The sequence below is a fragment of the Lysobacter tyrosinilyticus genome (assembly GCF_054779815.1).
This window is the reverse complement of record NZ_BAAGXN010000013.1, coordinates 282633-336100: the sequence shown is the minus strand read 5'-3', so window position 1 is coordinate 336100 and position 53468 is coordinate 282633. Positions and strand designations below refer to the sequence as shown.

General features: G+C 65.5%; 60 protein-coding genes and 2 tRNA genes (2 of these 62 cut by a window edge). 28 read left to right on the top strand and 34 right to left on the bottom strand.

Going from position 1 to position 53468, the window contains the following annotated elements; genetic code table 11:
• A protein-coding gene (glmS, locus tag ACYVGK_RS16265; RefSeq protein WP_460735592.1) for a glutamine--fructose-6-phosphate transaminase (isomerizing) crosses the window boundary here: on the bottom strand, nt 1-1630 show its 5' portion. 212 nt of this gene lie to the left of the window's left edge; 1630 of the gene's 1842 nt are visible here — the first part of the coding sequence; the start codon lies at nt 1628-1630; the stop codon falls past the left edge of the window.
• Between the two features lie 249 nt (nt 1631-1879).
• Here glmS and ACYVGK_RS16260 point away from each other — a divergent pair, with 249 nt between their 5' ends.
• The 9 genes from ACYVGK_RS16260 (at nt 1880) to ACYVGK_RS16220 (ending at nt 10221) form a co-directional block, all read left to right on the top strand.
• Nucleotides 1880-3172 carry an efflux RND transporter periplasmic adaptor subunit gene (locus ACYVGK_RS16260; protein WP_460735590.1) on the top strand — a complete coding sequence of 431 codons (1293 nt, stop codon included), beginning with the start codon at nt 1880-1882 and terminating at the stop codon, nt 3170-3172.
• Between the two features lie 2 nt (nt 3173-3174).
• The gene (locus ACYVGK_RS16255; RefSeq protein ID WP_460735588.1) at nt 3175-3423 is read left to right on the top strand and encodes a hypothetical protein; all 249 of its coding nucleotides are present in this window, start codon (nt 3175-3177) and stop codon (nt 3421-3423) included.
• Nucleotides 3424-3446: 23 nt separating this feature from the next.
• Nucleotides 3447-3662: a hypothetical protein gene (locus ACYVGK_RS16250; protein ID WP_460735586.1), complete on the top strand. Its 216-nt coding sequence runs from the start codon at nt 3447-3449 to the stop codon at nt 3660-3662.
• A 45-nt stretch (nt 3663-3707) separates the two neighbouring features.
• Nucleotides 3708-4439, top strand: coding sequence for an ABC transporter ATP-binding protein (locus tag ACYVGK_RS16245; protein WP_460735584.1), 732 nt, complete (start codon nt 3708-3710; stop codon nt 4437-4439).
• A gap of 10 nt (nt 4440-4449) precedes the next feature.
• Nucleotides 4450-5763, top strand: a complete 1314-nt coding sequence (locus ACYVGK_RS16240; RefSeq protein ID WP_460735582.1) for an ABC transporter permease — start codon at nt 4450-4452, stop codon at nt 5761-5763.
• Between the two features lie 8 nt (nt 5764-5771).
• Complete coding sequence (locus ACYVGK_RS16235; RefSeq protein WP_460735580.1) at nt 5772-6992, top strand: ABC transporter permease; 1221 nt, start codon at nt 5772-5774, stop codon at nt 6990-6992.
• A 31-nt stretch (nt 6993-7023) separates the two neighbouring features.
• Nucleotides 7024-7527, top strand: coding sequence for a nuclear transport factor 2 family protein (locus tag ACYVGK_RS16230; protein WP_460735578.1), 504 nt, complete (start codon nt 7024-7026; stop codon nt 7525-7527).
• A 25-nt stretch (nt 7528-7552) separates the two neighbouring features.
• The gene (locus ACYVGK_RS16225) at nt 7553-8899 is read left to right on the top strand and encodes a sigma-54-dependent transcriptional regulator (protein WP_460735576.1); all 1347 of its coding nucleotides are present in this window, start codon (nt 7553-7555) and stop codon (nt 8897-8899) included.
• A gap of 65 nt (nt 8900-8964) precedes the next feature.
• Nucleotides 8965-10221, top strand: a complete 1257-nt coding sequence (locus tag ACYVGK_RS16220; RefSeq protein WP_460735640.1) for a sensor histidine kinase — start codon at nt 8965-8967, stop codon at nt 10219-10221.
• 142 nt (nt 10222-10363) lie between these two features.
• Here the strand turns inward: ACYVGK_RS16220 and glmU are convergent, their stop codons facing one another.
• Nucleotides 10364-11734: a bifunctional UDP-N-acetylglucosamine diphosphorylase/glucosamine-1-phosphate N-acetyltransferase GlmU gene (gene glmU / locus ACYVGK_RS16215; RefSeq protein WP_460735574.1), complete on the bottom strand. Its 1371-nt coding sequence runs from the start codon at nt 11732-11734 to the stop codon at nt 10364-10366.
• Nucleotides 11735-11794: 60 nt separating this feature from the next.
• Here glmU and ACYVGK_RS16210 point away from each other — a divergent pair, with 60 nt between their 5' ends.
• Entirely contained in the window at nt 11795-13825 is a 2031-nt protein-coding gene (locus ACYVGK_RS16210; protein WP_460735572.1) for a hypothetical protein, read from the top strand.
• Nucleotides 13822-14205 (top strand): GtrA family protein, encoded by a 384-nt coding sequence (locus ACYVGK_RS16205; protein ID WP_460735570.1) that lies wholly within the window; start codon nt 13822-13824, stop codon nt 14203-14205. Before ACYVGK_RS16210 ends, ACYVGK_RS16205 begins: the two co-directional genes overlap by 4 nt.
• A 157-nt stretch (nt 14206-14362) precedes the next feature.
• Here ACYVGK_RS16205 and ACYVGK_RS16200 read toward each other — a convergent pair whose 3' ends face one another.
• The 13 genes from ACYVGK_RS16200 to ACYVGK_RS16140 form a co-directional block, all read right to left on the bottom strand.
• Nucleotides 14363-14785 carry a F0F1 ATP synthase subunit epsilon gene (locus tag ACYVGK_RS16200; RefSeq protein ID WP_460735567.1) on the bottom strand — a complete coding sequence of 141 codons (423 nt, stop codon included), beginning with the start codon at nt 14783-14785 and terminating at the stop codon, nt 14363-14365.
• Between the two features lie 104 nt (nt 14786-14889).
• Nucleotides 14890-16290: a F0F1 ATP synthase subunit beta gene (gene atpD / locus ACYVGK_RS16195; RefSeq protein ID WP_460735565.1), complete on the bottom strand. Its 1401-nt coding sequence runs from the start codon at nt 16288-16290 to the stop codon at nt 14890-14892.
• 55 nt (nt 16291-16345) lie between these two features.
• The gene (gene atpG / locus ACYVGK_RS16190; RefSeq protein ID WP_460735563.1) at nt 16346-17209 is read right to left on the bottom strand and encodes a F0F1 ATP synthase subunit gamma; all 864 of its coding nucleotides are present in this window, start codon (nt 17207-17209) and stop codon (nt 16346-16348) included.
• A gap of 81 nt (nt 17210-17290) precedes the next feature.
• Nucleotides 17291-18841 (bottom strand): F0F1 ATP synthase subunit alpha, encoded by a 1551-nt coding sequence (atpA, locus tag ACYVGK_RS16185; RefSeq protein WP_460735561.1) that lies wholly within the window; start codon nt 18839-18841, stop codon nt 17291-17293.
• Nucleotides 18842-18893: 52 nt separating this feature from the next.
• Entirely contained in the window at nt 18894-19421 is a 528-nt protein-coding gene (locus ACYVGK_RS16180) for a F0F1 ATP synthase subunit delta (protein WP_460735559.1), read from the bottom strand.
• Nucleotides 19422-19426: 5 nt separating this feature from the next.
• The gene (locus ACYVGK_RS16175) at nt 19427-19885 is read right to left on the bottom strand and encodes a F0F1 ATP synthase subunit B (RefSeq protein ID WP_460735557.1); all 459 of its coding nucleotides are present in this window, start codon (nt 19883-19885) and stop codon (nt 19427-19429) included.
• A gap of 111 nt (nt 19886-19996) precedes the next feature.
• Nucleotides 19997-20272 (bottom strand): F0F1 ATP synthase subunit C, encoded by a 276-nt coding sequence (atpE, locus tag ACYVGK_RS16170; protein ID WP_187713084.1) that lies wholly within the window; start codon nt 20270-20272, stop codon nt 19997-19999.
• 82 nt (nt 20273-20354) lie between these two features.
• On the bottom strand, nt 20355-21188 hold the full coding sequence (gene atpB, locus ACYVGK_RS16165) for a F0F1 ATP synthase subunit A (RefSeq protein ID WP_460735555.1): 834 nt from the start codon (nt 21186-21188) through the stop codon (nt 20355-20357).
• Between the two features lie 10 nt (nt 21189-21198).
• Nucleotides 21199-21567, bottom strand: a complete 369-nt coding sequence (locus ACYVGK_RS16160; RefSeq protein WP_460735553.1) for an ATP synthase subunit I — start codon at nt 21565-21567, stop codon at nt 21199-21201.
• Nucleotides 21568-22045: 478 nt separating this feature from the next.
• On the bottom strand, nt 22046-22744 hold the full coding sequence (locus tag ACYVGK_RS16155) for an aspartate/glutamate racemase family protein (protein ID WP_460735551.1): 699 nt from the start codon (nt 22742-22744) through the stop codon (nt 22046-22048).
• Between the two features lie 138 nt (nt 22745-22882).
• Nucleotides 22883-24676 (bottom strand): dihydrolipoyl dehydrogenase, encoded by a 1794-nt coding sequence (gene lpdA, locus ACYVGK_RS16150; protein WP_460735549.1) that lies wholly within the window; start codon nt 24674-24676, stop codon nt 22883-22885.
• 56 nt (nt 24677-24732) lie between these two features.
• Complete coding sequence (locus ACYVGK_RS16145) at nt 24733-25374, bottom strand: hypothetical protein (protein WP_460735547.1); 642 nt, start codon at nt 25372-25374, stop codon at nt 24733-24735.
• Nucleotides 25374-26798: a dihydrolipoyllysine-residue acetyltransferase gene (locus ACYVGK_RS16140; RefSeq protein WP_460735545.1), complete on the bottom strand. Its 1425-nt coding sequence runs from the start codon at nt 26796-26798 to the stop codon at nt 25374-25376. Before ACYVGK_RS16140 ends, ACYVGK_RS16145 begins: the two co-directional genes overlap by 1 nt.
• Before the next feature lie 286 nt (nt 26799-27084).
• On the opposite strand from ACYVGK_RS16140, the gene ACYVGK_RS16135 reads away from it, so the two are divergent.
• Nucleotides 27085-27279 carry a hypothetical protein gene (locus ACYVGK_RS16135; protein ID WP_460735543.1) on the top strand — a complete coding sequence of 65 codons (195 nt, stop codon included), beginning with the start codon at nt 27085-27087 and terminating at the stop codon, nt 27277-27279.
• A 156-nt stretch (nt 27280-27435) separates the two neighbouring features.
• Here the strand turns inward: ACYVGK_RS16135 and ACYVGK_RS16130 are convergent, their stop codons facing one another.
• The 4 genes from ACYVGK_RS16130 to ACYVGK_RS16115 form a co-directional block, all read right to left on the bottom strand.
• Nucleotides 27436-28275, bottom strand: a complete 840-nt coding sequence (locus ACYVGK_RS16130) for a hypothetical protein (protein ID WP_460735541.1) — start codon at nt 28273-28275, stop codon at nt 27436-27438.
• Between the two features lie 106 nt (nt 28276-28381).
• Nucleotides 28382-29224, bottom strand: a complete 843-nt coding sequence (locus ACYVGK_RS16125) for a DMT family transporter (RefSeq protein WP_460735638.1) — start codon at nt 29222-29224, stop codon at nt 28382-28384.
• 72 nt (nt 29225-29296) lie between these two features.
• Nucleotides 29297-29821, bottom strand: coding sequence for a DUF1453 domain-containing protein (locus ACYVGK_RS16120; RefSeq protein WP_460735539.1), 525 nt, complete (start codon nt 29819-29821; stop codon nt 29297-29299).
• 3 nt (nt 29822-29824) lie between these two features.
• Entirely contained in the window at nt 29825-30874 is a 1050-nt protein-coding gene (locus tag ACYVGK_RS16115) for an NAD(P)-dependent alcohol dehydrogenase (protein WP_460735537.1), read from the bottom strand.
• A gap of 126 nt (nt 30875-31000) precedes the next feature.
• On the opposite strand from ACYVGK_RS16115, the gene ACYVGK_RS16110 reads away from it, so the two are divergent.
• Genes ACYVGK_RS16110 through ACYVGK_RS16100 form a run of 3 tightly spaced genes read left to right on the top strand, consistent with a single transcriptional unit; the run spans nt 31001 to nt 32446 of the window.
• Nucleotides 31001-31483 (top strand): YajQ family cyclic di-GMP-binding protein, encoded by a 483-nt coding sequence (locus ACYVGK_RS16110; RefSeq protein WP_460735535.1) that lies wholly within the window; start codon nt 31001-31003, stop codon nt 31481-31483.
• Nucleotides 31484-31523: 40 nt separating this feature from the next.
• Nucleotides 31524-31910, top strand: a complete 387-nt coding sequence (locus ACYVGK_RS16105; RefSeq protein WP_460735533.1) for a VOC family protein — start codon at nt 31524-31526, stop codon at nt 31908-31910.
• Entirely contained in the window at nt 31907-32446 is a 540-nt protein-coding gene (locus ACYVGK_RS16100) for a DUF1415 domain-containing protein (RefSeq protein ID WP_460735531.1), read from the top strand. The genes ACYVGK_RS16105 and ACYVGK_RS16100 overlap by 4 nt, the downstream gene beginning before the upstream one ends.
• Nucleotides 32447-32538: 92 nt before the next feature.
• Here ACYVGK_RS16100 and ACYVGK_RS16095 read toward each other — a convergent pair whose 3' ends face one another.
• The 4 genes from ACYVGK_RS16095 to ACYVGK_RS16080 form a co-directional block, all read right to left on the bottom strand.
• The gene (locus tag ACYVGK_RS16095) at nt 32539-33330 is read right to left on the bottom strand and encodes a transporter (protein WP_460735529.1); all 792 of its coding nucleotides are present in this window, start codon (nt 33328-33330) and stop codon (nt 32539-32541) included.
• Nucleotides 33331-33425: 95 nt separating this feature from the next.
• Nucleotides 33426-34271: a hypothetical protein gene (locus ACYVGK_RS16090; protein ID WP_460735527.1), complete on the bottom strand. Its 846-nt coding sequence runs from the start codon at nt 34269-34271 to the stop codon at nt 33426-33428.
• A 263-nt stretch (nt 34272-34534) separates the two neighbouring features.
• Nucleotides 34535-35236 (bottom strand): pseudouridine synthase, encoded by a 702-nt coding sequence (locus ACYVGK_RS16085; protein ID WP_460735525.1) that lies wholly within the window; start codon nt 35234-35236, stop codon nt 34535-34537.
• Between the two features lie 73 nt (nt 35237-35309).
• The gene (locus tag ACYVGK_RS16080; RefSeq protein ID WP_460735524.1) at nt 35310-36395 is read right to left on the bottom strand and encodes a class I SAM-dependent methyltransferase; all 1086 of its coding nucleotides are present in this window, start codon (nt 36393-36395) and stop codon (nt 35310-35312) included.
• Between the two features lie 79 nt (nt 36396-36474).
• On the opposite strand from ACYVGK_RS16080, the gene ACYVGK_RS16075 reads away from it, so the two are divergent.
• Both ACYVGK_RS16075 and ACYVGK_RS16070 read left to right on the top strand, forming a co-directional pair.
• Nucleotides 36475-36738, top strand: coding sequence for a hypothetical protein (locus ACYVGK_RS16075; RefSeq protein WP_460735522.1), 264 nt, complete (start codon nt 36475-36477; stop codon nt 36736-36738).
• A gap of 94 nt (nt 36739-36832) precedes the next feature.
• A complete protein-coding gene (locus tag ACYVGK_RS16070) occupies nt 36833-38518 on the top strand; it encodes a sialidase family protein (protein ID WP_460735520.1) in 1686 nt (561 codons plus the stop codon).
• A gap of 56 nt (nt 38519-38574) precedes the next feature.
• Here ACYVGK_RS16070 and ACYVGK_RS16065 read toward each other — a convergent pair whose 3' ends face one another.
• The gene (locus ACYVGK_RS16065) at nt 38575-39450 is read right to left on the bottom strand and encodes a hypothetical protein (protein WP_460735518.1); all 876 of its coding nucleotides are present in this window, start codon (nt 39448-39450) and stop codon (nt 38575-38577) included.
• A gap of 695 nt (nt 39451-40145) precedes the next feature.
• Here ACYVGK_RS16065 and ACYVGK_RS16060 point away from each other — a divergent pair.
• The 4 genes from ACYVGK_RS16060 to ACYVGK_RS16045 all read left to right on the top strand — a co-directional run bounded on the left by ACYVGK_RS16060 (nt 40146) and on the right by ACYVGK_RS16045 (nt 43161).
• Nucleotides 40146-40217, top strand: a tRNA-OTHER gene (locus ACYVGK_RS16060).
• 2 nt (nt 40218-40219) lie between these two features.
• Nucleotides 40220-40285 (top strand) — tRNA-Phe (locus tag ACYVGK_RS16055).
• A gap of 471 nt (nt 40286-40756) precedes the next feature.
• Nucleotides 40757-41881: a slipin family protein gene (locus ACYVGK_RS16050; protein ID WP_460735516.1), complete on the top strand. Its 1125-nt coding sequence runs from the start codon at nt 40757-40759 to the stop codon at nt 41879-41881.
• A 56-nt stretch (nt 41882-41937) separates the two neighbouring features.
• Nucleotides 41938-43161 carry an RtcB family protein gene (locus ACYVGK_RS16045; protein WP_460735513.1) on the top strand — a complete coding sequence of 408 codons (1224 nt, stop codon included), beginning with the start codon at nt 41938-41940 and terminating at the stop codon, nt 43159-43161.
• Nucleotides 43162-43393: 232 nt separating this feature from the next.
• Here ACYVGK_RS16045 and ACYVGK_RS16040 read toward each other — a convergent pair whose 3' ends face one another.
• Nucleotides 43394-44182, bottom strand: a complete 789-nt coding sequence (locus ACYVGK_RS16040) for an NRDE family protein (RefSeq protein WP_460735511.1) — start codon at nt 44180-44182, stop codon at nt 43394-43396.
• Between the two features lie 58 nt (nt 44183-44240).
• Here ACYVGK_RS16040 and ACYVGK_RS16035 point away from each other — a divergent pair, with 58 nt between their 5' ends.
• Nucleotides 44241-44525: a DUF4031 domain-containing protein gene (locus ACYVGK_RS16035; protein WP_460735509.1), complete on the top strand. Its 285-nt coding sequence runs from the start codon at nt 44241-44243 to the stop codon at nt 44523-44525.
• Between the two features lie 9 nt (nt 44526-44534).
• Here ACYVGK_RS16035 and ACYVGK_RS16030 read toward each other — a convergent pair whose 3' ends face one another.
• Nucleotides 44535-44966, bottom strand: a complete 432-nt coding sequence (locus ACYVGK_RS16030; RefSeq protein WP_460735507.1) for an Lrp/AsnC family transcriptional regulator — start codon at nt 44964-44966, stop codon at nt 44535-44537.
• A 77-nt stretch (nt 44967-45043) separates the two neighbouring features.
• Here ACYVGK_RS16030 and ACYVGK_RS16025 point away from each other — a divergent pair, with 77 nt between their 5' ends.
• On the top strand, nt 45044-45661 hold the full coding sequence (locus ACYVGK_RS16025) for a cysteine hydrolase family protein (RefSeq protein WP_460735506.1): 618 nt from the start codon (nt 45044-45046) through the stop codon (nt 45659-45661).
• A gap of 83 nt (nt 45662-45744) precedes the next feature.
• On the top strand, nt 45745-46002 hold the full coding sequence (locus tag ACYVGK_RS16020) for a DUF3297 family protein (protein ID WP_460735504.1): 258 nt from the start codon (nt 45745-45747) through the stop codon (nt 46000-46002).
• Nucleotides 46003-46050: 48 nt separating this feature from the next.
• Here ACYVGK_RS16020 and ACYVGK_RS16015 read toward each other — a convergent pair whose 3' ends face one another.
• The 4 genes from ACYVGK_RS16015 to ACYVGK_RS16000 are packed head-to-tail and all read right to left on the bottom strand — an operon-like array spanning nt 46051 to nt 48829.
• Nucleotides 46051-46812 (bottom strand): ABC transporter permease, encoded by a 762-nt coding sequence (locus ACYVGK_RS16015; protein ID WP_460735503.1) that lies wholly within the window; start codon nt 46810-46812, stop codon nt 46051-46053.
• Nucleotides 46809-47744 carry an ABC transporter ATP-binding protein gene (locus ACYVGK_RS16010; protein ID WP_460735501.1) on the bottom strand — a complete coding sequence of 312 codons (936 nt, stop codon included), beginning with the start codon at nt 47742-47744 and terminating at the stop codon, nt 46809-46811. The genes ACYVGK_RS16015 and ACYVGK_RS16010 overlap by 4 nt, the downstream gene beginning before the upstream one ends.
• Nucleotides 47745-47747: 3 nt before the next feature.
• A complete protein-coding gene (locus ACYVGK_RS16005) occupies nt 47748-48515 on the bottom strand; it encodes an alpha/beta hydrolase family protein (RefSeq protein WP_460735499.1) in 768 nt (255 codons plus the stop codon).
• Between the two features lie 47 nt (nt 48516-48562).
• Complete coding sequence (locus tag ACYVGK_RS16000) at nt 48563-48829, bottom strand: DUF2798 domain-containing protein (RefSeq protein ID WP_460735497.1); 267 nt, start codon at nt 48827-48829, stop codon at nt 48563-48565.
• A gap of 268 nt (nt 48830-49097) precedes the next feature.
• On the opposite strand from ACYVGK_RS16000, the gene ACYVGK_RS15995 reads away from it, so the two are divergent.
• Complete coding sequence (locus ACYVGK_RS15995; RefSeq protein ID WP_460735495.1) at nt 49098-49394, top strand: RcnB family protein; 297 nt, start codon at nt 49098-49100, stop codon at nt 49392-49394.
• Nucleotides 49395-49450: 56 nt separating this feature from the next.
• Nucleotides 49451-49813: an RcnB family protein gene (locus ACYVGK_RS15990; protein WP_460735493.1), complete on the top strand. Its 363-nt coding sequence runs from the start codon at nt 49451-49453 to the stop codon at nt 49811-49813.
• Between the two features lie 81 nt (nt 49814-49894).
• Here the strand turns inward: ACYVGK_RS15990 and ACYVGK_RS15985 are convergent, their stop codons facing one another.
• Nucleotides 49895-50338 (bottom strand): PepSY domain-containing protein, encoded by a 444-nt coding sequence (locus ACYVGK_RS15985; protein WP_460735491.1) that lies wholly within the window; start codon nt 50336-50338, stop codon nt 49895-49897.
• Nucleotides 50339-50552: 214 nt separating this feature from the next.
• On the opposite strand from ACYVGK_RS15985, the gene ACYVGK_RS15980 reads away from it, so the two are divergent.
• Entirely contained in the window at nt 50553-51104 is a 552-nt protein-coding gene (locus ACYVGK_RS15980) for a hypothetical protein (RefSeq protein ID WP_460735489.1), read from the top strand.
• Between the two features lie 78 nt (nt 51105-51182).
• On the opposite strand, the gene ACYVGK_RS15975 is transcribed toward ACYVGK_RS15980, so the two are convergent.
• Nucleotides 51183-51686: a DUF1993 domain-containing protein gene (locus ACYVGK_RS15975; protein ID WP_460735487.1), complete on the bottom strand. Its 504-nt coding sequence runs from the start codon at nt 51684-51686 to the stop codon at nt 51183-51185.
• Nucleotides 51687-51833: 147 nt separating this feature from the next.
• Nucleotides 51834-52154 (bottom strand): hypothetical protein, encoded by a 321-nt coding sequence (locus tag ACYVGK_RS15970; RefSeq protein ID WP_460735485.1) that lies wholly within the window; start codon nt 52152-52154, stop codon nt 51834-51836.
• 198 nt (nt 52155-52352) lie between these two features.
• Here ACYVGK_RS15970 and ACYVGK_RS15965 point away from each other — a divergent pair, with 198 nt between their 5' ends.
• Nucleotides 52353-52904, top strand: coding sequence for a DUF3016 domain-containing protein (locus tag ACYVGK_RS15965; RefSeq protein WP_460735483.1), 552 nt, complete (start codon nt 52353-52355; stop codon nt 52902-52904).
• 66 nt (nt 52905-52970) lie between these two features.
• On the opposite strand, the gene ACYVGK_RS15960 is transcribed toward ACYVGK_RS15965, so the two are convergent.
• On the bottom strand, nt 52971-53468 hold the end of the coding sequence (locus ACYVGK_RS15960) for an aminopeptidase (protein WP_460735481.1). The gene runs 744 nt beyond the window's last position; the window shows 498 of its 1242 coding nt (coding positions 745-1242); its start codon lies beyond the right edge, outside the window; the stop codon is at nt 52971-52973.

Below are 53468 nucleotides of genomic sequence, written 5' to 3'. Positions count from 1 at the left end.
GCGCACGTACTTCCTGGATGTTGGACTTCACCTTCTCGAGCAGCGAATCGTTCGGCGCGATCACCACTACCGGCATCTCGCTATCGACCAGCGCGAGCGGGCCGTGCTTGAGCTCGCCGGCCGGGTAGGCCTCGGCGTGGATGTAGGAGATTTCCTTGAGCTTGAGCGCACCTTCCAACGCGATCGGATAGTGCATGCCGCGACCGAGGAACAGCGCATGCTGCTTCGGCGCGAAGCGGTCGGACCAGACGACGATCTGCGGCTCCAGGTTGAGCGCGTGCTGCACGCTACCCGGCAGCTGGCGCAGGGCTTCCAGGTACTCGGCTTCCTTCTGCGCATCCAGGCGACCGCGCAGCTTGGCGATCGTGCAGGTCAGCGTGAACAGCGCGACCAGCTGCGTGGTGAAGGCCTTGGTCGAGGCCACACCGATCTCGGCGCCGGCACGGGTGTAGTAGACGAGGCGGCTGGCGCGCGGGATCGCGCTTTCGGGCACGTTGCAGATCGACAGCGTCCGGTCGTGGCCGAGCGACTTCGCGTACTTGAGCGCTTCCATCGTGTCGAGCGTTTCGCCGGATTGCGAAATCGTCACGATCAGCTGCTTCGGATTGGCGACCACGCTGCGGTAGCGGTACTCGCTCGCGATGTCGACCGCACACGGCAGCCCGGTGATCGCTTCGATCCAGTAGCGCGCAGTCATGCCGGCGTAGGAACTGGTGCCGCAGGCGATGATCTGCACGCCTTCGATGTCGGCCAGCACGCTGGCCGCATCCTTGCCGAACAGCTCCGGCGAGAAGCCGCCGTTGTCCATCACCGCCTCAATGGTGTCGGCGATGGCGCGCGGCTGCTCGTGGATTTCCTTCTGCATGAAGTGGCGATACGGACCCAGCTCCAGCGAAGCCAGCGACACGTCCGACACGTGCACGTCGCGCTCGATCGCACGGCCTTCGGCGTCGAACAGACGCACCGCTTCGCGCGTGATCTCGGCGGTGTCGCCTTCCTCGAGAAAGATCACGCGGCGCGTGGCCTGCACGATCGCGGATACGTCGCTGGCAACGAAGTTCTCGCCCTCGCCCAGGCCGACCAGTAGTGGACAACCCATGCGCGCTGCGACCAGGCGGCCCGGCTCCTGCCGGCTCACCACGGCCAGCGCGTAGGCGCCGTGCAGCTCGCGCACGGTGTGCTGGAGCGCGCCCAGCAGGTCGTCGCCACCCTTGAGGTGATGGTGGATGAGATGGGCGATGACTTCGGTATCGGTCTGCGATTCGAACTCATAGCCGAGCTGGCGCAGGCGTTCGCGTTGCTCTTCGTGGTTCTCGATGATGCCGTTGTGCACCAGCGCCACACCGTGGCTGATGTGCGGATGCGCGTTGGCTTCGGTGACGCCGCCATGGGTTGCCCAGCGGGTATGGCCGATGCCGAGGCGTGCGGTGAAGTGTTCGGCCTGCGCGGCGGCTTCCATCTCGGCAACGCGGCCGGTGCGGCGCACGCGGCGCACCTCGCTCGTGCTGCCATCGCCATCGACCACGGCGATGCCGGCGGAGTCGTAGCCACGGTATTCGAGGCGCTTGAGGCCTTCGATCAGGACGGGAACCACATCGCGATTCGCGATCGCGCCGACGATGCCGCACATGGACGGGAAATCTCTTGCTGGAAAGGTCAGCAGTTTACCGCCTGCGCGCAAATGCCTTGTCGTGGGTCTGCGCATCACAACGGATGCATGGGCGAAACGATTCAGCCGCGACGGCCCGAGTGTCCGCGCGGACAGTTCTGTCCGCGCGGACACCTGCGGACACGCAAAGTAGTCATTGAAAATCAAGTAGTTACAGTTGGCACGCGTTCTGCTTAACAGGGAACAGGACTCCTCACAGACGCGCACCCCATGAGCATTCGCGACACCTCCGCCCAGGACCGGCCCATTCACGCCGCCACCGCGCCATCGCGCGCGCTGTCGCCGCGCCGCCGCCAGTGGCTGTATGCGGGCGTGGGTGCAACCGGGCTGGTCGTGGTGATGGGCTGGCTGCTCTCCGGCTGGACCGCCGGCGCGCACTCCTTTGATGCTGAGCGCCTGCGCATCGCCCCGGTGACCCGTGGCGATCTGGTCCGCGACATCTCCGCCGACGGCCGCGTCATCGCCGCCAACAGCCCCACGCTGTATGCGATCGCGGGCGGCACGGTGACGCTGAAGATCGTCGCCGGCGACAAAGTCGCCAAGGATCAGCCGCTCGCCGAAATCGACAGCCCCGAATTGCGCAGCAAGCTCGCGCAGGAGCAGGCCGCGCTCGCCGGCCTGGAAGCCGAAGCGAGCCGCGCCGCGCTCGATGCCCAGATCACCCGTTCCAACGCGCGCAAGCTGCTCGACCAGGCCCAGATCGATCGTCAGGCCGCACAGCGCGACCTGGAACGCAATCAGCGCGCCTACGAAGGCGGCGCCGTCGCGCAGATCGACGTGGCGCGCGCCCAGGACATTCTGAAGAAGGCCGACCTGGGCCTGGGCAGTGCCCGCAAGGACTTCGGCCTGCTCGGCGAAGGCGCGGGGCTCGACCTGCGCAACAAGCGCCTGCTCGCCGATCGCCAGCGCGCGGTCGTGACCGAACTGCAACGCCAGGTCGACGCGCTCACCCTGCGCGCACCGTTTGCCGGCCAGGTCGGCCAGGTGATGGTGGCGCAGCGTCAGAACGTCGCGATCAATGCGCCGGTGCTGAGCGTGGTCGACCTGTCCGTATTTGAAGTCGAGATAAAAGTGCCCGAGAGCTTCGCGCGCGACCTCGCCATCGGCATGCCGGCGCAGGTCACCGCTTCCACCGGCACGCTCGCCGCGGAAATCTCCGCGGTGTCGCCGGAAGTGGTGAACGGTGAAGTCACCGGTCGCCTGCGCTTCAAGGCCCTGCAGCCGCCAGGCCTGCGCCAGAACCAGCGCCTGAGCGTGCGCATCCTGCTCGACACGCGCCGCAACGTGCTGATGGTCGAACGCGGTCCGTTCCTGGAACAGGGCGGCGGCAACAGCGCCTACGTGATGGACGGCAGCAGTGCGATCAAGCGTCCGCTCCGCACCGGCGCCAGCAGCCTGGGCGCGGTCGAGATTCTCGGCGGCGCCAAGGAAGGCGATCGCATCGTGGTATCCGGCGCCGACGGTTTCGGCGAATCCGAAAAAGTCCGCATCACGGGAGAATGACCATGGCCCTGCGTCCCGATACAACTCTGCCGGCCTATCCGGCTCACGAATTCCCGCGCAACTGGTCCGCCCTGGACCTCGCTGATGCCATTCCGCTGCGGCTGTCCGAACGGATCAAGCTGGGCCTGGTTGATCTGGACGGCGCGCCGGACACCGCCAACGGCCCATTTGCCGCGCCGGCCGCGCCGCAGTGGCGCCATCGCGGTTACCTGCGCGCCGCTGCGCTGCCCACCTATATCCGGGTGCGCTGACGCGCGCCCCATCGGAGAACGTTATGAACACCGACATCACTCATTCGCTTCCGTTTCCCCGGAACTGGTCGGCGCAGGACCTGGCCGACGCCATCCCACGCCGACTGTCCGATCTGATCACGCCGGAACTGATGCGCTTCGAGCGCAAAGACGAAGCCGCCAATGGCGTCGCGCTCGCGCCGTGGGCCTTCGACTGGCGCCGCCACGACCGCGATGAACCCCTTTTCCGCGTGCGCTGAAGCGCGCATCGCCCCGAATATCAAGCTGACTACAAGGATCCCGCCATGCTGCACATGCAAGCCGTCACCAAGGTCTATCGCACCGAACTCGTCGAAACCCACGCCCTGCGTTCGCTCGACCTGCATGTGCGCGAAGGCGAATTCGTCGCCGTGACCGGTCCTTCCGGTTCGGGCAAGACCACGTTCCTTAACATCGCCGGCCTGCTCGAGGAATTCACCGGCGGCACCTACATGCTCGATGGCCAGGACGTGCGCGGTCTGTCCGACGACGCGCGCAGCAAGCTGCGCAATCACAAGATCGGTTTCATCTTCCAGAGCTTCAACCTGATTCCCGATCTCAACCTGTTCGACAACGTCGACGTGCCGCTGCGCTATCGCGGCTTCAACGCCGCCGAGCGCAAGCAGCGTATCGAGAAGGCGCTGGCCCAGGTCGGCCTGGGCTCGCGCATGAAGCACTATCCCGCCGAATTGTCGGGCGGCCAGCAGCAGCGCGCGGCGATTGCGCGTGCTCTGGCCGGCACGCCGCGGTTGCTGCTCGCCGACGAACCCACCGGCAACCTCGACTCGCAGATGGCGCGTGGCGTGATGGAACTGCTGGAGGAGATCAACGCCGCCGGCACCACGATCGTCATGGTGACCCACGATCCGGAACTGGCCGCACGCGCGCAACGCAATGTGCATATCGTCGACGGCATGGCGACCGACATTTCGGTCGAGTCGAGCTTGATGCGTGCGCGTGAGCTTGCGAGCGCCGCCGAATCCAACCCGACCGCCTGAGGCCGCCGCCATGATCGGCTATTACTTCAACCTGGCCCTGCGCAGCTTCAGGCGCAACAAGGTCCTGACCGCGCTGATGGTGCTGGCCATCGCGCTGGGCATCGGCGCGGCGATGACCACATTGACCGTATTCCACGTGCTGTCCGGCGATCCGCTGCCGGGCAAGAGCAGCACCTTGTTCTATCCGCAGCTCGATCCGCAGACGATGGACGAGTACCACAAGGGCGAGGAGCCAGCCGACCAGCTCACCCGCTTCGACGCCGAAGCACTGCTCAAGGCGAAGCGCGCCGACCGGCAGGCGCTGATGACCGGTGGCGGCGTGGCAATCCAGCCGCAGCGCGCCGGATTGCTGCCATTCCTGGTGGATTCCCGTTACACCAGCGCGGACTTCTTCCCGATGTTCGACGTGCCGTTCCTGTACGGCAGCGGTTGGGATGCGGCTGCCGACGAGGCGCACGCGCGCGATGTGGTGATCGACAAGGCGCTCAACGAGAAGGTGTTCGGCGGCGCCAACAGCGTAGGCAAGACACTGCGCATCGACGACACCGACTTCCGCATCGTCGGCGTGCTCGACAGGTGGCGTCCGGCGCCGAAGTTCTACGACATGAACACCAGTCAGCACGGCTACGGCAAGGCCGAGCAGGTGTTCCTCCCGTTCTCGACCTCGCGCGATCTGGAGCTCGGCCGCAGCGGCAACATGAACTGCTACGACCAGCGTCCCGATGGCATGAAAGCGACCGACCTGGGCGCGCCCTGCGTGTGGATGCAGTTCTGGGTCCAGCTCGATACGCCGCAAAAGGTCAAGGAATACCAGACCTTCCTCGAGAACTATTCCGACCAGCAGCGCGCCGCCGGTCGCTTCCATCGTCCCACCAACGTGCGGCTGCGCGACCTGATGGGGTTCATGCAATTCAACAAGGTCGTGCCAGAGGACGTGAACCTGCAGATGTGGCTGGCCTTCGGTTTCCTGCTGGTGTGTCTGCTCAACACCGTGGGCCTGTTGCTCGCCAAGTTCATGCGCCGCTCGGCTGAAATCGGCGTGCGCCGCGCGCTGGGTGCCTCGCGTGGCGCGATCTTCGCGCAATGCCTGATCGAAGCGGTATCGGTCGGTCTGGTTGGCGGTGTCCTGGGTCTCGCGCTCGCCGAGCTCGGCTTGTGGGCGGTACGCCAGCAGCCGGTCGAACATGCCGACCTCGCGCACCTGGATCCGCTGATGCTGCTCACTACTTTCGCGTTGGCGATCGTCGCCAGCCTGTTCGCCGGCGCCCTGCCTGCATGGCGCGCCTGCCAGGTCACGCCCGCCATCCAGCTCAAGACCCAATGAGGCCCGTCATGGATATCCGCCCCATTCTCTCCACCCTGCGCCGGCACAAGACCGCGGCTGCGCTGATCGTGCTCGAGATCGCCCTGAGCTGCGCGATCATCTGCAACGCCGTGTTCCTGATCAGGGAACGCATCGATCGCCTCAGCATGCCCAGCGGCGTTGCCGAGGACGAAATCGCAGTGATCAACGTCTCCGGCATCGGCAAGGACCAGAACGCCTCGACGCTGACGCGCGAAGATCTCGCCGCGCTGCACACGGTTCCCGGCGTCACCGCGGCGGCGGCGACGAACGAAGTGCCGCTGGGACGCTCGTCCTGGAACAACGGCGTATCGACCCGCCCGGATCAGAAAGTGTCGACGCTCAATGCAACCACTTACATGGATAGCGGCGAACTGCGTCGCACCTTGGGCACGACGCTGATCGCCGGTCGGGATTTCAACGCCGACGAGTTCCAGGACTTTTCCGACGAAGCCTTCGGCAAATTCCAGGGCAGCGCCATCATCACCAGGGCGATGGCTGAGAAGCTGTTCCCAGGCAAGAGCGCGGTGGGCCAGGTGGTGTACTTCGGCGATGAGAAGCCGATCACCGTGGTCGGCGTGGTCGACCGCCTGATCCGGCCGTATTTCGGTCCGGACGACATGCTGCCGGAGTACTCGATGCTGCTGCCGCTGCGCATGCCCTACGACGTCGGCGGGGTCTACATGCTGCGCACCAACGATCCCGGCCAGCGCGAGCGCGTACTCAAGGACGCGGTGAAGGTCCTGCAGAAGAACAGCCCCAACCGTCTGATCCTCGACCAGAAGACGTTCACCCAGGTCCGCGGCGAATTCTTCCGCCAGGACCAGTCGATGGTCTGGCTGCTGATCGCGGTATGCATCGCGTTGCTGGTGGTGACTTCGCTCGGCATCGTCGGCCTGGCCAGCTTTTGGGTGCAGCAGCGCACCAAGCAGATCGGCGTGCGCCGCGCGTTGGGTGCGACCCGCGGCCAGGTGCTGCGTTACTTCCAGACCGAGAACTTCCTGCTCGCCACGCTGGGCATCGTGATCGGCATGATCGGCGCGTACGGCATCAACCAGCTGTTGATGAGTGCGTACGAGCTGCCGCGCCTGCCAGCGTTGTATCTGCCCATCGGCGCGCTGGTGCTGTGGTCTCTGGGCCAGCTGTCGGTGCTGGGTCCGGCTCGCCGTGCCGCGGCGGTGCCGCCGGCGGTGGCGACGCGTTCGGTGTGACTACCATCCCTAGGCTCTGGAGCATTCCCGCATGACCATTCGCACCACGCGTATCAGCATCGCCCTGTCGCTGCTGGCCTTGTTCGTCGCTGTTCCGAGCACCGCCGCGCCGGCTGCGACGGTGCCGGACCCGCTGTTCACCACCGTCGCCGCGCTCGACAGCGCCGTATTCGACGCCTTCAACCGCTGTGATCAGCCCGGTCAGCTGCAACGCCACGGCGATTACTTCGACGAGGCCGTCGAGTTCTACCACGACACGGGCGGCGTGACCTGGAACCGGCGCGACATGATCGCCAACACCCAACGGTATGTATGCGGTAAGTTCCATCGCGAACTCGTATCCGGCAGCCTGAAGGTGTTTCCGATCAAGGACTACGGCGCGATCGCGCAGGGCACGCACACCTTCTGCCAGACCGACAGCGGGAAGTGCGAGGGGATGGCGGATTTCGTCATCGTCTGGCATCAGGACGGCGCGCAGTGGCGGATCACTCGCGTCCTCAGCTACGGCCACCATTCCAACACGACGGCGCCATAATCGGTGGCCCGCGGTACTCTTGTGTATGCCAACGATCCTGGTCATTGACGACAACCCCTCCGTCGCCACCGCGCTGGAGACACTGTTCTCGCTGCACGACATCGACACCCGCGCAGTGACCACGCAGGAAGAAGGGCTCGCGCTGCTGGCGCGCGAGCCCTTTGATCTGGTGGTGCAGGACATGAACTTCCATGCCGACACCACCTCGGGCGAGGAAGGCGTCGAGCTGTTCGCGAAGATCCGCGCCGCGTACCCGGATCTTCCGGTGATCCTGCTCACCGCATGGACGCATCTCGAATCGGCGGTCGACCTGGTCAAGGCCGGCGCCGCCGATTACCTCGCCAAGCCATGGGACGATCGCAAGCTGCTCGCCACGGTGAACAATCTGCTGGAACTGTCGCTCGCGCGGCAGGAGCTGGCGCGTCACCGCAATAGCGAGCGTCGTCGGCGCAGTGCACTGGAGCGCGAATACGACCTGCGTGGACTGGTGTACGCCGATCCCGCCAGCGAAGCGGCGCTGTCGCTCGCCTGCCAGGTTGCGCGCGCCGATCTGCCCGTGCTGATCACCGGCGCCAATGGTGCCGGCAAGGAGAAGTATGCGGAGATCATCCACGCCAACTCGGCGGTGAAGAATGGCCCGTTCGTCGCGCTCAATTGCGGTGCATTGCCCGGCGAATTGATCGAAGCCGAACTGTTCGGCGCCGAAGCCGGCGCCTACACCGGCGCCAACCGTGCGCGCGAAGGCAAGTTCGAAGCCGCCGACGGCGGCACCTTGTTCCTCGACGAGATCGGCACGCTGCCCCTCGCCGGCCAGGTGAAGCTGTTGCGCGTGCTGGAAACCGGTCGCTTCGAGCGCCTGGGCGGCAACCGCGAACGCACGGTCAAGGTACGCGTGATCAGCGCGACCAACGCCAACCTGCCGGCGCTGATTGCCGCCGGCCACTTCCGCGAAGACCTGTATTACCGGCTCAACGCGATCGAAGTGCGCCTGCCGCCATTGGCACAGCGACCCGACGACATCCTGCCGCTGGCGCGGCACTTCCTGCCTGGCGGCAAGCAGCTCGACGCCGAGGCCGAGCGTGCGCTGCTCGCGCATGCCTGGCCCGGCAACGTGCGCGAACTGCGCAACTCCATCCAGCGTGCGTCGCTGCTCGCACGCGGGGAACGCATTCGCGCGGCCGATCTGGGCCTGCCCGCGCGGGAGTCGCGCCCGCCTTCTACCCCGGCCAATGGTGAGGAACCTGATCGCGCCACGATAGAAGCCGCGCTTACCCGCGCCGGCGGTGTGGTCGCGCAGGCCGCGAGCGAGCTGGGACTGTCGCGACAGGCGCTGTATCGGCGCCTGGAACGTCTCGGGATCGACCGGACCTGACCATGCGCAACTTGCGCCAGTTCATCCCGTTGAGCGTGCAGTTCGCTGCGATCGCAGTGGTTTACATGGCCGCGGCAGTCGCACTGACGCTGCTGCTCACGCGCTGGGTAACGAATACGTGGCTGGCAGGTGCCATCGTGGTCGTCGTGCTGGTGCCGCTGCTGATGTATCACGTGCGACGCGCCTTCGCGCCGATGAACTCGCTGTTCCGCGCACTGGCCGGCACGGTGGCGAGCTATCGTGACGGCGACTTCGCCTTCGGCCTGTCGTGGCAGGGCAAGGGTGACCTCGGTGCGCTCGTCGCCAGCCACAACGAGCTCGGCGATGCATTGCGCGAACAGCGTCTGGCGCTGGTGCAGCGCGAACTGTTGCTCGACACCATGGTGCAGAACACGCCGGTGGCGATGCTGCTGATCGACCCGAGCCGGCGCATCGTCCTGGGCAACATCGCCGCACGCAAACTGCTGGGCGAAGGCAAGCGCCTGGAAGGCCTGAGTTTCCAGGCGCTGCTCGAAGGCGCACCGGACGCACTGCGCGAGGCCTTCGAACGCGGCGGCGACGGCATGTTCACCGTGGGCGACGAGGACAACGAGGACATCTATCACCTCGCCCGCCGCAACTTCCGCCTCAATGGTCGTCGCCACGAACTGGTGCTGCTGCGCCAGCTAACCGCGGAACTGCGCCGGCAGGAAGTGCAGACGTGGAAGAAGGTGATCCGGGTGATCAGCCATGAGTTGAACAATTCGCTGGCGCCGATCGCTTCGCTCGCCCACTCCGGCGCCGAGCTACTGCGCCGTGGCCAGCTGGAACGGTTGCCGACCGCGCTGTCGACGATCGAGGAGCGCGCGCGCCACCTGGAAGGCTTCATCCGCGACTACGCACGCTTCGCCAAGCTGCCAGCGCCGCGCCTGGAATCGGTGCCGTGGCCGCGTTTCGTCGCACAGCTGCGCGCGCAGGTGGAGTTCGTCTACGACGGTCCGGAATCGCCCGATGCCATTGCCCGCATCGACGTCGCGCAGTTGGAGCAGGCGCTGATCAACCTGCTCAAGAACGCGCACGAATCTGGATCACAGCCGGAAGACGTCGGTCTTTCGCTGCGACGCCTGCCTGAAGCCTGGCGCGTCGACGTGCTCGATCGCGGCAGCGGCATGAACGAGCAGGTGCTCGCCAATGCGCTGCTGCCGTTCTATTCGACCAAGCGCCACGGTACCGGCCTGGGCCTGGCGCTTGCGCGCGAGATCGCCGAAGCCCACGGCGGGCGCATCGCCCTGCTCAATCGCGAGGGCGGCGGGTTGTGCGTGTCGCTGGTGCTGCCAACGTAAAAGTCGCCCGCTGTCGCCTTGTAGAGCGGAGCTTGCTCCGCTGCTCTTGCTGGGGTGAACTGCCGGTGTCGACCTGAACGAAATGCAGCGGAGCAAGCTCCGCTCTACAAAGCCAGCGCGCTCCGACTGCTAGCCCGCAGCGCTACTTGGGCTTCTTCACCGGTCGCTGCCAGCCATCAACCGTTATCTGCCGGCCGCGTGCAACGCTGAGCTTGTCGGCCGGTGCGTCCTTGGTGATCACCGAACCAGCACCGACGGTGGCGTTCTTGCCCACGGTCACGGGTGCCACGAGGGAGGAATTCGTCCCAATGAATGCACCGTCTTCGATGGTGGTGACGAACTTGTTCACGCCGTCGTAGTTGCAGGTGATCGTGCCGGCGCCCACGTTGACGCGACTGCCGATCACCGCGTCGCCGAGATAGGCCAGATGATTGGCCTTGCTCGACACGCCGAGCCTGGCGTTCTTGGTTTCCACGAAGTTGCCGATATGCACGCCATCGGCGAGCACCGTGCCCGGGCGCAGGCGTGCGAACGGCCCGATCAGCGCGGCACCTTCGACCACCACGCCGTCGAGGTCGCAATGCGCGCGCACTTCGGTGCCCGGACCCAGCGTCACGTCCTTCAGGCGGCAGAACGGGCCGACGCGCACGCCGTCGGCGAGATTTACTTCACCCTCGAACACGACATCGACGTCGATTTCGACATCCGAACCCACGCTGACTCGGCCGCGGATATCCAGACGGGCCGGATCGGCAACGCGCGCGCCCTGCAGGCACAGCGCGCGCACCACGCGCCTCTGGTACGCGCGCTCAAGCTGCGCGAGCTGCCACGGATCGTTGGCGCCCTCGGTCTCGATCGGATCGATGACGTGCACCATCTCGGCGGCATCGAATTCGGTCGAAGCGGAAGCGAACACGTCGGTCAGGTAGTACTCGCCCTGCACGTTGTCGTTGCGCAGATGCTCCAGCCAACGGCGCAACGGCTCGCCGTCGGCGACGATAATGCCGGTGTTGACGGTCCTGATCTCGCGCTGGTCTTCGTCGGCGTCCTTGTGCTCGACGATGCGGCCGACCCGGCCTTCCGGATCACGCAGCACGCGGCCATAACCAGTGGGATCAGCGAGGTCCGCGACCAGCACGGCGAGACGGCCGGGCGCGGCGAGCAGGCGCTGCAGCGTTTCGGGCGTGATTAGCGGCACGTCGCCGTAGAGGACCAGCACGCGCGCATCGGTCGGCACGTTCGGTATGACCTGCTGCACGGCGTGGCCGGTGCCGAGTTGTTGCGCCTGTTCGGCCCAGGTCAGATCGTTGTCGCCAATGAACGCGTCGCGCACCGCTTCGCCGCGATGGCCGTAGACCACGTGGATGCCAGCGGGATCCAGTGCGCGTGCGCTGTCGATCACATGCGCCAGCATCGGCCGCCCGGCGATCTTCTGCAGCACCTTGGGCAGGCTGGACTTCATGCGCTTGCCTTCGCCGGCGGCGAGGATGATGACGTGCAGGGGTGCCGACATTGGGGTGTCCGTGCGATGGAGATGTGGTGGCATTTTAGGACGCACTGATAGCATGCCGCGATGACCACGGACGCATCTTTTTCAGCTGCCGGACACGATGCCGGCGCGCCCGTCGCCCCTGCTTGGCAACGAGGCCTGCTTTGGCTGGGGGTTCCTGCATGCCTGGTGGGACTCGCCACCACGGGCATCGCCGCGCAATGGCGCGGCGGCCGTTTCGCCGAATTGATCGTGCTGGCACTGATCAACCTGGCGCTCGCCGCCGTGCTGCGGCGCACGCTGCGCTGGCGCATGGCGAGCGGCCTTGCGCTTGCCTGGTTGTTGGCCTTGGTGTTCTTCGTGGGCGTAATCCCCGCCACGGCAACGATGCTATTCGGCTTGGCCGCACTGGCGCTGGGCGGCCTCTTCGATCGGCACGCACCGGCCGCGCTGCGTCTGGCCTGCGGCTGGGTCGTCATCGGCGGCACGCTGGGCTGGTTGTTACCGCTGCCCGTGCACTACCGCGCCGCGTATCTGCTCCCGGCACTGGTGCTGATCGCGTGGCGCTGGCGTGCCCTGGCCGAGTCATGGCGCGAAGCGATGACGGAGTGGCACCAGGTAATCGACTCCGCGCCACGCATCGCGGCGTTCGCGGTGCTGTGCCTCGGACTGGCGAGCACAGCGTGCTGGTTGCCGACCATGCAGGCCGACGACCTGGTGTATCACCTTCGCCTGCCATGGCAGCTGACGCTGCAGCATCGCTATCCGCTCGAGCCCGGCCTGCACATCTGGTCGCTGGCCCCCTGGCTGGCAGACGTGGTGCAGGCGGTGCCGCAGCTGATCGCGGGCGAGGAAGCGCGTGGCGCGGTGAATGCGCTCTGGATCGTGGTGACGGCGGCAGGCGTGTGGCGCCTGGCTGTCGCGCTCGGTGGCGGCACGCGCGCGGCCTGGTTGGCCGTGGCCCTGTACGCGAGCGTGCCACTCACCGGTGGCCTTGCAGGCGGCATGCAAACGGAGCTGCCGACCGCGGCGCTGCTGGTGTGGCTGGTATGGATCATCATCGACCGCGCGGAACATCCGCGACGTTTGTGGATCGGCGCGATCCTGTTGGGCGGATTGCTCGCATTGAAGCTGGCGTCGGCCGCGTTCGCGCTGCTGTTGCTGCCGCTCGCGTTGTGGACGCATCGGCGTCTACCGGGACTCGTGGCGATGCTTGGCGCGAGCGCGCTGGCGCTGGTCCTCGCCGGCTCGAGCTACGTCTACGCGGCCTGGATGGCGCGCAATCCCGTGCTGCCCTTGTTCAACGCGTGGTTCCGGTCGCCTTACTACGACTATGCCAACTTCGACGATGCACGCTGGCACGCCGGCTTCGACGCGGCGTTGCCGTGGAATCTCACCTTCCATACCGATCGCTATCTGGAAGCCTTTGCCGGCGGTGGTGGCTTCATCCTGATCGCATTGGCCGGCGCCTGGCTGCTTGCACTCGCGACGCGACGCACCACCGCCGTCGCCATAGCCGCGACGGCATCGCTGATGCTGGCCCTGCTGCCGATGCAATATCTGCGTTACCTCTTTCCTGCGCTCGTATTGATGCTGCCGCTGTTGTCACTCACCGTCATGCGCATCGATCCGCGACGCGCCGCTTGGCTGCTGATCGGCGTATGCGTGCTGAATTTCGCCTTCCAGGCCAACAGCTTCTGGCTGCTGCGCATCGGGCTGGTAAAGATGACGCTCAAGGAAGCCGGGAACGACACCGCCGCGTTTCGGGCCTATGCGCCGGAGCGCGATCTGCTTGCAACCATTCGCATGACTTCGCACCGCAACGTGCTCGCGCTCGACCCGCAACGCCCTTATGTAGCCGAGCTCGGCGTGCAGGGACGCAGCATTTCCTATTACGACCGCTCGCTGCGCGATGCCGCGCAACAAGCCGAACGCGATTTGACCGGCACCGCCTGGGCGGAGCTCCTGCGCCGCGCGGAGATCAGCGATGTGCTCGTGCATCCTGGCGTGTCGACGCCTGCGCAACAGGCGGCGCTCGCGCGCGTAGGCGCGGTGCGGCGGCAGGTCGCCGGTGATCTGGAGTGGTGGCATGTTCCGGCGGAGGACATGCGATGAGCCTGTTGCGCCAAGGCAGTCACTACATGGCGATCGGACTGCTGCAATACATCGTGGACTGGGGCGTGATGGTGACGCTCAGTCATTTCGGCTTGTCGGTGGAAATCGCCAATGTCGCCGGACGCATCAGCGGCGCGACTCTGGGCTTCTGGCTCAACGGCCGCATCACCTTTGCGAGTGAAACCAGCAAGCTGGGACGGCGCCAGCTGCGGCGTTTCGTGCTGCTGTGGCTGGTCATGACCGCGCTGAGCACTTGGACCATCGGCACGGTGGAAAACCAGGCCGGCCTGCAGTGGGCGTGGTTGGCGAAGCCGGTGGTCGAATTGGTGCTGGCCGCGATGAGCTTCACCGTGTCGCGACATTGGGTGTACCGGCATTGAGTCCAATGAGCGCTTGGGTTTTGTAGAGCGGAGCTTGCTCCGCCGTTCTTGCGGTTCGGGCGAAAAGCAGCCGAGCAAGCTCGGCTCTACAAAGACCAAAAACAAAAACGCCGGCGCGAGGCCGGCGTTTTCGTAGATCAGGACGCGAAGTCCGCGCTCAGTGCTTCATGTTCTTGCGCAGACGTTCCAGCGCCTGCAGCTGCGCCAGGCTCATCGCGAGCTGGGCTTCGGCTTCTTCGGCGCTCATCTTCGGATCCTTCTTGGCCAGGATGCGCTCGGCTTCTTCCTTGGCCTTGCGGACCGCGGCTTCGTCGATGTCCTGCGCGCGGATCGCGGTGTCGGCCAGCACGGTCACGACCTGCGGCTGCACTTCGAGGATGCCGCCCGAAACGGCGAAGTCCAGCTGCTCGCCGCCCGGCAGGGTCACGACGACCTTGCCCGGCTTCAGGCGCGTGATCAGCGGGGCGTGACGCGGCGCGATGCCGAGTTCGCCCAGTTCGCCGGTCGCGACCAGGAGTTCGGCTTCACCGTGGAAGATTTCGTCTTCGGCGCTGACGATGTCGCAACGGAAGGTGGTCATGTGTCTCTCTTTGTAGGGCGGGCTATCAACCCGCCACTCTTCGATCGGTGCTACTCAACTGCCACTCGCAAGGCGGGTCGAAACCCGCCCTACGCAACCGCTGCTTAGGCAGCGATCTTCTTGGCCTTCTCGACCGCTTCTTCGATCGAACCGACCATGTAGAACGCCTGTTCCGGCAGGTGGTCGTATTCGCCGTCGCAGATGCCCTTGAAGCCGCGGATGGTGTCCTTCAACGACACGTACTTGCCCGGCGAACCGGTGAACACTTCGGCGACGTGGAACGGCTGCGAGAAGAAGCGCTCGATCTTGCGGGCGCGGGCCACGGCCAGCTTGTCTTCTTCCGACAGCTCGTCCATGCCCAGGATCGCGATGATGTCCTTCAGTTCCTTGTACTTCTGCAGCGTCGACTGCACGCGACGCGCGGTGTCGTAGTGCTCGTTGCCGATCACGTTCGGGTCGAGCTGACGCGAGGTCGAGTCCAGCGGGTCCACGGCCGGGTAGATACCCAGCGAGGCGATCTGACGCGACAGCACGACGGTGGCGTCGAGGTGGGCGAAGGTGGTCGCCGGCGACGGGTCGGTTAGGTCGTCCGCGGGCACGTACACGGCCTGGATCGAGGTGATCGAACCGGTCTTGGTCGAGGTGATGCGTTCCTGCAGGACGCCCATTTCCTCGGCGAGGGTCGGCTGGTAACCCACCGCCGACGGCATACGGCCGAGCAGCGCCGACACTTCGGTACCGGCCAGCGTGTAGCGGTAGATGTTGTCGACGAACAGCAGCACGTCCTTACCCTTGCCCGACGCGTCCTTCTCGTCGCGGAAGTACTCGGCCATGGTCAGGCCGGTCAGCGCCACGCGCAGACGGTTGCCCGGCGGCTCGTTCATCTGGCCGTACACCATCGCCACCTTGTCGAGGACGTTGGAGTCCTTCATCTCGTGGTAGAAGTCGTTGCCCTCGCGGGTACGCTCGCCCACGCCGGCGAACACGGACAGACCCGAGTGCGCCTTGGCGATGTTGTTGATGAGTTCCATCATGTTGACGGTCTTGCCCACGCCGGCGCCGCCGAACAGGCCGACCTTGCCGCCCTTGGCGAACGGGCACATCAGGTCGATGACCTTGATGCCGGTTTCCAGCAGCTCGTTGGCCGAGGACTGGTCTTCGTACGACGGAGCGGCGCGGTGGATTTCCCACGCGGCCGAGGCCTGCACCGGGCCGGCTTCGTCGATCGGGTTACCCAGCACGTCCATGATGCGGCCGAGCGTGCCGGCGCCGACCGGCACCGAGATGCCCTTGCCGGTGTTGTCGGCGATCAGGTTGCGCTTGAGGCCGTCGGTCGAACCGAGGGCGATCGTGCGCACGACGCCGTCGCCGAGCTGCTGCTGCACTTCGAGCGTGATTGCGGTGTTCTGCACCTTCAGCGCGTCGTACACCTTCGGCACGCTCTCGCGCGGGAATTCGACGTCGACGACCGCGCCGATGATCTGAACGATCTTGCCCTGGTTCATTGCCATAGCCTCTTGATAACTCTTGAATTACTGGTGTGGTGGCGCGTGCAGTCGCTTAGACCGCTGCCGCGCCGCCGACGATTTCGGAGATTTCCTGGGTGATCGCTGCCTGACGGGCCTTGTTGTAGACCAGTTGCAGGGTGCCGATCAGCTTGGTGGCGTTGTCCGACGCCGACTTCATCGCGACCATGCGCGCAGCATGCTCGGAGGCGAGGTTTTCCAGCACCGCCTGGTACACGACCGACTCGATGTAGCGGGTCAGCACATGGTCGAGCACGGTCTTTTCGTTCGGCTCGTAGATGTAGTCCCAGTCGTGGTGCGCGACCTGCGCTTCCGCCGGCGGCACCGGCAGCAGCTGGTCGAACGTCGCACGCTGGACCATCGTGTTGACGAAGTCGTTGTAGGCCAGGAAGACCTTGTCGACCTTGCCTTCGCTGTACGCGTCGGTCATGGCCTTGATCACGCCGACCAGCTGTTCCAGTCGCGGCATGTCGCCCAGGTGCGTGACCGTGGCGAGCATGTTGACCTTCACGCGACGGAAGAACACCGAGGCCTTCTGGCCCACGGTGACCACGTCGACTTCAACACCCTGTTCCTGCCACTTGCGGATTTCGCCGAGCAGCTTGCGGAACATGTTGTTGTTGAGGCCGCCGGCCAGACCACGGTCGGACGACACGATCAGGTAGCCGACGCGCTTGGTTTCCTTGCGCTCGACCAGGTAGGGATGCTGGTAGTCGGTGTTGGCCTGGGCCAGGTGACCGATCACCTGCTTCATCGCGCGCGCGTACGGGCGCGACGACTTCATCCGATCCTGCGCCTTGCGGATCTTGGAGGCCGAGACCATCTCGAGCGCGCGCGTCACCTTGCGGGTGTTCTGCACGCTCTTGATCTTGGTTTTGATTTCGCGTCCGCCTGCCATCTTTCTTCTCGGTAGGGCGGGTTTTAATCCGCCGTTTCGATCACTTGCCCATAGGGCGGGTCGAGACCCGCCTTACGTTGCTTACCAGGTGCCCGTGGCCTTGAACTCTTCGATGCCCTTCTTGAAGGTGCCTTCGATGTCGTCGTTCCAGTTGCCGGACTTGGCGATGTCGCTCATCAGAGCGCCCTGGGTATTGGCGAAGTGCGCGTGCAGGGCCGCTTCGAAGGCACCGATCTTGGCGACGGCGACGTCGTCCATGTAGCCCTTGTCGACGGCGTAGATCGACAGCGCCTGTTCGGCGATCGACATCGGCGCGTACTGCTTCTGCTTCATCAGCTCGGTGACGCGCTGGCCGCGCTCGAGCTGCTTGCGGGTGGCTTCGTCGAGGTCCGAAGCGAACTGCGCGAACGCAGCCAGCTCACGGTACTGGGCGAGCGCGATACGGATGCCGCCCGACAGCTTCTTGATGATCTTGGTCTGGGCCGCACCACCGACGCGCGACACCGAGATACCGGCGTTCACGGCCGGACGGATACCGGCGTTGAACAGGTCGGTTTCCAGGAAGATCTGGCCGTCGGTGATCGAGATCACGTTGGTCGGCACGAACGCCGAGACGTCGCCGGCCTGGGTTTCGATGATCGGCAGCGCGGTCAGCGAACCGGTCTTGCCCTTCACCGCACCGTTGGTGAACTTCTCGACGTACTCCTCGGAGACGCGCGCGGCGCGCTCGAGCAGACGGGAGTGCAGATAGAACACGTCGCCCGGGTAGGCTTCGCGGCCCGGCGGGCGGCGCAGCAGCAGCGAGATCTGGCGGTAGGCCACGGCCTGCTTGGACAGATCGTCGTAGATGATCAGCGCGTCTTCACCGCGGTCGCGGAAGTACTCGCCCATGGTGCAGCCCGAGTAGGCGGCGATGTACTGCATCGCGGCCGATTCCGAAGCCGAGGCCGCAACGACGGTGGTGTAAGCCATCGCACCGTGTTCTTCCAGCTTGCGCACGATGTTCGAGATGGTCGAGTTCTTCTGACCAATCGCGACGTAGATGCACTTAATGCCAGAGTTCTTCTGGTTGATGATGGCGTCGATGGCCATCGCGGTCTTGCCGGTCTGGCGATCGCCGATGATCAGCTCGCGCTGGCCACGGCCGATTGGGATCATCGAGTCGACCGACTTGTAACCGGTCTGCACCGGCTGGTCGACCGACTTACGCCAGATCACGCCCGGAGCGATGGTTTCGACCGGAGCCGAGACCTTGGCGTCGATCGGACCCTTGCCGTCGATCGCTTCGCCGAGCGCGTTGACGACGCGGCCGAGCAGTTCCGGACCGGTCGGCACTTCGAGGATGCGGCCGGTGGTCTTGGCGGTGTCGCCTTCGCGCAGGTGCTCGTAGTCACCCAGGACCACGGCGCCGACCGAGTCGCGCTCCAGGTTCAGCGCGAGCGCGTAGGTGGCGTTCGGCAGTTCGATCATTTCGCCCTGCATCACGTCGGCGAGGCCGTGGATGCGCACGATGCCGTCGGACACCGAGGTGACGGTGCCTTCGTTGCGCGCTTCGGCGGCCAGCTTGACCTTCTCGATGCGGGTCTTGATCAGTTCGCTGATTTCGGACGGGTTGAGCTGCGTGGTAGCCATGGGTGGTTCCCTATGTGCCGACGTTGCCGCCGACGATTGCAATTGAAATTCTTTAGTTGGTCAGCGCGGACTGCAGGCGATCGAGCTTGCCCTTGAGCGAGCCATCAATCACCACGTCGCCAGCGTCGATCACGGCGCCGCCAATCAGCGAGGCGTCGATCGCGGTCTCGATCTGGATCTCGCAGCCGAAGCGCTTCTTCAGCGCGGCCTTGATGCCCTCGAGCTCGCCGTCGCCCAGCGCCGTCGCGGAGGTGACGCGCGCCTTGACCACGCGCTCGGCTTCCGCGCGCAGGTCCTCGTACAGGCCGGCAATTTCCGGCAGCAGCGCGAGGCGGCGGTTGTCCGCCAGCAGGGCGAGGAAGTTGCGCATCGGGTCGCCGCTGCCATCGATGGCGAGCAGCGAAACGGCGTCGGCGTTACCCAGGCGCGGGCTGCCGAGCAATTCGGCAACCTGCGGGTCGGCGGCCACGCGTGCGGCGAACGCGAGCGCGTTCGACCAGCTGGCGTAGTCGCCGGCATCCCGCGCAAGGCCGAAGGCAGCGCGGGCGTAGGGACGGGCAAGGGTCAGGGCCTGGCTCATCGGTCTCAGATCTCGGCGGCGAGTTCGTCGAGCAGCGCCTTGTGGGCGTTGGCGTCGATCTCACGGCGCAGCAGCTTCTCGGCACCGGTCACGGCAAGGCTGGACACGTGCTTGCGCAGGTCCTCCTTGGCGCGGTTGGCGGCAGCGACGATTTCGGCTTCGGCCACGGCCTTCTGGCGGGTGGCTTCGGCGATCGCGTCGTTCTTGGCCTGATCGATGATCTGATTGGCGCGCTGGTGGGCCTGCTCGATGATCTCGTTGGCCTTGGCACGAGCCGTACGCAGTTCGCCTTCGGCGGTTTCCTGCGCCTGCGCGAGAGCGCGCTGGCTGTTGTCAGCCGCGGCCAGACCTTCGGCGATTTTCTTTTGGCGTTCTTCGAGCGCCGCATTCAGCGGCGGCCAGATGAACTTGATCGTAAAGATCACAAGGATCAAGAACGAAAGCATCTGACCGAAGAAAGTCATGTTGATATTCACGACGCGTCCTCGACGGATTTCTCAGACCGGTGCGACAACGCCGCACCGGAAACTACTTCGGTGCTGCGCCCCATGCGGAGCGCAGCACGTCCGACTTGCTTAGGCAGCAGCGTTCTGCAGCGCGCTGAGCAGCGGGTTGGCGATACCGAAGAACAGGGCGACGGCGAGGCCGATGATGAACGCCGCGTCGATCAGGCCGGCCAGCAGGAACATGCGGCCCTGCAGCACCGGGATCAGCTCCGGCTGACGTGCAGCGGATTCAAGGAACTTCGAACCCATGATGGCGATGCCGAGGCACGCGCCGAGGGCGCCGAGGCCGATGATGATGCCGATGGCGACGGCGGTCAGGCCCTGCACGTGAGCGATGAATTCCATGGTGGTTCTCCAGCGATTGTCTAAGGGGTGAAGCGGTGGAAGGGAAAAGCGGAATTACGGACTTGCGGAATTTCGGACTGCGTCAATGACCTTCGCGCGCACCGGCGATGTAGACGACGGTGAGGATCATGAAGATGAAGGCCTGCAGCAGGATGATCAGGATGTGGAAGATGCCCCACGCCGCGTTGGCGATGACGCCCGGCAGGAAGGTCACCCAGCCGGCCATCAGGCCGGCGATGAGCATGAACACCAGCTCGCCGCCGTACATGTTGCCGAACAGTCGCATGGCCAGCGAGATCGGCTTGACCAGCCACTCGATGATGTTCATGACCAGGTTGATCGGGGCCAGCACGATCGCGCCGAAGCCGTGCGCGTGGAACGGCGCGGTCAGCAGTTCCTTGCCGAAGCCCATGCCGCCCTTGGCGGACCAGGCATGGCCGATGAGGATCAGGAAGACCGACGTCGAGATGCCAAGCGTCGTATTGAGATCGGCGGTCGGGACGATGCGGAAGAAGGTGTGGTGCGCGGCCTCTTCGCCGCCGACCAGGGTGATCAGCATGCCCGGCAGATCGAGCGGGATCAGGTCCATGGTGTTCATGAACACGATCCACATGAAGATCGTGATCGCCAGCGGCGTGACCGTGCGGCGGTCGCCGTGGAAGGTATCGCGCACCTGGCCGTCGACGAATTCGACGATCAGTTCGACGAAGGCCTGGCCCTTGCTGGGAACGCCGGCAGTGGCCTTGCGCGCGGCGCGGCCGAACCACAGCACGAACAGGAGACCCAGCGTCAGAGCGACGGCCCAGGAGTCCCAGTTGAAATTGGAAGGATCGGCCGGAGCGCCATGGACCGCCTGATTGTGAGTCAGGTGGTGCTGGATGTATCCGGTCAAACCACCGCCGCTAGATTCACTCACGAAACGACACCTATCGTCTGATCGAATTGGCCAGCACCAGGGCCAGCGTGGCCGTGATGACACCGGCCATCAGGGGTATTCCAGGGAGGTGGAACAGGCCGAGCGCGATCACGATTGCGACCAGCACCAGCAGCCACTTCAGCACCATCCCCATCCACAGCCGCGCGAACGCGACACCCGCAGGACTCACTCCACCACCCAAAGCCACCAGCGCCGACAGCCAGGCCGCCAGGGTGACCGCGCCGCCGCCGACCAATGCGGCCAGCACCCAGGGCAGTCCCTTGGCGAGGAAGGCCAGCGCCACCAGCACGGTGGCGACGGCCTGCCAGGCAATCGCTCGCTGCGCCAGCCGCCGGCCCGCGGCGATTGGATTCGACACGCGGCAAGCTCCGTACGGAGAGCAATGGAGTGGACAAGTGGGGCAGAAAAGCGCCCTGCGAAGCCGCAAAAGTATAGCAGCGGGAACTTTTCCGGGGCAACCGCGAAAAGCTGGGCGAAGGGGTGTTCGAACGGCCCGGCCGGGGGCCCTCGAAGCTCAGCCGGCCGACGGAAAAAGCGGCGAAACCCGCTTAGAAATGCCGAACCCTGTTCACGGAACCTTTGCCGGGGGACTGGGTCCGACCCATAGGCCTGCCTTCTTCCTCGTCGATTCGCTGCAGGCCTGCGAAGCCCTGGTTCCGAGGCCGGGGCTTCGTCTTTTTCGCCTCCGCCCCGCTTGGTAGAGCGGAGCTTGCTCCGCTGCAGTGCGCGCCCCGGCTAGGGGACTTCTTCGGCAAGAGCATCCTGGCAGGGCCGGATTCTATAAGAGCAGCGGAGCAAGCTCCGCTCTACAAGGCCTTGGCACCTCCACGCAAGATCTAGGGCTGCGCGCCCATCGCCCAGTCGGCCGCGTCCTCGGCATGGATACGCGCGGTGTCGAACAACGGTACCGACGCGTCGTCGTCGTTTACCAGCAGCGCAATCTCGGTACAGCCCAGGATCACGCCCTCGGCGCCCTGCTCGACCAGCGTCGCGATGGCTTGCCGGAAGAATGCGCGCGATTCCTCGCGGATCACGCCACGACACAGTTCGTCATAGATGACGGCATGAACGCGCCCCCGCGCGGCCGCATCCGGCACCAGCACCTGCAACCCGCTGCGCTCCAGCCGCTCGCGATAGAACGCCTGCTCCATGGTGAAGCGTGTACCCAGCAAGCCGACGCGGTGCAGCTCGGCGGCATGGATGCGGCGCGCGGTAGCGTCGGCGATGTGCAGGAGCGGGATCGACGTCGCCGCTTCGACCTGCGCCGCGACGCGATGCATGGTGTTCGTGCAGATCAGCAGCGCCTGCGCGCCCGCGCCCTGCAGGCGCACCGCAGCTTCGGCGAGAACGTCGCCGGCGGCATCCCACTCGCCGCGATGCTGCAAGGCCTCGATCTCGGCGAAGTCCACGCTGTAGAGCAGCAACTGGGCCGAATGTAGCCCACCCAGGCGCTCGCGCACGCGCTCGTTGAGCAGGCGGTAGTACGGCAGCGTGGATTCCCAGCTCATGCCGCCGAGCAGGCCGAGGGTGCGCATGCGAGCGAGTTCCGTGTGAGTCGGAGCTCAGGATACGGCGCCCGTAGCGGCTGCGATGCCCGACGCTGCGACACAGCGTTTGGCGCCGCGCGCGCCAGAGCAGCCTGCCGTCGGCAAGACGACGGCAGGCGATGCGGATTACTTCTTCTTCGGGATGTACAGATCAGTGATGGTGCCGTCGTAGACCTCGGCCGCCATGCCCACCGATTCGCTCAGGGTCGGATGCGGGTGGATGGTGGCGCCGATGTCGTGGACCTCGCAGCCCATCTCAATCGCGAGACCGATCTCGCTGATCAGATCACCCGCGTGCACGCCGACGATGCCGCCACCGATGATGCGGTGCGTGGCCTCGTCAAAGATCAACTTGGTGAAGCCTTCGGTTCGGCCGATGCCGATCGCGCGACCCGAGGCCGCCCACGGGAACTTGCCCACGCCGACCTTGAGGCCCTTGGCCTTGGCTTCGTTCTCGGTGACGCCGACCCAGGCGATTTCCGGATCGGTGTAGGCCACCGACGGAATCACCCGCGCTACCCACTCCTTCTTCTCGCCGGCGGCGACTTCCGCGGCGAGCCGGGCTTCGTGCGTGGCCTTGTGCGCCAGCATCGGCTGACCCACGAGGTCACCGATCGCGAAGATGTGCGGCACGTTGGTGCGCATCTGCCGATCGACCGGAATGAAGCCGCGATCGGTCACATTCACACCGGCCTTGTCGGCATCGAGCTTGCCGCCGTTGGGCGAACGCCCCACCGCGACCAGCACGCGATCGAACACCTGCGCCTCGATCGACGCCGGCTTTCCGGCCTCGGCGCTTTCGAACGAAACCTTGATTCCGCTCTTCTGCGCCTCGGTACCGTTGGCCTTGGTGCGCAGATGCACGGCGACGCCCTGCTTCTTCAGGCGATCGGCCAGCGGCTTGACCAGATCGAGATCCGCGCCCGGCATCAGCTGGTCCATGAATTCGACCACGGTGACTTCCGAACCCAGCGCGCGATACACCGTCGCCATTTCCAGGCCGATGATGCCGCCACCCACCACGAGCAGCTTCTTCGGCACGTCGGCGAGATCGAGCGCGTCGGTGGAATCCATTACGCGCTTGTCGTCCCACGGGAAGCCCGGGAGTTTCACTGCCTGAGAACCGGCCGCGATGATGCACTGCTCGAAGCGGATCAGCTGGGTGCCGTTCTTGCCCGCGACTTCGACTTCGTTCGGCGAGACGAACTTGCCCACGCCTTCGACCACGCGCACCTTGCGCTGCTTGGCCATGCCGGACAGGCCCTTGGTGAGCTGGCCGACGACTTTGTTCTTGTAGTCACGCAGCTTGTCGAGGGTGATCTTGGGCTTGCCAAAATCGATGCCGTAGTCGCTCGCGTGCGCGGCTTCATCGACCACCGCGGCGGCGTGCAACAGCGCCTTGGACGGAATGCAGCCGACATTGAGACACACGCCGCCGAGCGTGGCGTAGCGTTCGACCAGCACCGTATCCAGGCCGAGGTCGGCGGAGCGGAACGCGGCGGTGTAACCGCCCGGACCCGCACCGAGTACCAACATGCGGCATTCGACGTCGGCCTTGCGACCGGTGCCGGCGGCGGCGTGCGGTGCCTTGCTCGACGCTACTGGTGCTGGTGCGGATGGCGCTGGTTGCGCTGGCGCGGTCGCCGGCTTCTCGGCCTGCGGTGCAGCTGCCTGCGCGCCCGCTTCGGTCTCCAAGATCGCGACCACGCCGCCTTCGGACAGCTTGTCGCCGACCTTGACCTTGAGTTCCACGATCTTGCCGGACGCCGAGGCCGGCACCTCCATCGTCGCCTTGTCCGATTCCAGCGTGACCAGGCCCTGGTCCTTCTGGACGACATCGCCGACGGCGACCAGCACTTCGATCACCGGTACGTCGTCGTAACCACCAATGTCGGGAACCTTCAGTTCGATGTTGGCCATGGCCCTTCCGTCTAATGCCTGGTGCGCGGCTGTCGTGCAGCCGACGCGAAATGGTTTTACTGCGCCGCGCTCTTGCTCATCGCATCGAGCACGTTGCGCATGCGATCGAGCGACTTGCCGAGCTGGCGCCAGCGCTTCTCGCGCTTCTCATCGCCTTCGTCGCTGGCCTCGATCAGCAGGTCGATCTGGTCGCGCATCAACTCGCCCAGTTCGCAGGTCGGCTCCAGGCCGCTGACACGCAGGTCACCGGCGACGAACAGCCAGGTGTCCGTTTCACTGAAAGGCGCGACACTGCCCTCGGGCGCAGCCATCGACAGCGCGCGACGCCAGTCTTCAATGAAACGCGTGGCGACCGCAGCGGGAATTCCGACCTCGTGGAGCTCGGGTTCCTGGTTGGTGCGCAACTCGAGCTTGGTCGCGGTCCAGTAGTGCACGCGCTCATCGGCGATGGCGCGTCGCAGGACCCAGTCGCGACCGTCGGCGGCCGGAATCAGCATCACGCCGCTTTCCACACCGGTCTTCGGCAACAGGGTGACGCTCCAACCAGGCTGACTGCCGACGGCGAACAAGCGTTCCACCGCGCTCCCGTAATTCTCGGTGGCCGACGGCCAACCGCGTCCGAGCGACAGCTTGCAGGCGTCGTCGGCCCGGGCGATCGGCGCCAGCAGCAGCGCGGTAACCAGCAATGCCGCGCGCATCACAGCAGCACCCGGCGCATGTCGGCCAGCAGCTGGGCCAGGTAGGCCGTGAAGCGTGCCGCGGCGGCGCCATCGATCACGCGATGGTCGTAGCTCAGCGACAACGGCAGGATCAGGCGCGGCGCGAACTGCTTGCCGTCCCATACCGGGCGGATCGCCGATTTCGAGACGCCGAGGATCGCGACTTCCGGCGCATTCACGATCGGCGTGAACTTCGTGCCGCCGATACCACCGAGCGAGCTGATCGAGAAGCAGCCGCCCTGCATGTCGGCCGGGCCGAGCTTGCCGTCGCGCGCTTTCTTCGCCAGATCGCCGGTTTCCTGCGCGATCTGCAGCACGCCCTTCTTGTCGACGTCGCGCACGACCGGGACCACCAGGCCATTAGGCGTATCGGCGGCGAAACCGACGTGGAAGTACTTCTTCAGCGTGAGGTTCTCGCCCGAGGCATCGAGCGAGGAATTGAAGGTCGGATACTTCTGCAGCGCGGCGACCGAGGCCTTCATCAGGAAGGCGAGCATAGTCAGCTTGATGCCGCTCTTCTCGTTTTCCTTGTTGAGCGCGACACGCAGCTCTTCCAGGTCGGTGATGTCGGCATCGTCGTGCTGGGTGACGTGCGGGATCATCGCCCAGTTGCGCGCGAGGTTGGCGCCGGAAATCTTCTGGATGCGCGAGAGTTCGCGCGTTTCCACTTCGCCGAACTTGCTGAAGTCGACCTTCGGCCAGGGCAGCAGGTTCAAGCCACCACCGCCGGCAGCCGGCGCCGCGGACACGGCGCCGCCCTGCATCACCGACTTCACGAACCTCTGCACGTCTTCCTTGCCGATGCGGCCGCCGCGCTCGCTGCCGGACACCTGCATCAGGTCGACGCCGAGTTCGCGGGCGAACAGGCGCACCGCCGGACTGGCGTAGGGCACCTTGTCGGGCATCAGCTCATCCGCGGTGAACGCAACCGGCGGCGAGGAGGGGGCCGCCAGCTTGGGCGGGGCGGCTTCGGGGTCGATACCCGGACGGGTATCGAGCACCGGATGCGCCACGGCCTGCGCGGCGATCGCTTGTTGGGTGATCTTGTCGGCCTGCGCCGGGACTGCCACCGGTACGACCTTGGTGGCCGTTTCGGCGGCGATCGTCGTGGCTTGTGCGGCGACCGGTTCGGCGCGCGGCGGCTGAGCGGGAGCAGCGGCCCCGGCGGCTTCGATCAACGCGACCACGCTGCCTTCGGACAGCTTGTCGCCCACCTTGACCTTGAGCTCGCGCACGATCCCGGCGAACGGCGCCGGCACTTCCATCGTCGCCTTGTCGGACTCCAGCGTGACCAGGCCCTGGTCGGGTTTGACCGTATCGCCTACGGCGACCAGCAGTTCGATCACGGGCACGTCGTCGTAACCCCCGATATCGGGGACGCGTGCTTCCTTCAACTCAGCCATGGGGGCTCCGCAAAGCGCGAAAGCCGCTATTGTGGCCGCTGAGCGGGGGTACGCCAACCAGCAGACCCCGCCTGCGATATGACGCTTTTTGCATTCCCGGCATGAAGCAGGAGCGCGCACGACATACCGGAGCGCATTGTCCTGGCCCTGGATGACAGGGTCCGCAACCTCCGCTGGCTTCGTCCGCAACGGTCATCGGACCCCGTTGGCCTGAATGGGCCATTCACAAGGCCTTTCTTCCCTCGGGCTAGCCTGCCCCGCTAATACCCGCACCGGAGCTCCTGCGATGACCACGAAACTGGACAAGCCGATCCGCCGCGAAATCACGATCGAGGACAAGGCCTACACGCTGACCATCGATGGCGATGGCCTCAAGCTCGTCGAGAAGGGCCGCCGCAACGGCCAGGAACTGCGCTGGCGCGATCTGGTGGGCGGCGACACGGCCTTGAGCGCAGCCCTGGGCGCCAGCATCGGCGGCTGACCTGTCGCGACAACCGATCTCCGCGGGTGCTCGCTGGAACACATCGAAGTCGACCTCGACGACTTTCTTATGACCGGAGCGCCGCCGGCAGCGTCGCGCCTTCTGGCGCGAGCACTACCAGCGGCTGGACGAGCAACCGCAGCTTGTTGCTGAAAATCAGTCGCCGATGATGCGGAACCCGAACACGAAGCTGGCATCGGTGACGTGATTCACCGCGCCAGTCAGGTTCATCCGCACCGTCGTTTCCTGCTGGAAGAACGCCGCCGCCTGCGCATCGGTCAGCCCGTAACTGTCGACCAGGGCGCGCTTGGTCAAGAAGCCGGCGATGCACACCGCCGAGTCGCGGCTGCGCTGGGTGAAGGCGGCGCCCGGCGCCAGCGGCACTTCGTAGAACTCGGACGAAGTCATGCCGGTGTCGAGATGCCCGCCGAACGGCAGGCCGGTCATCGGGTTGATCAGGGCCGGGTCGTTCAGCACCGGGTTTTCGACGGTGAGCGTCGGGTTGTAGCGCAGCAGTGCGTTGACCGGCGAGGCGCCCGGATTCTCGAAGCGCGCCGTCACCAGTGGCGAGACCCAGTAGCACAGCAGCGACTTGGTCGCCTTGGGCGGCAGGCGGATGTGGGCCAGGTCGGTGAAGCTGAAGCTGGTGAACGCACCGGGCGTGATCACCTGACAGCCCGGACCGGTCCAGGTAGAACAGTCGGTAGTGAGCGCCGCGTTCATCTGGGTCACGCCCAGCCATTTCAGGTTGCGACCGAACGAATCCACGTCACCGACGTCCTCGACGGTGACGGCTTCGGCCGCGGCCGGCGAGACCCGCTTGCTCATGGTCAGCCCGCGCTTCATCTGTGGCGAGACCAGGTCGGCGGAACGGACGTCGACGGGATCGGGACGCTGCGGCGCCTGTCCTGCCTGCACGAATACGGCGGCAAGGGCCAGGCCCAGAGCGCCCGCGGTGACCAGTCCTGTCTTGCTCAGTACGGAATTCAAACGCATTTGCCGATGCCTCCTATGGCGTGATGGCACCGTGTAGTACGCAAACGCGCCGCCGCAGGGGACACCCGAACGGGTGAGCCGCTTGTTGAAAAAGCACCTGCCACAGTCAGGGGTGCTCGGCCTCCACATGCACGCGCTCACGCCGCAGCAGGTACAGGCCGCTGGCCACGATGATCGCGGCGCCCAGCCAGGTGACGCTGTCGGGCAACACGCCCCACAGCGTGGCATCGAGCAGCACGCCCCACACCAGCGCGGTGTATTCCAGCGGCGCGATCAGCGAGGCTTCGCCTAGACGGAAGGCTTCGGTGATCGTGTACTGCCCCAACGCACCTGCGATGCCGACGCCCACGATCACCCACAGGTCGGCGGCGCGAATCGGCGTCAATTCCGGCAGCGCGAGTAGCCCCGAGCCCAGCGCCATGAAGAACAGCACCCACACCATCAACGCCTGCGTGCTGTCGGTGCGCGCGATGATCCGCACGGTAATCGCCGAAACCGAATAGCCGAACGCGGCGATCAGCACCGCCAGCCCGGCCAGGCTCAGCACGCCCTCGCCCGTGGGCCGCAGCACCACCAGCACACCGAGCAGGCCGATGCCGATCGCGATCCAGCGTCGCGGGCCGACTTGTTCGCCGAGGAACGGCACCGACAGCGCCGTGATCATCAAAGGCGCGACGAAGAAGATCGAATACGCGGTCGACAGCGGCAGGCTGCGCAACGCGTAGACGAAGCCGGCCATCATCATGATCCCGAGCACGCCCCGCAGCAGATGCAACGACCAGCGCACGCGGAACAGCGGCCCGACGCCTCCCGTCCACAACGCCCACACCAGCACCAGCGGCAGCGAGGACGCGCCGCGGATCGCCGCGACCTGGAACGGCGGATAGTGCGCGCTGAGTGTCTTCAACCCCGCATCCATCAGGCAGAAGAGCAGCACCGCGGCCAGCATGTAGGCGATGGCGCGCACCGGATGTCGCTTGCTTTGATTCACTGCTTCAATTCCTCAAGGTGTCCGTGGCGATCACATGCGTCGCAGACGGCTGCGCAGGCCCCACGCATAGGCCAGGTAATAACCCAGCAACAGGCCACCAAATGTCAGCATGGTGCCCTGCTGCGACAACCACACCGCGTGCGAATCGGTTATCCACGCTTGCCGCATCCGATACATCCCGTAGGCGATACGCGACAGGACGAGCAGGGTCAGCGCCAGTATCAGCCAGCGATTGGGCGTGTAGAACAAACCCAGCGGCGTGCTTTCGAAGCGCGTCAGCGCCAGCCCCAACACGCCGACCACCACCCCGATCGCCAGGCCGCCGGCAGCGAACTGCAGCGCCGCCACGACCCAGTGTCCGGTCAGCCACGCACTGCACAGGAATATCACCGATGAGACCAGCAACGACCAAGCATTGATGGTGGCGACCCAACCCACGACGCGTCGCCGCGCGCGTCCACCGCGATAGCGCTGCCAGATCGCCAGCGGCAGCAACAGCAACCACAGCACCAGCAGCGCCACCACCAGCAACGGCAGCAGCACGAGCAGTGGCATCGGTCAGCCTCGCAGGGTCGCGAGGTCGATGACGAAGCGATAGCGCACGTCGGCCTTGAGCATGCGTTCGTACGCCTCGTTGACCTGCTCGATGCCGATCGTTTCGATGTCCGAAGCGATCCCGTGCTGCGCACAGAAGTCGAGCATCTCCTGGGTCTCGCGGATGCCGCCGATCAGCGAGCCGGCCAGGCTGCGTCGCTTGCCGATCAACGCGTACGCGGCGACAGGCGCGGGCTGCTCGGGGATGCCCAGCAGCACCATGGTGCCGTCGAGCCGCAGCAGACCGAGATAGAGGTTGTAGTCGTGTTCGGCCGACACGGTGTCGAGGATCAGATCGAAGCGGCGCGCGAGCTTCTTGAACGTGGTGGCGTCGCGGGTCGCGGCGAAGTCGTGCGCACCCAACGCCAGTGCATCGCTGCGCTTGGATTCGGAGCTGCTCAGCACGGTGACGCGCGCGCCCATCGCCCGCGCCAGCTTGACCGCCATATGACCGAGTCCGCCCAAGCCCACCACCGCGACTTCGCTACCCGGCTTGACCCCGAAGTGCTTCAGCGGCGAATAGGTGGTGATCCCGGCGCACAGCAGCGGCGCGGCGCGATCCAGCGGCAGCGACTCGGGGATGCGCAGCACGTAGTCCTCGTTGACCGTGATGCGCGTGGAATAGCCGCCATACGTCGGCTCCCGGGTTTCGCGTTCGCGCGAGTTGTACGTGCCGGTCATGCCCTGGTCGCAGTACTGCTCCTCGCCGGCCCGGCACGGTTCGCACTCGCGGCAGGAATCAATGAAACAACCCACGCCGACGGCCTGCCCGACCTGGAAGCGGGTGACCTGTACGCCGACTTCGGCGATGCGCCCGACGATCTCGTGGCCGGGGACCATCGGGAAGATGCTTCCGCCCCATTCGTCGCGGGCCTGATGGATGTCCGAGTGGCATACGCCGCAATACAGGATGTCGATCAGCACGTCGCGCGGACCCGGGGCGCGGCGTTCGATCGTAAAGGGGGCCAGGGGCGCGCCGGCAGTGGCGGCGGCATAGGCGGGCGTGCGGTGCATGGCGCGTCCTCGCGTAGGAGATACGACAGAAGCCGGCAGTCTATCGAGCGCAAACGCGGCTTGCGCTACCCTTGCGCCCCCGAAGCGCGCCGCCAAAGCGCAACGCACCATTCCACGGAGTCCCCCATGCCTTCCTTCGACGTCGTGTCCGAAGTCAACCCGCACGAGCTCACCAATGCCGTCGACCAGGCCAACCGCGAGCTTTCCACCCGCTTCGACTTCAAGGGCGTGGAGGCCAAGTTCGTGCTGGAAGACCAGGTAATCAACCAGTCCGCGCCGAGCGACTTCCAGCTCAAGCAGATGGAAGACATCCTGCGCGCGCGCCTGATCGCCCGCAGCATCGACGCGCGTTGTCTGGAATTCGGCGACGTCGAGACCAACCTCGCCGGCGCGCGGCAGAAAATCACCGTGAAACAGGGCATCGAGCGCGACCTGGCGAAGAAGATCCAGGGCGCGATCAAGGACGCCAAGCTGAAGGTGGAAAGCCAGATCAACGGCGACAAGCTGCGCGTGATCGGCAAGAAGCGCGACGACCTGCAGGCCGCGATCGCCCTGCTCAAGGCGGGCAACTACGAGCGTCCGCTGCAGTTCGACAACTTCCGCGACTGATCCACCGCGCTTGCGGCGGCACGCCACAGGAGACGGCGACATGGCGATCGAACTCGACCATCTGCTGGTGCCTTCGCGCGATCGCTTCGCCGCGGCCAAGCAACTGGCGGAATTGCTGGGCGTGCCGTGGTCGGAAGCCGGCGTCGGTCCGTTCTGCCCGGTGTTCGTCAATGCCGGGTTGACGCTGGATTTCGACCAGGCCGAAGGCGAGTTTCCGGTGCAGCATTATTGCTTCCGCGTCGACGACGCCGACTTCGACGCGATTCTCGGCCGCATCCGTGCGGCCGGCATCGCCTTCCGCAGCACGCCCCTCGGACCGACGGATAGCCAGATCAATACCTACGGCGGTGGACGCCTCGTGTATTGGAACCAGCCTGACGGTCACGTCTGGGAAATGCTCACCATCAGCTACGCCCGCCAGCCATGACCGAGTCGGAACCAATCGCCGCCACGCGCCGCTGGCTGGAACGCGCGGTGATCGGGCTGAACCTGTGCCCGTTCGCCAAGGCGGTGTATGTGAAGCAACAGGTGCGCTTCGTGCTGAGCGACGCAAACGACCCGCAGGACCTGCTGCAGCAGCTGCACGACGAACTGCTGTGGCTGCACGAAGTCGATCCGCAACAGACCGACACCACGCTGATCGTGCATCCGCAGGTGCTGACCGACTTCCTGGACTACAACGACTTCCTCGATCTCGCCGACGCGTTGATCGACGAGCTCGGGCTGGAAGGCGAGATCCAGATCGCCAGCTTCCACCCCGACTATCAATTCGCCGGCACGTCGTACGACGACGTCGGCAATTGCACCAACCGCGCCCCCTATCCCACGCTGCATCTGCTGCGCGAAGCCAGTGTCGAACGCGCGGTGGCGGCCTTTCCCGACCCCGACGCGATCGTGGAACGCAACCTCGCCACACTGGAGCAAATGGGCATCGAGGGCTGGCGCAAGCTGATGGATGGCTGAGCCCGTCGCGAAACGTCCTCGATAAGCGCTCAAACGAAAACGGCGGCCGATTGGCCGCCGTTTCGTCATGCCGTCATCGCAATACGCGGCACTCAGAAGCCCGCGGTGAAGTTCACGCCCGCGCCCCAGTCCGGGCTGCCTTCGCTCAGGCCCTTGGTGGCGTACAGCTGCATCTTGCTCTTGTCCGAAGTCGGGAACACATAGAAGCCGGTAACCTCACTGCGGTCGTCGGCGCCTTCCGAGGTCGGTTGCCGGTAGTCGTACATCGCACCGATGCTGTTGTCGCCCAGCTTGTGGCTGATGCCGAGGTTGGCATTGACCACCGAATCGACGTCGATGAAGTCGGAATCGCCGAGCATGGTGTAACCGACGCCGCCGAACAGCGTCGACGCCGCGCCCACGCTGCGATACACGTCGACCGCCGCACCGTAGTCGTTGGCGCCGGTGCCCAGGCCCTTGTCTTCATCGGCGGTGGCGACCTTGACGTTGCCGGTCAGGTCCACGGCCCAGTTGCCCTGCATCGGAATGGCATAGGTCGCCGACAGACGCAGGTCGCCGACACCCGAGGTCGTACCCGACGTCGGCGCGGTGGTTCCGCCGCCGGCACCGCCGCGACCACGGCCCTTCGGATTGAGATTGATCACGTTGCCCAGACCGGGCACGACATTGGCGTCGCCTTCGACGCGCAGCCAGGGCAGGCTGGCCTTGAACGTCCAGTCGCCGGTTTCGTACTTGGCGCTCAGCGGCACGGACAGGATCTTGGTCGTAGTGTCGCTGCCGTAATCGCCACTGCTGTAGTCGGCGCCGATGCCGAGGCTCGGGCCTTCGGCATGCACCACGCCTGCGGCGAGGAGCAGGGCCACGAATGCTGCGGAACGCTTCATCAACTTTTCCCTTGTTCTTGGAATGAATTCAAGCTGGATCGACACGACAACGGGCGCCATCGCGGCGCCCGTTGGAGTCAATCCGTCAGCGGGTCTTACGGACGACCGCCGCGCTCAGGCTTGGCCGGACGCTCGGGACGATCGATCTTGGCCGGGCGATCGACCTTGGCGATGCGCTCGACCTTCTCCGGCTTTCCGGTGACGCGATCGGCCTTGGCGGTGTGATCGGGCTTGTGCTCGACCGAATTGCCGCGGGTTTCGTGCGTGACCTTGGTACTGCCCTTGGCAGACTTGTCGCCGGCAACCGCGGCGGTGGTGCCCGCTTCCGTATCGGCATCGGCGTAGCGACCGCTCTTGACCGCACCCAGGCTCTTGAAGCCGAGTCCCTTGGCGATCTGGCCCCAGCCCATGCCATCGGCGCGCATGGCGAGGATGCCGCCGTCGTAGGTGGTGGTCGTGGTCGTCGTGCCGTCGGGGTTGGTCACGGTCGTGGTGGTCGCCTTGCCGAGCAGCGCCTCGTCGAAGGTGCCGGCTTTGCCGCCATCGACGAGCGCCTGGGCCAGGCCCAGCGAGTGGTCGACTTCGCCCCAGCCCATCGGGCCGTTTTCGTTGGCGACCACGGTCTCCACGGTCACCGTTTCCATCTTTGGCGTGCCGTCCGGATTGGTGGCGAGCGTGCCGTCGGGATTCTTCGCCTGCTGCGTCACGGTGCTGGTGACGGTGAAATCGCCACCGGTGCGCAGTGCGGTGACCGCTTCGCCCGCGGCGGTTTCATCGCCCGCGAACAACGTGTTGGCGTAAGCATCGACCAGGCGATCCTTGGGGACGCCGGCATCGGTTTCGGTGGTGGTGTCCGGCGGAGCGTCCTGGGCGAACGCCGGGGTAGCGGCGAACATCGCCGCGGCGAGCGCGGTGAACAGCAGGGTGTTCCTGGCAGTCATTGCACGATCCTCTCTCAGTGTTTTCGAAGCCGGCCCGAAGACCGGCACGGGCCAGATGCTAGGCGGAGGAAGATCGATGACAACGACCGTTCAGGCTCGTATTCAGGCCGGATTTCGGAAAACGTTGGCGCCGCGTGATGGGCACCTCAGTTCACGCCCTTTGAGCCTCGAAATACGCCATCGAGAAGCGTGAGCGAGCGCACGCGCGCGTTGCGAAACGGCGACGTTCGTTGTGAACGCGACGTGCAGAACTGCGCAACGACTCAGGCTGCAAACAGCTGCCGGCGATCGGTTTCGTTCAGCACGCGCCATTGCCCGGCCGGCAGATCGTCCAGGCCGAGTCCACCGATCCGGCTGCGGTGCAACGAGTCCACATGATTGCCTACGGCGGCGAACATGCGTCGCACCTGGTGATAGCGGCCTTCGGTCAGCGTCAATCGCGCCAGGCGTGGTTGCACCGATTCCAGTTGCGCCGGAGCTAGCGGCGTTGTTTCCGACTCGAGCATCAGCGTGCCACTGGCGAACACTTCGCCTTCGTCGCCGCGTAGATCGCTCGCCAGCGTGGCTTCGTACACCTTGGGCAGGTGCGTCTTCGGCGAGACGATGCGATGCAGCAGCGTGCCGTCGTCGGTCAGCAGCAGCAGGCCGCTAGTGTCGCGATCGAGCCGGCCGACGGTCGACAACAACGGCGAGCGCAGGCGGAAGCGCGAAGGCAGCAGGTCGTACACGATCCGGCCCGGATCCTTGGTCGAACAGGTGTAGCCGACCGGCTTGTGCAGCATCAGCAACAAGCCGGGCGGCGGATCCAGCGGCTCGCCCTCGATGCGGATAGCGTCGTGCGCGACCTGATCGTCGGCGTACAGCACCTCGCCCTGCGCGTCGGTGATCATTCCGGCGCGAAACATCGCGGTGACTTGTTTGCGGCTGCCGTAGCCGAGGTTGGCGATGTGTTTGAGGAGTTTCATTTCTTTGAAATCGGGAAAGCGTCGGATATTTGATGTTGTAAGCCGCCCGCGCGGCATCGTTTGTGCCGCTGCATCAGGTTGGTCGCGGGCGGGCTTCGAACACCTTGAAGCCCTTATCCTGAGCGACGGTGCGCACGCTGCCGAAGTGCGTGGCCAGCTCCGCTTCGTAGGGTAGATGGCGGTTGGCCACCAGCCACAGACGTCCGCCCGGTCGCAACGCGTCGGCGGCGACGGCAATGAAGCGACGCCCAATGTCCGGACGATCGGCGCGACCCTGTGCATGGAACGGCGGATTGCTCACGATCACGTCGAAGCGCTTGCCCAGGCCGCTGGTGACGTCGTGCCAGTGGAACTGCAGCGCGCGATCGCTGCCGGCCAGATTCACGCGCGCCAGCTCCAGGGCGCGATGCTCGGCTTCGTAAAGATCCATCGCATCGATGCGTGGACAACGGGCAAGCAATTCCGAAGCGAGGTAGCCGTAGCCCGCACCCAGATCGGCCGCGGCGCCGCGCAGGTCCGCGGGCAGGTGCGCGGCCAGCAGCGCCGACGCCGCGTCGATCCGATCCCAGGCGAACACCCCCGGGCGGCTGACGAATCGGCCGTCGGCGATCGGTCGCGGTGCGTCCAGTTGTCGCCATTCCTCGAGCAACGCCGCATCGGCGACGCCGTGCAGCGACGCGGTCCAAAACGCGCGGCACTTGTTCTTTGACAGTTGCCCCAGGGGTCCAGCAAGCCGGGCCAGATCGGCTTCGCCGGATTTGGCGCCCTCGTCGTTGCGCACGCAGGCGAGCACACGCCCCCCCGGAGCGGTGCGTGCGATCGCGCGTGCGTACAGCGCGCGCGCCTCGTCGCGCTGGCGCGGCGGCAGCACCATCACCAAGGGATAGCGCGTCGTCTCCGTTTCGTCCGCCAGCGACAGGCCCGAGCGCTGCAAGGCATCGGCCTCTGGCTTGAAACTCTGTTCGCACACCAGCCCCGGCAATGCGCGCTGATGCAGCGGCCAGCCTCCGCGCGCGCGCAGGAACAGCGCCCCACCCTCGCCCGGCCAGGAGAGCGGGCCGTCCAGCAGCGGCAGCAGCAAAGTTTCCAGGGCGGAATCGGGAGTGTCGTACACGCGAGTTTGAACGGATGAACCAGCGCGAATTCTACGATGCGGCATCGCGACCGCGCCCATTAACGCCGGAGCAACGCCCCCGCGCGCATGATGCGAGCCTGTCCTACCCATGGGAGATTTCAGGATGCGCGCCCTCTTCATTGGTGGTTCCGTGGACAACAGCGAGCTCGATCTGGCAACCGAACGACCGCCCCTGCACTACCCCGAAAACACCGGCGGCGGCCAGGCGCGCTATCGCCTGCACCATGTCGGCGTGCGCGATGAAGGCGACATCGCGTATGTGGTCTACGCGGCCCCGGACCTGGCCGATGAAGTCGTCAGCAACATCAGCGACGAGCGCGACTATCCGCGTCGCTTCCACGCCACACCGGCGCTGGTGGCACGCTGATTGCAACTGACGTTTCTTGTCGGCAGGTGTGGCCCGTTGCCGGGTCGGCCGGTGGGTAACTAGACTGCCCGCATCCGTGCAAAGGAGAGTTGCAATGCGCGTGCAGGCAGCGATGCTTCCCGTGGCAAGGACGTACGGTCTCCTCATGCTGCTGGCATTGGCCGGCTGCGGCGGTGGTGGTGGAGGTTCCTCGAACAATCCTCCTGCGCCTCCGCCGCCCCCTCCTCCTCCGCCGCCCGTCACGGACGCGCAATACCCCGCATCCGGCCCATCGACGTTCACGCTCAACTGCGATGGCGGCGGTGGCACCGGCACGGTATTCCAGAACGCCGAAGTCGAACCCTACGTCGCCGTCGATCCCGGCAATTCCGCCAATCTGATCGGCGTGTGGCAACAGGATCGCTGGTCGAATGGCTCCTCGCGCGGACTGATGAGCGCGCACTCCGGCGATGGCGGTCAAACCTGGTCGCGCATACCGCTACCGGTATCGCTGTGCGGCGGCGGCACGTTCGCCAACGGAGCCGACTACGCACGCGCGACCGATCCCTGGGTGACGTTCGCGCCGGACGGCACCGCCTTCGCGATGGGGCTGGCCAGCACAGGCGGCACGTTCCAGGCCGGCTCGGTGAACGCGATGCTGGTGGTGCGGTCCGTCGATCGCGGCCACAACTGGGGCACGCCCATCACCCTGATCCGCGACGGGGCCGGCTTCTTCAACGACAAGAACACCATCACCGCCGATCCGTTCGCCCCCGCCTTCGTCTATGCCACCTGGGACCGCCTGGTCGCGGGCGATGCCGGCGGCCCGAGCTACTTCGCGCGCACCACCAATGGCGGCACGACCTGGGAGGCGGCGCGACCGATCTACGATCCCGGTCCGTCCAGCCAGACCCTGGGCAACGTGATCGTGGTGGCGCCCAATGGCACCCTGATCAATCTGTTCACCCAGATCGACCGCGTTTCGGCGACCACCACCCAGAGCCATCTGGATGTGATCCGCTCCTTCGATCGCGGCGCCACCTGGACTCCGCCGGTACGCATCGCCGATCTGCTCGCGGTGGGCACGCGCAATCCGCAGAACAACGTGCCGGTGCGCGACGGTGCGGATCTGGCCCAGATCGCCGTCGGTCCCAGCGGCCACCTGTTCGTCGTGTGGCAGGACTCGCGTTTCAACAATGGCGCGTTCGATTCGATCGCGATTTCACGCTCGACCGACAACGGTGCGACCTGGTCGGCTCCATCGCGGGTGAGCCGGGCCGGCGTCGCGGCATTCACCCCCGCGGTGCACGTGCGCGCCAACGGCGATGTGGGCGTCACCTACTACGATCTGCGCAACGACACCGGGGCGGCGAGTCTGCTGACCGATTACTGGCTGGCGAAATCCTCGGATGGCGGCGTGACGTGGACGGAAACGCGCGTCGCCGTATCCTTCGACCTGACCACGGCGCCGCAGGCCGGCGGTGCTTACTTCCTCGGCGACTACCAGGCACTGGCCAGCCGCAGCAACGTGTTTGTGCCCTTTTTCGTGAAGACCACGGGCGATCTGACCAATCGCACCGACGTCTTTGCCGCGCCCGCGATCTCGGTAACCGCCGCGGCATCGGTGCCGCAGCTCATGCGCGACACCGAGATCCGGCAGCGCGCTGTGCCGCGCGGGTTCCGCGTGTCTGCGCGACTGCAGGCCGCTGTCAGCCGCCGGGTGGAACGCAACATGCGCTGGCGCGTCCCGCAATGGGGCGTGGCGACCATGCGCGCGCCAGTCACGCCGCCGCCGCAATGAGCACGGCGAGTTGAGCCGCCGCAACGAGCAAGGGCGACCCGAGGGCCGCCCTTGCTTCAACGCAACCCGCAGCGGCGATCAGTCGCCGACGAAACGGACGGCGTAGGAAACGCTGGCAACGACACTTGGCGTGCGAACACGTTCATGTTCAACCGGATCGTGGTCGGCTTGTCGAAGAATGCCTTCGCCTGCGCATCGCTCAAGCCATAGAACTCCACCAGCGACCGCTTGTTGAGATAGCCACCGATGCAGGTCCGGGTCGAGGTGAGACGCTGCGGCTCCTGCTCGCCGCTATCGAGCAGATCGGAGACCTGGCTGCTGCTCGCAAAGACGTCGAGCTTGCCGTTCAGCGGCAGGCCGGTTTCGGGATCAACCAGACCAGGCGCGTTGAGCACCTCGTTCTCGACAGTGATCGAAGGCTGCATCGACAGGCGCGCCACGACATTGTCGGAGCCGGTGAAGTTGCTCAGCGTCGCACCGATGGTCGGCGTCAGCCAATGGCACAGCATGGAGTTGGTGCTGCGCGCAGGCAGGGTCATATGGGCCACATCGCGGAATTCACCGAACTGCACGCCCGGGGCGGCAGGGTCGACCTGCATGCACAGACGGTCCGGATCCTCGCCCGGTTGCAGCGTGCAATCGTTGCGCATGACCAGCAGCTTGCTGGACGCCAGGCCCAGCCAACGCACCTGACGCCCGAAGGAGTCCGCATCACCGACATCCAGCGTGGCCTCGCGGGCCGATTGCAGCGCCAGGCGCTTTTCGAAGCGGGCTTCTTCCCGCTCGGCCGCGGACGGCTTGCGACCGTCGATCATCGATCCCAGCTGCTCCTTGTCCGAATTCGCTTCTCCCACGCCATTGCCATTCATCGCCCAGGCAGCCGCGCCAACGACTGTCATGAGCGCCATCGCCATTGCACCCAACTTCCGCATGTATATCCCCTTCCGCTGTAACCGGTTGTGGTGGTTTGCATCGACGCTTCGTGCGTCGAAAACGAGCGTCGATGCGTTCGCACGGACTGCGACTGCGCATCACGACCGCTTGTCGGAGAAAGTGTTGCAAGTTGCGGAACACGCGTGTACGGTGCGCGGCCTTCGCCAATGCGGCGATTTTTTCAACGACGAATTCCATGAAGCCCACCTTCCACATCGCCAACCCGACTGCGCTGCGGCCTTACGGCCACGGCTCGGCCGCGTGCGGCCTGCCGCGCGACGAACGCGCGCAGAAGGGTTTCATCCACCACGACTGATCTCGCTTGCGGAGATCGGTCACCCCGATCTCCCGAGGCAATCGCGAACGCCCTCGGGTTCACACCCGGGGGCGTTTTGTTTTTGGCCGTTCGCGAAGGGATTTTTCAAGCTTTATCGCGATTGCATCGCGCTCCCGAAGCATCCGGACATGCTGGTCCGAGGCAGGGAAACCGCGAAGCGCATCGATGCGCTGTGCCTGGATGCTTCGGCACGGGCGGCCAGCGGATGCACTCGCGCACGAATTGGCCTCTTCGACGAGAGGTCAATGCGGAACATCGTTCGAACGGTTCACAGCGGTACGGGTTCGCAACGCCCGTCCGGTGCGCGCGGCATTGCCGTGGCGTATGCCGGGGATCGGGAGAAGGTGTTTCGCGATGGAGACGGTAGCTCAGAGGCAGAGCGCCGGCGCGAGCCGGAGGCCGCGGGTTCGAGTCCCGTTCGTTTCACCACTGGATAGCTCAGATGGGTAGAGCACCGAACCAAAACTTCGGCTGTCGCGGGTTCGAGTCCCGCTCCAAAACGACCTGATAAGTCGTTACTCGGGCGAAAGCCCAATCAGGAAACGCCCCGTGCGGTGTTTCGCCAGGCGTCGCACCTCGTGTGCAACGTGCAACGAATACCGCAGCGGTGAAGTCACCGGGCCTGCGTCCTCGAGGCAAGCCGGCGATTGCATCAAGCGCAGCCGCGGCAATCCATCGCCGCGACTTCGCGACTCGCGATCGTCGTCGTGCGGACAGCGCGCGATGCTCCGCGACTTCGGCGTCAGGGGCGTTTCCACTTTTTCGCCCCTTCCCTTTGGCCGCAGGCCAAGGGGAGGGTTGGGGAGGGGTGCTTTTGTTTTGTTTTTCGCATTTGAGTGCAACTGCAAAAGCACCCCTCCCGACCTCCCCCTGCGCTTCGCGCAAGGGGAGGAGAAAGACGCGAGAACCGATCCATCGCGCGCCATCAAGCGGATCGGACCACCATAGCCAACCAAGGAGAACTTCCAATGTTCTGGACCAAGAGGGTCGTGATCGGAGACGGCGAGCGCGGCCTGGTGTATCGCAACCGTCAATTTGCAGGCGTGCTGGCGCCGGGCGTGTATCGCAGGTTCGATCCGCTCGCGCGCATCTACGTCAGCGTGCACAACATCGCCAAGCCGGAATACACCGGCAGCGATACCGACGTACTGGTGAGCGCACTCGGCGCGAAGCTGGACGAGAGTTTCGTCCTGGTCAACCTCAGCGTGAACGAGGTCGGCCTCGTGCTCAAGAACGGCAAGCTCGAGGATGTGCTCGCCCCGGGTACGCGCAAGCTGTACTGGAAGGGCCTCGTCGATGTCGATGTGCAGACCGTGTCGCTCGCGGACGGCCTCGAAGTCGAAGCCGGCGTGGTCAAGCGTCTGCGTCAGCTCGGCGTGCTCGAGCGCATCACCGTGTCGCTGATCGTGCCGGAGGAGACCGCGGGTCTGTTGTTCATCGACGGCAAGCTGGTGCGCACGCTCGCGCCGGGCGCCTACGCCTTCTGGAACTTCCAGAAGAACGTGAGCGTCGAGATGGTCGAGCTGCGCGTGCAGTCGCTGGAAGTCTCGGGCCAGGAGCTGTTGACCCGCGACAAGGTGAGCCTGCGTGTGAACCTGGCCGCGAGCATCCGCGTCACCGACCCGGTGGCCGCGCGTACCAAGGTCGCCAAGTACGGCGACTACGTGTATCGCGAGCTGCAGTTCGGCCTGCGTAAGGCGATCTCGGTCAAGACGCTGGACGAACTGCTCGGCGACAAGGCTTCGCTCGACGCCGACATCTTCGGCTACGTGCGCGGTCGCGTGGACGACCTGGGCATCGAGGTGCTCGGCGTCGGCGTCAAGGACGTGATCCTGCCGGGCGAGATGAAGGACATCCTCAACAGTGTGGTGCAGGCGGAGAAGGCGGCCCAGGCCAACGTGATCCGTCGTCGCGAGGAGGCGAACGCCACGCGTTCCCTGCTCAACACCGCCAAGCTGATCGAGGAGAGCCCGGTGCTGATGCGTTTGAAGGAGCTGGAGGCTCTGGAGAAGGTCACCGAGAAGATCGACAAGCTCACCGTGTTCGGCGGCCTGGATGGCGTCATGAAGCAGCTGGTCAGTTTGAAGCAGTAATCTTCGCGTGGCGAATGGATTCGCCGCGCGGAGTCTTTCACTGAAAGGATTCCAAAATGAACATGCAACACGAATACGAATTCCTCCATGCCGAGGGCAGCACCACGCCCATCAAGGGCTGGGTGCACGGCGTCCCGGTCGAGGACAAGGCGCGGCAGCAGCTGCAGAACATCGCCACGTTGCCGTTCGTCGGCCCGTGGGTCGCGGTGATGCCCGACGTTCACCTGGGTATCGGTGCCACCGTGGGTTCGGTCGTGCCGACCAAGGGCGCGATCATTCCGGCGGCGGTCGGCGTCGACATCGGCTGCGGCATGGCCGCGGTGCGGACCACGCTCACCGCCAACGATCTGCCCGACGATCTGGCACTACTGCGCAACTCGATCGAACGTTCCGTTCCGGTCGGCAACGGCCCGGGCGGCGACCATCGCCGCATTCCCGACAGCATCGAAACGAAGCTGGCGCAGTCGGAACTGATGGCGCGACTCGCGGTGATCCGCGACAAGCATCCGAAGATCCGTCCGGACAAGGTCGACAAGCAGGCCGGCACGCTCGGCGGCGGCAACCACTTCATCGAGATATGCCTCGACGAGAGCGATCGCGTGTGGGTGATGCTGCACTCGGGCTCGCGCGGTACCGGCAACATGATCGGTACCTACTTCATCGAGCTCGCGCGCAAACAGCTGGAGAAGCGCGTGCTCGGCTTCCATCTGCCGGACCGGGATCTCGCGTTCTTCCTCGAAGACGAGCCGCTGTTCGGCGACTACGTCGAGGCGGTGTCATGGGCGCAGGACTACGCCCGGGTCAACCGCGAGTCGATGATGGCGCGGGTGCTGCACGAGATGCGTCATCGCCTGCCGAAGTTCCAGCTCGACAGGGAAGCGGTGAACTGCCACCACAACTATGTCCAGCGCGAGGACCACTTCGGTGAGTCGTTGCTGGTCACGCGCAAAGGAGCGGTCAGCGCGCGTGAGGGCGAGCTCGGCATCATCCCGGGCAGCATGGGCGCGCGCAGCTACATCGTGCGCGGCAAGGGCAACGCGGATAGCTTCCACAGCTGCAGCCACGGCGCCGGCCGCGTGATGAGCCGTACCGCCGCGCGTGCGCAGATCACGCTGAAGCAGCACCGCGAGGCTACCGCCCATGTCGAATGCCGCAAGGACGCGGGCGTGATTGACGAGTCGCCGGCCGCATACAAGGACATCGATGCGGTGATGGCGGCGCAGAGCGATCTCGTCGAGATCGTGCATACGCTTCGGCAGGTGGTGTGCATCAAGGGGTGAGATACGTGCACCGCTTGGTAACTTGTCCCTCTCCCCGCAACGCGGGGAGAGGGTGCCCGAAGGGCGGGTGAGGGGCGCGAGCACAGCGAGCTGCTCTTGCTCTTGCTCTTGGGAAGCAAAGCAGCTCGCTGCGCTCGCCTCCCCTCATACACCCTTCCCTCCGCGGGCTATCGCCCGCTACGACCTTCTCCCCGCAAGCGGGGAGAAGGATTCGCATCAGCAGGCATCTTCCTTATTCGATGCGATCCAGCATCGCAAAACTCTCCCCCATCGGCACACCGTCGTGCCCGAAGCGACGCTCGGCAAACACGATCGCCTCCGCTTCGACCAGCACCACCGTGCTGCAACGCGTGCCATAACGTTCGCCACGCACGAACGGCGGCGACAGCCAACGCTCCATTTCCAGGCCGACGCCCGTATCCGGCAGCGCCGCATCCGGCGCCGGCAACGTGTCCGCCAATGCGGTGAACAACGGCTCCAGCGAGGCGGCGTCGACGTCTCGCGACGAGGCCGGCGATTCCAGCCAACTACGCAACGCGCGCGTGGCATGACCACTCTTCGGCCAGGGCGCATCGAAGGCACCGTTCGACATCGCATGCACGCCCGGCACCACCGGGTGGGATTCCGCTTGGGGATGATTGGTGGCGAACATCAGCGCCGCGCCGTCCCAGCTAAGCAGGTTGTAACGGCCGTGCTCGGCGGCGATCGGCGCCAGCCGGGTCACGAATTCGTCCGCATCGTCACCGCCGCGCACGAAGTCGCGCACCAGCGCCCCGCGCGAACGCGGCGCGGCCTCCGGATTGCGCCCCGCCCGCACATTGGTCACCGCCGCCAATCGGCCGCGCGTGCAGACCTGCAGCCAGCTGCCGCCAGCCTGCAGATCGCGGCCGCCGTACACATCGGGCGCGTCGGGATCGAAGCCGGCAGGCGCGGCGGGGCGCGCGTGGAATTCGTCGCGGTTGGCGATCAGCGCCAACGCGTAACGGGGATGGTGTTGCCAAGCGACGGCGATCAGGCACATGCGCGCATCATAGGCGCGCACTGCCGCGGCGGCGTGCTGCCGGTGGCACACTGTAGGCATGACGGTCTATGTCGACGATGCCGTGCATCCCTGGCGGGGCCATCGCTGGGCGCACCTGATGGCGGACACGCTGGAAGAGCTGCATGCGATGGCGGCCCGCCTGGGTATTCCGCGCCGCGCCTTCCAGAACAAGACCAGCGGTGCGCATTACGACGTGACCACCGAAACCCGCGCGCTGGCGATCAGCTACGGCGTCACGCCCATCTCGCGCCATACGGATCGCGCCCTGGTGAAGGCGGTGATCGCTCGCGCCAAGGCACAGGGCAACGGCGAGGCGCCATAGCGCAGCGAGCTAGCGCTCCAGCAACGTGCGGAGCACCGGCAGCGTGGTGACGTCGTCGACACTCTTGAAACCGGCGATGGCTTCGCGCACGTCCGACAGCATCGACGGGGTTTCGGCCTGCACCAACACCAGCATGTCGGTCTCGCCCGCCACGCTGTGACAGGCCTGCACCTGCGGCAGCGCCTCCAGCTGCGGCATCACGTCATCGCAACTGAAGCCATCCGCGTAGCGCAGCAGCAACCATGCGCGCAATGGCTCGCCACCGCTGCCCAGGCGCACCGTGTACTGGGCGATCACGCCGCTGCCTTCCAGCCGCGCAATCCGCTCCTGCACGGCGCTGCGCGACAGGCCAACGGTCTTGGCCAGCTGCACCGTCGACAGTCGCGCGTTGTCCTGCAGCAGCGCGATCAGGCGGCGGTCGATGTCGTCGAGTTTCTTCATCGCGCGAATTATGCCGCCACTATGTCGGCGGGACCGGCAGATTGCCGGGTTGAGACCGGCGTACATGGACTCGCACAGTGAACATCCCTCCCCGCTCGACGGATTTCGTGATGCAACTCGATGCCCTCACCGCGCTCATTCCCATCGATGTCCAGCAGGCCTTCGATCACGCGCCCTGGCCGCCGCGCAACAACCCGGACATGGAAGCCAACGGCCTGCGCCTGCTCGATGCCTGGCGTGCCAGCGGCCGCGCCCTGATCCACGTCAACCATGCCTCGGTCGTTCCGGGATCGACACTCGCGGCGACGCATCCCGGCCATGCATTTCGCCCCGGCTATGCGCCGCAGGCGGGCGAGCCACTGGTCACCAAGTCGGTCAACGCCGCCTTCATCGGCACCGACCTCGACCTGCGCCTGCGCCGCCTGGGCGTGACCAGCGTGGTCCTGTTCGGCATCAGCACCGATATGTGCGTGTCGACGACCGCACGCGTCGCCGCCAACCTCGGCTACCGAACGATCGTGGTCGGCGATGCCTGTTTCTGCTTCGACCAGCCCGACGGCGAGGGCGGCGTGATCCCGGCCACGCAGATCCATCGCGCCCACCTGGCGACGCTGCGCGCCGAATTCGCGGAGGTGGTCGATACCGCCCAGCTCGTCGGCGCACTGGCGCGCCCGCAGCTGCAGGCCGCGGGCTGAGCCAGCGGGCCAATCGACGCGATTTCCGCTCGCACCGGGGGGCGCCTACAATGCGCCCCTCACGCAATTCCGCGAGCCCGATCATGTCCGACACCCCGCCCGACCACCTGTCCAACGACCCGCGCAGCAAGTTCTACGACGAATCCGTGCTCGAACGCGGGATAGGCATCCGCTTCAACGGCGTGGAGCGCCATAACGTCGAGGAATACTGCATCAGCGAGGGCTGGGTGAGGCTGCCGGTCGGCAAGGCGCTGGACCGCCGCGGCCAGCCGATGACGATGAAGGTGAAGGGCACGGTCGAGGCGTGGTTCCTGACGCCGACGGCGGAAGGCGAGGAATAAGAAAAAAGGCGGGCCTGGCCCGCCTTTTCTTTTGCGTGCGTCGCAAGGCTATGCCTTGAGCTTGTACCCGGTGCGGAAAATCCACGCGATCAACGCCATGCACAACGCGAGGAACCCCAGGATCGCCGCCGTGCTCACCGCGATGTTGACGTCGCTGACCCCGTAGAAACTCCAGCGCATCCCACTGATCAGGTAGACCACCGGATTGAACAGCGCGACCTTCTGCCACAGCGGCGGCAGCATGGTGATCGAATAGAACGCGCCCCCCAGGAAGGTCAGCGGCGTCAGCACCAGCAGCGGAATCACCTGCAGCTTCTGGAAGCTGTCGGCCCAGATGCCGATGATGAAGCCGAACAGACTGAAGCTCAGTGCGGTCAGGACCAGGAAGCACAACATCCACACTGGATGCGCGACGTCGTACGACACGAAGAAGCGCGCGGTGACCAGGATCAGCGAGCCCAGCATCAGCGACTTCGTCGCCGCGGCGCCGACATAGCCAAGCAGGATCTCGGTGGTCGAGACCGGTGCCGAGAGTAGTTCGTAGATCGTGCCAGACCACTTCGGCAGGTAGATGCCGAACGAGGCATTGGACACGCTTTCGTTGAGCAGCGACAGCATCACCAGGCCGGGAATGATGAAGGCGCCGTAGCCGACACCATCGATGTGACCCATGCGCGAGCCGATCGCCGCGCCGAACACGATGAAGTACAGCGACGTCGACAGTACCGGCGAGAGGATCGACTCCAGCAGCGTGCGGAAGGTGCGTGCCATTTCGAAGCGGTAGATCGCGCGGACGGCGTGTGTGTTCATGCGCGGCCTCCATTGCGATGGACCAGGCTCACGAAGATCTCTTCGAGCGAACTTTCGCTGGAGTGCAGATCCTTGAAGTCGATGCCCTGCTCGTTCAGGCGTCGCATCAGCGGGGCGATGCCGGTCTGTTCGCGCTGGGTGTCGAAGGTATAGACCAGGGCATGTCCCTCGTCGGCGAGCTCCAGGCCAAACTCGGCCAGTGCGTCGGGTACAGCCGCCAACGACTCCTGCAACTGCAGGGTCAACTGCTTCTTGCCCAGCTTGCGCATCAGCACGTGCTTGTCCTCGACCACGATCAGCTCGCCGTTGCTGATGACGCCGATGCGGTCGGCCATCTCCTCGGCTTCCTCGATGTAGTGCGTGGTGAGGATGATGGTGACGCCGCTCTCGCGCAGGGTGCGCACCATCTGCCACATGTCGCGGCGCAGCTCGACGTCGACACCGGCGGTGGGTTCGTCGAGAAACAGGATCTGCGGCTCGTGCGCCAAGGCCTTGGCGATCAGCACGCGCCGCTTCATGCCGCCCGACAGCGTCATGATCTTGCTGTCCTTCTTGTCCCACAGCGACAGGTCGCGCAACACCTTCTCCAGATACGCGGGATTGGGCGCCTTGCCGAACAGGCCGCGGCTGAAGCTCACCGTCGCCCACACGGTCTCGAACGCGTCGGTCGAGAGTTCCTGCGGCACCAGTCCGATCTTCGAACGCGCCGCGCGGTAGTCGCGCACGATGTCGTGACCGTCGGCGAGCACCGTGCCGCTGCTCGCATTCACGATGCCGCAGACGATGCTGATCAGCGTGGTCTTGCCGGCGCCATTTGGGCCGAGCAGCGCGAAGATTTCACCGCGACGGATGTCGAGGTCGACGTGCTTGAGCGCGACGTGTCCCGACGCGTAGGTCTTGCTGATCTGGCGGATGGAGATGATCGGTTCCATGTCTCAGGCCTCGACCTGTCGCGATGCGGCCGCGTCCTGTGTACCCAGCTGCTCCAGCGCACGAATCACCTCCGGCCAGGCCGTGCTGAGCGGGTCGATCAGGGCGAAGTGCCCGCATTGGAGTTCGCTCAGGGCCACCGTCGGATGTGCGGCGTAGTAAGCCTGCGACACGCGCAAGGGCACCACCGCATCGGCGTCCCCGTGCAGGAGCATCGTCGGCATGGCCGGTGTCGGCTGCCGTTGTGGGTCGAGATCTTCGCGACGTGTCGGTTCGCTGCCGAGATAGGCGAATACCGCACCGTTGCCCAATCCCAGCGTATGCGCCAACTGCAGGTTCGCCGCAGGCGCCAGCGCTAGCACACCATGCAGCGATGCCGGCGCGCGAACCCCGGCCAGCAGCGCCAGGTGTCCGCCCGCCGAGTGGCCGATCACCACCATACGACCGTCGTGGTGCGTGGTCAGTGCCGGCAGCCGTTCGAGCGCACGCATCACGTCGTCGACACTGGCATCCGGCTGCCCGGGAATGCGTCGGTAACCGATCGCGGCCACCGTCCAGCCCGCGGCAGCCAGCGCGGTGGCCATCGGCCCGGTCTGGTCGCGACCGTACTGCGGTCGCCAGAAGCCGCCATGGACGATGACCAGCAGCGGTCGCGTCGCGGCATCGGATGCGCCCACGCGCAGGTCCGCTTGCTGGTCCGAGTGCTCGCCATACGCGACGACTAAATCGGGCGCGGGCGCGGAGCGGGTCAGTACGGACTCGTCTTCGGTCATGGCGTCATTCGCAGGGGATCGTTCGGGGGATTGTGCGGCACGCGCGCTCAGCCCATCTCGCCCAGGCGGCGTACGCTGCGTTGCGGCTCTTCCTGCCGGGTCAGCCGGGCAAGCACGCCGCGCACAGTCGGCACCACGACCCATGCCACGGGCAGCGCGACCACGAAGGCCAGCGCCCAATTGCCGAGCCAGGCACCGAGCAGGCCGGGATGCAGTCCGTAATGCACCGCAGTAATGGTGAAACTCATGACCGCCGACATCACGGTGGCCATCAGCGGGATAAAGGCGAGCTGCGCTTGGCGAGGCGTAAGCATGGGGACGTCTCGAAACGGGGGGAGGCGCATAGGCTAGGCGCCACGCCCACGGCCGATAAGCCGGAATCTGAGGGATGAATCGTCCCGGACACGGGGTAATGGTCCCTCGTGGCCCCGCCCGGGCGCCGCTGCATGAATGCGGGCCAACCCCGGCACGGTCAGAACGGCGATGGCGGTCAAGTTTCGCGAAGTTGCCGTTGAACTTCCCCCGCACGCCCGGCCTACCATCGCGCCACGGGCTCCATCACCGATCACGAGGGGGAAAATCATGAAGAAGCATCTGTTTGCGGCGCTATCGCTCGCGCTGTTGTCGCTGTCCTCGGTGGCCGTCGCCAAGGGCCATGGCCATGGCCACGGTGGCGATCACGGCGAGCACCGCGGCTGGCACAAGGGCGAAAAGATCGACGTGGTCTATCTGCAGCCGCGCTATTACGTCGAAGACTACCGCGTTGTCCACCTCGCCCCGCCGCCGCCGGGCCACCGCTGGATCCGTGATCCGGACGGTCGTTACATCCTGGTTGCAGTGGCGACCGGCATCATTGCCGACATCCTGCTGCATCACTGAACCACCGCGTCAGACATGACGGTGGAACGACCGTTCCACCGTCTCCGGAGAACCCCATGCGCCACCTGCTGTTGTCCGCCGCGCTCGCCCTGCTGAGCGTCACTAGCGTCACCGCGTACGCCTTCGACGGTCATGGCCATGGTCATGGTCGTCATCATCACGAGCGTGATTGGGATGATGACGATCGGGACGACGATCGCGACTACTACCGCGAACGGCATTACCGGCATCGCGATTGGCACCGCGGCGAACGTATCGAAGTGGTCTACCTCGAGCCGCGCTATTACGTCGACGACTACGAGTACTACCACCTGCGCCAGCCGCCGCGCGGTCATCGTTGGGTGCGTGACGAGGATGGACGCTTCATCCTGGTGGCTGTGGCCACCGGCATCATCGCCGACATCCTGCTGCACCATTGAGCGGATCTCCGTTGCACACAAAAGCCCCGCCAAGTGCGGGGCTTTTGCCTTGTGGACCTCGAAGCGGCCTGAGTCCCTGCTTCAGTCCTTGTCCTTGCCTATCACCTTGCCGGTCTTCGGATCGATCTTCAGTTCGACGTCCTTGCCCTGCGGATCGTCCGCCTCGGCATTCCAAATGCCGTCCTCATAGTCGACGTCGTGGATGTTGGTGTAGCCGGACGTTGCCAGCTTGGCGCGCACATCAGCCTCGCTGAGGTTAGCCACCTGCTCGTCCGGATACACCTCGCCGGTCGCGGGATCGATGCGGACGTCGACGCGGTTGCCATTGGCACTGCGGGCGTCTGCCTTCCAGACGCCGTCGCGGAATTTCACGTCGTGGACCTTGGTATAGCCCTGCGCCGTCAGCTTGACACGCACCTGCGCTTCGGTCAGGCCGGGCTGCTCCTGCGCCAGCGCAGCGCCTCCCACTAGGGCCAGCGCCACACCCAGGCACACCGTGCGCAACGACTTGCGAAATTGCTTCATTACTCGCTCCAGCAGCGGGGGAGCGTGCAGTCTTCGAAGCGCGGCGCGAATCGTCAGTGAATCACTGCCATTCGGAGTCATGGCCGGTTGGGCAATGTCGAAGCCGCGTCAGCACACCGCCCCATGGACTCCCCCATTCAGGGGATGCGACGCGGCGTGGGGGATCGCACCACAATGCTCGCGAGGGAGCCTCCAACCAGACAGGAGTCGTGCAATGTCCAGATCGATTTGGGCGCTGGCCGCATTGGTCGCGGCGATGAGCGTCGCGATGACGGCAATGGCGTCCGGCAACAACGCCGACCAGAAGATGATCAAGAGTGCGATGCAGGCGGCCCCGGCGAAAGTCGCGGCCAAGGCGACCATCGTCGCCATGGAGAAGGACGGCATGCGCACCCTGCGTGAAGGCAGCAACGGCTTTACCTGCATGGCCGACAACCCGGCCACACCGGGACCAGATCCGATGTGCATGGATGCGGCAGCGATGGAATGGGCTCACGCGTGGATCTCACACAAAGATCCGACGATGGGAAAAGTCGGCTTCATGTACATGCTGGCCGGCGGCACTGATGCCAGCAACACCGATCCTTACGCAGACAAGCCGACCGCGACCAATCATTGGGTCAAGACCGGACCGCACGTGATGGTGGTCGGCGCCGATCCGGCGTTCTACGACATGTATCCGAAGGATGCCGATCCGGACACTTCTTCGCCTTATGTGATGTGGCCGGGCACGCCGTATCAGCACCTGATGGTGCCGGTGAAATAGGCGTCGCGCTCGCCTGCGCTTGGCAGGCAGGCTTTCACGCTGCGGGCGCAACGCCGTGCTGGCGCTGCGCCCGTCTAGTCATTCGCCGAGGTAATCCGCCTTGCCGATCGTCGCACCCGCCTGACGCAGCAGGTTGTAGGCGGTGGTCGTGTGGAAGAACAGGTTGGGCAGCACGAACTGCTGCAGGTAATCAAGACCGTTGAAAGTCAGCTCGCCACGCCGGGTCTTGAACGACACCGTGCGCGTCTCGCTGCCTTCGAACTGTGGCGGAGTGAATTCGTCCAGGTGCGCCAGCGCATTGGCGATGCGCGCGCGCAGCTGCTCGAACGTGGTCTCGTTGTCTTCGACGCTGCGCGGCTCGACACCGGCGAGGCGGGTTGCGCCGCGCGTGGCCATGTCGGTTGCGATCTGCACCTGCCGCACCAGCGGCAGCATGTCGAAGATCAGCCGCGACTGCAGCAGCGTATCGGGCTCCGCGCTGCGCTCGCGCGCGTAGGCTTCGCCCTTGCTCAGAACGCGATCGAGATTGCGCAGCGTGCGCTGGAAGACAGGAACGGATGCGTCGTACATCGACAGGGTCATGGCGAACTCCGGCGTGAGGAAGGTGGCTCAGGGTAATGATCCACCCTGCACCCGATTAGTCGGTAATTCCGGGATGAACGATCCCATCGACGGGCCGGCAAAAAGAAGGAGCCCATCGGCTCCCTCTTCTACATCCTGGCGCTCGCCTTACAGCGCTTGCGCCGGATCGCGTTCCTGCTTGGTAGTGGACGACCCATTGCCGCCGCCCTGCTGGCCACCACCGCTGCCGACGAAGCGGCATACCGGGAACGGCTTGCCCTTCGCCAGTTGGCGCTGGAGACGTCGAATCGGATCCACGCATTCGGCGAACTGGGTCGGTCCGCCCGGACTGGCCATGCACATCACGACCTTGCATGCCCATTCGTCGTCGCCGGACATGCCGCTGCCAGCATCCACTGCCTTATTTGCCGCTCCCGCGCCGCCTGCCATAAGCATCGACGCGAGCAACATTCCCTGCACCAGCCTCATATCGCCTCCGTTCGGAACTGGTTTGTCCTTGAGTTGTGAGCGCCGCAGCGCGCGGATTTGATAGCACACAATCCGGGGGCCGCGCACCAATGCCCCTGCCTTGCCCGCCTGAATGCCGTGGCACCCGAGGCCGGGCGCCGCTTCAAACCCCGGCGAAACCGGAGGAAAATGACCCACAGCCCTCCCCAGGAGCGTGCCATGACCCACCGTCTTCCCCTTCTGCTCGTGCTGCTGGTGCTCACGGCCAGCGCCACGGCTCGCACCCGCAACGTCACGGATAACGATGCACCACGCGCCCTTCCGGAACAGGGATCGGTAGCGGTGCGCTGGGACGATCCACGGACGTTCTCGGAAATCCGTTACAGCCACAATTCGTACGAGTCGCGTCGTGGCAGCTGGGTGGAGCAACTGGCCACGCATCTGCGCAACGAAGCGCAACCGCGCCTGCCCGCGGGCGAGCGACTCGAGGTCACCATCACCGACATCGACCTCGCGGGCGACTACGAACCCTGGCAGGGTCCGCAGTTCTACGACACCCGGTTCGTTCGCGACCTGTATCCGCCGCGCATCACGCTTACGTTCAAGCGCGTCGCCGCCGACGGCACGACCGTAGCCGAAGGCGAACGCAAACTGAGTGATCCCGGCTTCCTGATGAGTTCCAGCACGGCGGGGCTTGCCAGTGATCCGCTGCGCTTCGAGAAGCACCTGATCGATCGCTGGCTACAGCGCGAACTGCCGCAGTCACGGTGATATCGCTTGGCGACACGGAACGGCTATGCCGTTCCGTGCGCTCGAATGCAATCAAGGCTTGTGCAATCAAAGCTTGAGAACGCCGTTCTCCACGATCGGCTTGCCATCCAGGGTCACGCTGCTGCCGGGCAGGAAGATCACCAGGCCATAAGGCACCGAATTGTCGCCGCCGGCCCACATGTTGACGCCCGTCCCGACCGTGACCGATCCGGCCGGTACCCAGGTACCGATCGTGCTGTTGGCAGGCAGCTTCACATTGGGATTGATGCCGAAGTCGACGAAGCTCAGTTCATCCTTGCGTGCATCGTCGATCGCGTCGTATTCGGCCTTGAGGTCGGCATAGCCCGGTCCCTCGCCGGTCATCGAGGTCACCTTGCCGCCCGCAACCGTCAAGGTGAGATTGTCGACTTCCTTGCCGCGGAAGTAGGTGCGTGTGTTCACCACCTTGCCTTCGACGCTTCCCGCTACCGGCGTCGTGTAGACCTCGCCGGCGGGCAGATACACCGAAGCTGCCGCAGCCCCCGCCTTCATGTCTTCCGCGCTCGCTACGCCGTCGCTGACCAA

What these genes read in the sequence shown, in the direction of transcription:
- ACYVGK_RS16020 (WP_460735504.1), top strand. Translation starts at nt 45,745, where the DNA reads ATGTCCGACACCCCGCCCGACCACCTGTCCAACGACCCGCGCAGCAAG.
- ACYVGK_RS16000 (WP_460735497.1), bottom strand. Translation starts at nt 48,829, where the DNA reads ATGCTTACGCCTCGCCAAGCGCAGCTCGCCTTTATCCCGCTGATGGCC.
- ACYVGK_RS16045 (WP_460735513.1), top strand. Translation starts at nt 41,938, where the DNA reads ATGAACATGCAACACGAATACGAATTCCTCCATGCCGAGGGCAGCACC.
- atpD (WP_460735565.1), bottom strand. Translation starts at nt 16,290, where the DNA reads ATGAACCAGGGCAAGATCGTTCAGATCATCGGCGCGGTCGTCGACGTC.
- ACYVGK_RS16145 (WP_460735547.1), bottom strand. Translation starts at nt 25,374, where the DNA reads ATGCGCGCGGCATTGCTGGTTACCGCGCTGCTGCTGGCGCCGATCGCC.
- ACYVGK_RS16110 (WP_460735535.1), top strand. Translation starts at nt 31,001, where the DNA reads ATGCCTTCCTTCGACGTCGTGTCCGAAGTCAACCCGCACGAGCTCACC.
- ACYVGK_RS15970 (WP_460735485.1), bottom strand. Translation starts at nt 52,154, where the DNA reads ATGAGGCTGGTGCAGGGAATGTTGCTCGCGTCGATGCTTATGGCAGGC.
- ACYVGK_RS16155 (WP_460735551.1), bottom strand. Translation starts at nt 22,744, where the DNA reads ATGCGCACCCTCGGCCTGCTCGGCGGCATGAGCTGGGAATCCACGCTG.
- ACYVGK_RS16080 (WP_460735524.1), bottom strand. Translation starts at nt 36,395, where the DNA reads ATGCCGCATCGTAGAATTCGCGCTGGTTCATCCGTTCAAACTCGCGTG.
- ACYVGK_RS15990 (WP_460735493.1), top strand. Translation starts at nt 49,451, where the DNA reads ATGCGCCACCTGCTGTTGTCCGCCGCGCTCGCCCTGCTGAGCGTCACT.
- ACYVGK_RS16255 (WP_460735588.1), top strand. Translation starts at nt 3,175, where the DNA reads ATGGCCCTGCGTCCCGATACAACTCTGCCGGCCTATCCGGCTCACGAA.
- ACYVGK_RS16050 (WP_460735516.1), top strand. Translation starts at nt 40,757, where the DNA reads ATGTTCTGGACCAAGAGGGTCGTGATCGGAGACGGCGAGCGCGGCCTG.
- ACYVGK_RS16100 (WP_460735531.1), top strand. Translation starts at nt 31,907, where the DNA reads ATGACCGAGTCGGAACCAATCGCCGCCACGCGCCGCTGGCTGGAACGC.
- ACYVGK_RS16005 (WP_460735499.1), bottom strand. Translation starts at nt 48,515, where the DNA reads ATGACCGAAGACGAGTCCGTACTGACCCGCTCCGCGCCCGCGCCCGAT.
- ACYVGK_RS16040 (WP_460735511.1), bottom strand. Translation starts at nt 44,182, where the DNA reads ATGTGCCTGATCGCCGTCGCTTGGCAACACCATCCCCGTTACGCGTTG.
- atpE (WP_187713084.1), bottom strand. Translation starts at nt 20,272, where the DNA reads ATGGAATTCATCGCTCACGTGCAGGGCCTGACCGCCGTCGCCATCGGC.
- ACYVGK_RS16140 (WP_460735545.1), bottom strand. Translation starts at nt 26,798, where the DNA reads ATGGCTGAGTTGAAGGAAGCACGCGTCCCCGATATCGGGGGTTACGAC.
- atpG (WP_460735563.1), bottom strand. Translation starts at nt 17,209, where the DNA reads ATGGCAGGCGGACGCGAAATCAAAACCAAGATCAAGAGCGTGCAGAAC.
- ACYVGK_RS16180 (WP_460735559.1), bottom strand. Translation starts at nt 19,421, where the DNA reads ATGAGCCAGGCCCTGACCCTTGCCCGTCCCTACGCCCGCGCTGCCTTC.
- ACYVGK_RS16015 (WP_460735503.1), bottom strand. Translation starts at nt 46,812, where the DNA reads ATGAACACACACGCCGTCCGCGCGATCTACCGCTTCGAAATGGCACGC.
- ACYVGK_RS16240 (WP_460735582.1), top strand. Translation starts at nt 4,450, where the DNA reads ATGATCGGCTATTACTTCAACCTGGCCCTGCGCAGCTTCAGGCGCAAC.
- ACYVGK_RS16115 (WP_460735537.1), bottom strand. Translation starts at nt 30,874, where the DNA reads ATGCACCGCACGCCCGCCTATGCCGCCGCCACTGCCGGCGCGCCCCTG.
- ACYVGK_RS16220 (WP_460735640.1), top strand. Translation starts at nt 8,965, where the DNA reads ATGGCCGCGGCAGTCGCACTGACGCTGCTGCTCACGCGCTGGGTAACG.
- ACYVGK_RS16175 (WP_460735557.1), bottom strand. Translation starts at nt 19,885, where the DNA reads ATGACTTTCTTCGGTCAGATGCTTTCGTTCTTGATCCTTGTGATCTTT.
- ACYVGK_RS16095 (WP_460735529.1), bottom strand. Translation starts at nt 33,330, where the DNA reads ATGAAGCGTTCCGCAGCATTCGTGGCCCTGCTCCTCGCCGCAGGCGTG.
- ACYVGK_RS15965 (WP_460735483.1), top strand. Translation starts at nt 52,353, where the DNA reads ATGACCCACCGTCTTCCCCTTCTGCTCGTGCTGCTGGTGCTCACGGCC.
- ACYVGK_RS16135 (WP_460735543.1), top strand. Translation starts at nt 27,085, where the DNA reads ATGACCACGAAACTGGACAAGCCGATCCGCCGCGAAATCACGATCGAG.
- ACYVGK_RS16035 (WP_460735509.1), top strand. Translation starts at nt 44,241, where the DNA reads ATGACGGTCTATGTCGACGATGCCGTGCATCCCTGGCGGGGCCATCGC.
- ACYVGK_RS16090 (WP_460735527.1), bottom strand. Translation starts at nt 34,271, where the DNA reads ATGACTGCCAGGAACACCCTGCTGTTCACCGCGCTCGCCGCGGCGATG.
- ACYVGK_RS16200 (WP_460735567.1), bottom strand. Translation starts at nt 14,785, where the DNA reads ATGACCACCTTCCGTTGCGACATCGTCAGCGCCGAAGACGAAATCTTC.
- atpA (WP_460735561.1), bottom strand. Translation starts at nt 18,841, where the DNA reads ATGGCTACCACGCAGCTCAACCCGTCCGAAATCAGCGAACTGATCAAG.
- ACYVGK_RS16120 (WP_460735539.1), bottom strand. Translation starts at nt 29,821, where the DNA reads ATGCCACTGCTCGTGCTGCTGCCGTTGCTGGTGGTGGCGCTGCTGGTG.
- ACYVGK_RS15980 (WP_460735489.1), top strand. Translation starts at nt 50,553, where the DNA reads ATGTCCAGATCGATTTGGGCGCTGGCCGCATTGGTCGCGGCGATGAGC.
- ACYVGK_RS16260 (WP_460735590.1), top strand. Translation starts at nt 1,880, where the DNA reads ATGAGCATTCGCGACACCTCCGCCCAGGACCGGCCCATTCACGCCGCC.
- ACYVGK_RS15975 (WP_460735487.1), bottom strand. Translation starts at nt 51,686, where the DNA reads ATGACCCTGTCGATGTACGACGCATCCGTTCCTGTCTTCCAGCGCACG.
- ACYVGK_RS16070 (WP_460735520.1), top strand. Translation starts at nt 36,833, where the DNA reads ATGCGCGTGCAGGCAGCGATGCTTCCCGTGGCAAGGACGTACGGTCTC.
- ACYVGK_RS16085 (WP_460735525.1), bottom strand. Translation starts at nt 35,236, where the DNA reads ATGAAACTCCTCAAACACATCGCCAACCTCGGCTACGGCAGCCGCAAA.
- ACYVGK_RS16225 (WP_460735576.1), top strand. Translation starts at nt 7,553, where the DNA reads ATGCCAACGATCCTGGTCATTGACGACAACCCCTCCGTCGCCACCGCG.
- ACYVGK_RS16065 (WP_460735518.1), bottom strand. Translation starts at nt 39,450, where the DNA reads ATGCGGAAGTTGGGTGCAATGGCGATGGCGCTCATGACAGTCGTTGGC.
- ACYVGK_RS16205 (WP_460735570.1), top strand. Translation starts at nt 13,822, where the DNA reads ATGAGCCTGTTGCGCCAAGGCAGTCACTACATGGCGATCGGACTGCTG.
- ACYVGK_RS16030 (WP_460735507.1), bottom strand. Translation starts at nt 44,966, where the DNA reads ATGAAGAAACTCGACGACATCGACCGCCGCCTGATCGCGCTGCTGCAG.
- ACYVGK_RS16230 (WP_460735578.1), top strand. Translation starts at nt 7,024, where the DNA reads ATGACCATTCGCACCACGCGTATCAGCATCGCCCTGTCGCTGCTGGCC.
- ACYVGK_RS15985 (WP_460735491.1), bottom strand. Translation starts at nt 50,338, where the DNA reads ATGAAGCAATTTCGCAAGTCGTTGCGCACGGTGTGCCTGGGTGTGGCG.
- ACYVGK_RS16245 (WP_460735584.1), top strand. Translation starts at nt 3,708, where the DNA reads ATGCTGCACATGCAAGCCGTCACCAAGGTCTATCGCACCGAACTCGTC.
- ACYVGK_RS16130 (WP_460735541.1), bottom strand. Translation starts at nt 28,275, where the DNA reads ATGCGTTTGAATTCCGTACTGAGCAAGACAGGACTGGTCACCGCGGGC.
- ACYVGK_RS16210 (WP_460735572.1), top strand. Translation starts at nt 11,795, where the DNA reads ATGACCACGGACGCATCTTTTTCAGCTGCCGGACACGATGCCGGCGCG.
- ACYVGK_RS16250 (WP_460735586.1), top strand. Translation starts at nt 3,447, where the DNA reads ATGAACACCGACATCACTCATTCGCTTCCGTTTCCCCGGAACTGGTCG.
- ACYVGK_RS16075 (WP_460735522.1), top strand. Translation starts at nt 36,475, where the DNA reads ATGCGCGCCCTCTTCATTGGTGGTTCCGTGGACAACAGCGAGCTCGAT.
- ACYVGK_RS16010 (WP_460735501.1), bottom strand. Translation starts at nt 47,744, where the DNA reads ATGGAACCGATCATCTCCATCCGCCAGATCAGCAAGACCTACGCGTCG.
- ACYVGK_RS16125 (WP_460735638.1), bottom strand. Translation starts at nt 29,224, where the DNA reads ATGCTGGCCGCGGTGCTGCTCTTCTGCCTGATGGATGCGGGGTTGAAG.
- ACYVGK_RS16105 (WP_460735533.1), top strand. Translation starts at nt 31,524, where the DNA reads ATGGCGATCGAACTCGACCATCTGCTGGTGCCTTCGCGCGATCGCTTC.
- ACYVGK_RS15995 (WP_460735495.1), top strand. Translation starts at nt 49,098, where the DNA reads ATGAAGAAGCATCTGTTTGCGGCGCTATCGCTCGCGCTGTTGTCGCTG.
- lpdA (WP_460735549.1), bottom strand. Translation starts at nt 24,676, where the DNA reads ATGGCCAACATCGAACTGAAGGTTCCCGACATTGGTGGTTACGACGAC.
- ACYVGK_RS16235 (WP_460735580.1), top strand. Translation starts at nt 5,772, where the DNA reads ATGGATATCCGCCCCATTCTCTCCACCCTGCGCCGGCACAAGACCGCG.
- glmU (WP_460735574.1), bottom strand. Translation starts at nt 11,734, where the DNA reads ATGTCGGCACCCCTGCACGTCATCATCCTCGCCGCCGGCGAAGGCAAG.